This is a genomic window from Microbacterium candidum, from assembly GCF_030315975.1.
Lineage (GTDB): Bacteria > Actinomycetota > Actinomycetes > Actinomycetales > Microbacteriaceae > Microbacterium > Microbacterium candidum.
This window is the reverse complement of record NZ_JASXSZ010000001.1, coordinates 1,256,323-1,310,947: the sequence shown is the minus strand read 5'-3', so window position 1 is coordinate 1,310,947 and position 54,625 is coordinate 1,256,323. Positions and strand designations below refer to the sequence as shown.

General features: G+C 70.0%; 61 protein-coding genes and 1 tRNA gene (2 of these 62 running past the window's edge). 16 read left to right on the top strand and 46 right to left on the bottom strand.

Going from position 1 to position 54,625, the window contains the following annotated elements:
* Both QSV35_RS06065 and QSV35_RS06060 read right to left on the bottom strand, forming a co-directional pair.
* Positions 1-366: the 5' end (the start) of an extracellular solute-binding protein gene (locus tag QSV35_RS06065; RefSeq protein WP_286287691.1), read on the bottom strand. Its footprint begins 930 nt before the window's first position; only the first 366 of its 1,296 coding nucleotides appear in the window; it begins with the start codon at positions 364-366; its stop codon lies off the left edge, out of view.
* Positions 367-507: 141 nt separating this feature from the next.
* Positions 508-2,334, bottom strand: coding sequence for a DUF2207 domain-containing protein (locus tag QSV35_RS06060; protein WP_286287689.1), 1,827 nt, complete (start codon positions 2,332-2,334; stop codon positions 508-510).
* Between the two features lie 37 nt (positions 2,335-2,371).
* Here QSV35_RS06060 and QSV35_RS06055 point away from each other — a divergent pair, with 37 nt between their 5' ends.
* The gene (locus tag QSV35_RS06055) at positions 2,372-2,818 is read left to right on the top strand and encodes a MarR family winged helix-turn-helix transcriptional regulator (protein ID WP_286287687.1); all 447 of its coding nucleotides are present in this window, start codon (positions 2,372-2,374) and stop codon (positions 2,816-2,818) included.
* A gap of 116 nt (positions 2,819-2,934) precedes the next feature.
* On the opposite strand, the gene QSV35_RS06050 is transcribed toward QSV35_RS06055, so the two are convergent.
* The 8 genes from QSV35_RS06050 to QSV35_RS06015 all read right to left on the bottom strand — a co-directional run bounded on the left by QSV35_RS06050 (position 2,935) and on the right by QSV35_RS06015 (position 14,411).
* A complete protein-coding gene (locus QSV35_RS06050; RefSeq protein WP_286287826.1) occupies positions 2,935-4,740 on the bottom strand; it encodes an ATP-binding cassette domain-containing protein in 1,806 nt (601 codons plus the stop codon).
* Positions 4,740-5,900 carry an ABC transporter permease gene (locus tag QSV35_RS06045; protein WP_286287685.1) on the bottom strand — a complete coding sequence of 387 codons (1,161 nt, stop codon included), beginning with the start codon at positions 5,898-5,900 and terminating at the stop codon, positions 4,740-4,742. The genes QSV35_RS06050 and QSV35_RS06045 overlap by 1 nt, the downstream gene beginning before the upstream one ends.
* Before the next feature lie 53 nt (positions 5,901-5,953).
* Positions 5,954-6,553, bottom strand: a complete 600-nt coding sequence (locus QSV35_RS06040; protein ID WP_286287683.1) for a TetR/AcrR family transcriptional regulator — start codon at positions 6,551-6,553, stop codon at positions 5,954-5,956.
* 132 nt (positions 6,554-6,685) lie between these two features.
* On the bottom strand, positions 6,686-7,675 hold the full coding sequence (locus QSV35_RS06035; RefSeq protein WP_286287682.1) for an ArsR/SmtB family transcription factor: 990 nt from the start codon (positions 7,673-7,675) through the stop codon (positions 6,686-6,688).
* A gap of 20 nt (positions 7,676-7,695) precedes the next feature.
* On the bottom strand, positions 7,696-8,835 hold the full coding sequence (locus QSV35_RS06030; protein ID WP_286287680.1) for a DUF2804 domain-containing protein: 1,140 nt from the start codon (positions 8,833-8,835) through the stop codon (positions 7,696-7,698).
* Positions 8,832-10,742 carry a glycoside hydrolase family 2 protein gene (locus tag QSV35_RS06025; RefSeq protein ID WP_286287678.1) on the bottom strand — a complete coding sequence of 637 codons (1,911 nt, stop codon included), beginning with the start codon at positions 10,740-10,742 and terminating at the stop codon, positions 8,832-8,834. The genes QSV35_RS06030 and QSV35_RS06025 overlap by 4 nt, the downstream gene beginning before the upstream one ends.
* Before the next feature lie 173 nt (positions 10,743-10,915).
* Positions 10,916-12,781 (bottom strand): peroxidase family protein, encoded by a 1,866-nt coding sequence (locus QSV35_RS06020; RefSeq protein ID WP_286287677.1) that lies wholly within the window; start codon positions 12,779-12,781, stop codon positions 10,916-10,918.
* Positions 12,782-12,914: 133 nt separating this feature from the next.
* The gene (locus tag QSV35_RS06015) at positions 12,915-14,411 is read right to left on the bottom strand and encodes an L-serine ammonia-lyase, iron-sulfur-dependent, subunit alpha (protein WP_286287675.1); all 1,497 of its coding nucleotides are present in this window, start codon (positions 14,409-14,411) and stop codon (positions 12,915-12,917) included.
* Positions 14,412-14,598: 187 nt separating this feature from the next.
* Between QSV35_RS06015 and QSV35_RS06010 the strand changes: the two genes are divergently transcribed.
* The 6 genes from QSV35_RS06010 to QSV35_RS05985 all read left to right on the top strand — a co-directional run bounded on the left by QSV35_RS06010 (position 14,599) and on the right by QSV35_RS05985 (position 21,369).
* Entirely contained in the window at positions 14,599-15,924 is a 1,326-nt protein-coding gene (locus QSV35_RS06010) for an efflux RND transporter periplasmic adaptor subunit (protein WP_286287673.1), read from the top strand.
* Positions 15,921-16,640, top strand: coding sequence for an ABC transporter ATP-binding protein (locus QSV35_RS06005; RefSeq protein WP_286287671.1), 720 nt, complete (start codon positions 15,921-15,923; stop codon positions 16,638-16,640). The genes QSV35_RS06010 and QSV35_RS06005 overlap by 4 nt, the downstream gene beginning before the upstream one ends.
* A complete protein-coding gene (locus QSV35_RS06000; RefSeq protein ID WP_286287668.1) occupies positions 16,637-17,863 on the top strand; it encodes an ABC transporter permease in 1,227 nt (408 codons plus the stop codon). Before QSV35_RS06005 ends, QSV35_RS06000 begins: the two co-directional genes overlap by 4 nt.
* Positions 17,864-17,897: 34 nt before the next feature.
* On the top strand, positions 17,898-18,800 hold the full coding sequence (locus tag QSV35_RS05995; protein WP_286287666.1) for a DUF5666 domain-containing protein: 903 nt from the start codon (positions 17,898-17,900) through the stop codon (positions 18,798-18,800).
* A complete protein-coding gene (locus tag QSV35_RS05990) occupies positions 18,797-20,431 on the top strand; it encodes an efflux RND transporter periplasmic adaptor subunit (RefSeq protein WP_474098896.1) in 1,635 nt (544 codons plus the stop codon). Before QSV35_RS05995 ends, QSV35_RS05990 begins: the two co-directional genes overlap by 4 nt.
* An 80-nt stretch (positions 20,432-20,511) precedes the next feature.
* Positions 20,512-21,369, top strand: coding sequence for an aldo/keto reductase (locus QSV35_RS05985; protein WP_286287664.1), 858 nt, complete (start codon positions 20,512-20,514; stop codon positions 21,367-21,369).
* Between the two features lie 26 nt (positions 21,370-21,395).
* Here the strand turns inward: QSV35_RS05985 and QSV35_RS05980 are convergent, their stop codons facing one another.
* From QSV35_RS05980 to QSV35_RS05965, 4 genes are all read right to left on the bottom strand, one after another.
* Positions 21,396-22,919 carry a glycosyltransferase family 39 protein gene (locus QSV35_RS05980; protein WP_286287662.1) on the bottom strand — a complete coding sequence of 508 codons (1,524 nt, stop codon included), beginning with the start codon at positions 22,917-22,919 and terminating at the stop codon, positions 21,396-21,398.
* 271 nt (positions 22,920-23,190) lie between these two features.
* Positions 23,191-25,227 carry a vWA domain-containing protein gene (locus QSV35_RS05975; protein WP_286287660.1) on the bottom strand — a complete coding sequence of 679 codons (2,037 nt, stop codon included), beginning with the start codon at positions 25,225-25,227 and terminating at the stop codon, positions 23,191-23,193.
* A gap of 12 nt (positions 25,228-25,239) precedes the next feature.
* Positions 25,240-26,631, bottom strand: coding sequence for a sigma 54-interacting transcriptional regulator (locus QSV35_RS05970; protein WP_286287657.1), 1,392 nt, complete (start codon positions 26,629-26,631; stop codon positions 25,240-25,242).
* Positions 26,632-26,689: 58 nt separating this feature from the next.
* Positions 26,690-27,052 carry a VOC family protein gene (locus QSV35_RS05965; protein WP_286287655.1) on the bottom strand — a complete coding sequence of 121 codons (363 nt, stop codon included), beginning with the start codon at positions 27,050-27,052 and terminating at the stop codon, positions 26,690-26,692.
* A gap of 125 nt (positions 27,053-27,177) precedes the next feature.
* Here QSV35_RS05965 and QSV35_RS05960 point away from each other — a divergent pair, with 125 nt between their 5' ends.
* The 3 genes from QSV35_RS05960 (at position 27,178) to QSV35_RS05950 (ending at position 29,205) form a co-directional block, all read left to right on the top strand.
* Positions 27,178-27,495, top strand: coding sequence for a putative quinol monooxygenase (locus tag QSV35_RS05960; protein WP_286287653.1), 318 nt, complete (start codon positions 27,178-27,180; stop codon positions 27,493-27,495).
* Positions 27,496-27,662: 167 nt separating this feature from the next.
* On the top strand, positions 27,663-28,070 hold the full coding sequence (locus QSV35_RS05955; RefSeq protein ID WP_286287651.1) for a DUF7144 family membrane protein: 408 nt from the start codon (positions 27,663-27,665) through the stop codon (positions 28,068-28,070).
* Positions 28,071-28,233: 163 nt separating this feature from the next.
* The gene (locus tag QSV35_RS05950; protein WP_286287649.1) at positions 28,234-29,205 is read left to right on the top strand and encodes an IS481 family transposase; all 972 of its coding nucleotides are present in this window, start codon (positions 28,234-28,236) and stop codon (positions 29,203-29,205) included.
* Positions 29,206-29,218: 13 nt separating this feature from the next.
* Here QSV35_RS05950 and QSV35_RS05945 read toward each other — a convergent pair whose 3' ends face one another.
* From QSV35_RS05945 to QSV35_RS05935, 3 genes are read right to left on the bottom strand one after another with little or no spacing between them, the layout of a single operon-like run.
* On the bottom strand, positions 29,219-29,608 hold the full coding sequence (locus QSV35_RS05945) for a DUF1801 domain-containing protein (protein WP_286287647.1): 390 nt from the start codon (positions 29,606-29,608) through the stop codon (positions 29,219-29,221).
* A gap of 60 nt (positions 29,609-29,668) precedes the next feature.
* Positions 29,669-30,067 (bottom strand): PPOX class F420-dependent oxidoreductase, encoded by a 399-nt coding sequence (locus QSV35_RS05940; RefSeq protein ID WP_286287645.1) that lies wholly within the window; start codon positions 30,065-30,067, stop codon positions 29,669-29,671.
* The gene (locus QSV35_RS05935) at positions 30,043-30,531 is read right to left on the bottom strand and encodes a MarR family winged helix-turn-helix transcriptional regulator (protein WP_286287643.1); all 489 of its coding nucleotides are present in this window, start codon (positions 30,529-30,531) and stop codon (positions 30,043-30,045) included. The genes QSV35_RS05940 and QSV35_RS05935 overlap by 25 nt, the downstream gene beginning before the upstream one ends.
* 82 nt (positions 30,532-30,613) lie before the next feature.
* Between QSV35_RS05935 and QSV35_RS05930 the strand changes: the two genes are divergently transcribed.
* The 4 genes from QSV35_RS05930 (at position 30,614) to QSV35_RS05915 (ending at position 32,996) form a co-directional block, all read left to right on the top strand.
* Positions 30,614-31,078 carry a nitroreductase/quinone reductase family protein gene (locus QSV35_RS05930; protein WP_286287641.1) on the top strand — a complete coding sequence of 155 codons (465 nt, stop codon included), beginning with the start codon at positions 30,614-30,616 and terminating at the stop codon, positions 31,076-31,078.
* A 503-nt stretch (positions 31,079-31,581) separates the two neighbouring features.
* Complete coding sequence (locus QSV35_RS05925) at positions 31,582-31,857, top strand: hypothetical protein (RefSeq protein WP_286287639.1); 276 nt, start codon at positions 31,582-31,584, stop codon at positions 31,855-31,857.
* Between the two features lie 9 nt (positions 31,858-31,866).
* Positions 31,867-32,745, top strand: a complete 879-nt coding sequence (locus QSV35_RS05920; protein WP_286287637.1) for a tyrosine-type recombinase/integrase — start codon at positions 31,867-31,869, stop codon at positions 32,743-32,745.
* Between the two features lie 14 nt (positions 32,746-32,759).
* Positions 32,760-32,996, top strand: a complete 237-nt coding sequence (locus tag QSV35_RS05915; protein ID WP_286287636.1) for a hypothetical protein — start codon at positions 32,760-32,762, stop codon at positions 32,994-32,996.
* Here QSV35_RS05915 and QSV35_RS05910 read toward each other — a convergent pair.
* The 20 genes from QSV35_RS05910 to QSV35_RS05815 form a co-directional block, all read right to left on the bottom strand.
* Positions 32,993-33,214 (bottom strand): hypothetical protein, encoded by a 222-nt coding sequence (locus tag QSV35_RS05910; protein ID WP_286287634.1) that lies wholly within the window; start codon positions 33,212-33,214, stop codon positions 32,993-32,995. The genes QSV35_RS05915 and QSV35_RS05910 overlap by 4 nt on opposite strands.
* The gene (locus QSV35_RS05905; RefSeq protein ID WP_286287632.1) at positions 33,204-33,383 is read right to left on the bottom strand and encodes a hypothetical protein; all 180 of its coding nucleotides are present in this window, start codon (positions 33,381-33,383) and stop codon (positions 33,204-33,206) included. Before QSV35_RS05905 ends, QSV35_RS05910 begins: the two co-directional genes overlap by 11 nt.
* The gene (locus QSV35_RS05900; protein ID WP_286287630.1) at positions 33,380-34,054 is read right to left on the bottom strand and encodes a M23 family metallopeptidase; all 675 of its coding nucleotides are present in this window, start codon (positions 34,052-34,054) and stop codon (positions 33,380-33,382) included. The genes QSV35_RS05905 and QSV35_RS05900 overlap by 4 nt, the downstream gene beginning before the upstream one ends.
* Complete coding sequence (locus QSV35_RS05895; protein ID WP_286287627.1) at positions 34,051-34,767, bottom strand: tail fiber domain-containing protein; 717 nt, start codon at positions 34,765-34,767, stop codon at positions 34,051-34,053. Before QSV35_RS05895 ends, QSV35_RS05900 begins: the two co-directional genes overlap by 4 nt.
* A gap of 19 nt (positions 34,768-34,786) precedes the next feature.
* On the bottom strand, positions 34,787-36,352 hold the full coding sequence (locus QSV35_RS05890; protein ID WP_286287625.1) for a hypothetical protein: 1,566 nt from the start codon (positions 36,350-36,352) through the stop codon (positions 34,787-34,789).
* Complete coding sequence (locus QSV35_RS05885) at positions 36,349-36,696, bottom strand: hypothetical protein (RefSeq protein WP_286287622.1); 348 nt, start codon at positions 36,694-36,696, stop codon at positions 36,349-36,351. The genes QSV35_RS05890 and QSV35_RS05885 overlap by 4 nt, the downstream gene beginning before the upstream one ends.
* Positions 36,693-37,784, bottom strand: coding sequence for a hypothetical protein (locus QSV35_RS05880; protein ID WP_286287620.1), 1,092 nt, complete (start codon positions 37,782-37,784; stop codon positions 36,693-36,695). Before QSV35_RS05880 ends, QSV35_RS05885 begins: the two co-directional genes overlap by 4 nt.
* A complete protein-coding gene (locus QSV35_RS05875; RefSeq protein ID WP_286287617.1) occupies positions 37,781-38,287 on the bottom strand; it encodes a hypothetical protein in 507 nt (168 codons plus the stop codon). The genes QSV35_RS05880 and QSV35_RS05875 overlap by 4 nt, the downstream gene beginning before the upstream one ends.
* 49 nt (positions 38,288-38,336) lie before the next feature.
* Positions 38,337-38,762 (bottom strand): hypothetical protein, encoded by a 426-nt coding sequence (locus QSV35_RS05870; protein ID WP_286287615.1) that lies wholly within the window; start codon positions 38,760-38,762, stop codon positions 38,337-38,339.
* A 14-nt stretch (positions 38,763-38,776) separates the two neighbouring features.
* Positions 38,777-39,118 carry a hypothetical protein gene (locus QSV35_RS05865; RefSeq protein ID WP_286287612.1) on the bottom strand — a complete coding sequence of 114 codons (342 nt, stop codon included), beginning with the start codon at positions 39,116-39,118 and terminating at the stop codon, positions 38,777-38,779.
* A gap of 26 nt (positions 39,119-39,144) precedes the next feature.
* Positions 39,145-39,495, bottom strand: coding sequence for a hypothetical protein (locus tag QSV35_RS05860; RefSeq protein ID WP_286287610.1), 351 nt, complete (start codon positions 39,493-39,495; stop codon positions 39,145-39,147).
* 80 nt (positions 39,496-39,575) lie between these two features.
* Entirely contained in the window at positions 39,576-41,075 is a 1,500-nt protein-coding gene (locus tag QSV35_RS05855; RefSeq protein ID WP_286287609.1) for a phage major capsid protein, read from the bottom strand.
* Entirely contained in the window at positions 41,072-42,202 is a 1,131-nt protein-coding gene (locus tag QSV35_RS05850; protein ID WP_286287607.1) for a phage portal family protein, read from the bottom strand. The genes QSV35_RS05855 and QSV35_RS05850 overlap by 4 nt, the downstream gene beginning before the upstream one ends.
* Before the next feature lie 66 nt (positions 42,203-42,268).
* Positions 42,269-43,756, bottom strand: a complete 1,488-nt coding sequence (locus QSV35_RS05845) for a hypothetical protein (protein WP_286287605.1) — start codon at positions 43,754-43,756, stop codon at positions 42,269-42,271.
* Positions 43,757-43,986: 230 nt separating this feature from the next.
* A complete protein-coding gene (locus QSV35_RS05840; RefSeq protein WP_286287603.1) occupies positions 43,987-44,334 on the bottom strand; it encodes a hypothetical protein in 348 nt (115 codons plus the stop codon).
* Complete coding sequence (locus QSV35_RS05835) at positions 44,322-44,642, bottom strand: hypothetical protein (RefSeq protein WP_286287601.1); 321 nt, start codon at positions 44,640-44,642, stop codon at positions 44,322-44,324. The genes QSV35_RS05840 and QSV35_RS05835 overlap by 13 nt, the downstream gene beginning before the upstream one ends.
* On the bottom strand, positions 44,639-45,010 hold the full coding sequence (locus tag QSV35_RS05830) for a hypothetical protein (RefSeq protein WP_286287599.1): 372 nt from the start codon (positions 45,008-45,010) through the stop codon (positions 44,639-44,641). Before QSV35_RS05830 ends, QSV35_RS05835 begins: the two co-directional genes overlap by 4 nt.
* Positions 45,007-45,210 carry a hypothetical protein gene (locus QSV35_RS05825; protein ID WP_286287596.1) on the bottom strand — a complete coding sequence of 68 codons (204 nt, stop codon included), beginning with the start codon at positions 45,208-45,210 and terminating at the stop codon, positions 45,007-45,009. The genes QSV35_RS05830 and QSV35_RS05825 overlap by 4 nt, the downstream gene beginning before the upstream one ends.
* The gene (locus QSV35_RS05820; RefSeq protein ID WP_286287594.1) at positions 45,207-45,629 is read right to left on the bottom strand and encodes a hypothetical protein; all 423 of its coding nucleotides are present in this window, start codon (positions 45,627-45,629) and stop codon (positions 45,207-45,209) included. The genes QSV35_RS05825 and QSV35_RS05820 overlap by 4 nt, the downstream gene beginning before the upstream one ends.
* Complete coding sequence (locus QSV35_RS05815; RefSeq protein ID WP_286287592.1) at positions 45,616-45,900, bottom strand: hypothetical protein; 285 nt, start codon at positions 45,898-45,900, stop codon at positions 45,616-45,618. The genes QSV35_RS05820 and QSV35_RS05815 overlap by 14 nt, the downstream gene beginning before the upstream one ends.
* A 506-nt stretch (positions 45,901-46,406) precedes the next feature.
* Here QSV35_RS05815 and QSV35_RS05810 point away from each other — a divergent pair.
* On the top strand, positions 46,407-46,733 hold the full coding sequence (locus tag QSV35_RS05810; protein WP_286287590.1) for a helix-turn-helix domain-containing protein: 327 nt from the start codon (positions 46,407-46,409) through the stop codon (positions 46,731-46,733).
* On the opposite strand, the gene QSV35_RS05805 is transcribed toward QSV35_RS05810, so the two are convergent.
* The 4 genes from QSV35_RS05805 to QSV35_RS05790 all read right to left on the bottom strand — a co-directional run bounded on the left by QSV35_RS05805 (position 46,699) and on the right by QSV35_RS05790 (position 48,973).
* Positions 46,699-46,771 (bottom strand) — tRNA-Arg (locus QSV35_RS05805). The genes QSV35_RS05810 and QSV35_RS05805 overlap by 35 nt on opposite strands.
* A 55-nt stretch (positions 46,772-46,826) precedes the next feature.
* Positions 46,827-47,489, bottom strand: a complete 663-nt coding sequence (locus tag QSV35_RS05800; RefSeq protein ID WP_286287588.1) for an asparagine synthase — start codon at positions 47,487-47,489, stop codon at positions 46,827-46,829.
* A 15-nt stretch (positions 47,490-47,504) separates the two neighbouring features.
* Positions 47,505-47,888: a DUF5684 domain-containing protein gene (locus tag QSV35_RS05795; RefSeq protein WP_286287586.1), complete on the bottom strand. Its 384-nt coding sequence runs from the start codon at positions 47,886-47,888 to the stop codon at positions 47,505-47,507.
* Between the two features lie 44 nt (positions 47,889-47,932).
* Entirely contained in the window at positions 47,933-48,973 is a 1,041-nt protein-coding gene (locus QSV35_RS05790; protein WP_286287584.1) for an NAD(P)H-dependent flavin oxidoreductase, read from the bottom strand.
* A 98-nt stretch (positions 48,974-49,071) separates the two neighbouring features.
* On the opposite strand from QSV35_RS05790, the gene QSV35_RS05785 reads away from it, so the two are divergent.
* The gene (locus tag QSV35_RS05785; protein WP_286287583.1) at positions 49,072-50,301 is read left to right on the top strand and encodes an MFS transporter; all 1,230 of its coding nucleotides are present in this window, start codon (positions 49,072-49,074) and stop codon (positions 50,299-50,301) included.
* Between the two features lies 1 nt (position 50,302).
* On the opposite strand, the gene msuE is transcribed toward QSV35_RS05785, so the two are convergent.
* The 5 genes in view from msuE to QSV35_RS05760 are tightly spaced (each overlapping or abutting the next) and all read right to left on the bottom strand, a layout consistent with a single transcriptional unit that may run on beyond the window.
* Positions 50,303-50,872: an FMN reductase gene (gene msuE / locus QSV35_RS05780; RefSeq protein WP_286287581.1), complete on the bottom strand. Its 570-nt coding sequence runs from the start codon at positions 50,870-50,872 to the stop codon at positions 50,303-50,305.
* Entirely contained in the window at positions 50,869-51,480 is a 612-nt protein-coding gene (locus QSV35_RS05775; protein ID WP_286287580.1) for an alkylhydroperoxidase domain protein, read from the bottom strand. Before QSV35_RS05775 ends, msuE begins: the two co-directional genes overlap by 4 nt.
* Complete coding sequence (locus QSV35_RS05770; RefSeq protein ID WP_286287578.1) at positions 51,477-52,076, bottom strand: CMD domain protein; 600 nt, start codon at positions 52,074-52,076, stop codon at positions 51,477-51,479. Before QSV35_RS05770 ends, QSV35_RS05775 begins: the two co-directional genes overlap by 4 nt.
* The gene (locus tag QSV35_RS05765; RefSeq protein ID WP_286287577.1) at positions 52,073-53,107 is read right to left on the bottom strand and encodes a putative FMN-dependent luciferase-like monooxygenase; all 1,035 of its coding nucleotides are present in this window, start codon (positions 53,105-53,107) and stop codon (positions 52,073-52,075) included. Before QSV35_RS05765 ends, QSV35_RS05770 begins: the two co-directional genes overlap by 4 nt.
* Positions 53,104-54,625 carry the 3' portion of a dipeptide ABC transporter ATP-binding protein gene (locus QSV35_RS05760; RefSeq protein WP_286287575.1) on the bottom strand. The gene runs 125 nt beyond the window's last position, so 1,522 of the gene's 1,647 nt are visible here — the last part of the coding sequence; its start codon lies off the right edge, out of view; the stop codon is at positions 53,104-53,106. The genes QSV35_RS05765 and QSV35_RS05760 overlap by 4 nt, the downstream gene beginning before the upstream one ends.

The following is a 54,625-nucleotide window of genomic DNA, read 5'->3' as shown; positions in this document are numbered from 1 at the left end:
TGCGGAGATGTCCTTGACGTAGCCGGCCGCGACCTGGTCCTTGAGCTCGCCGCCGCCCCACGCCTGGAACAGGTCGGGCGGGTTGTTCGACCGCAGCGCGTTGGGGATGAGCGTCTTCTGCAGGTCCTCGTTCTGGTAGCCGGTGACCTTGACCGTGACGTTCGGGTGGGCCTTCTCGAACTCCTTCGCCACGTCGGCCCACAGGCCCTTCAGCGGATCCTGGTTGCCGTTGTGCCACCACGTGAGGGTGACCTTGCCGTCGGACGAGCCGCTGCTCGAGCTGCCGGAGCAGCCGGCGAGGGCGCCGGCAGCGACGCCGACGGCCAGCAGCCCCGCAGCGACGCGAGTGATGCCGCGTCTGTTCATCTTCGAACCTCTCGAAAGTTTCGACTGCAATGTCGAAAGTGATCTGGACGTTCTCAGACTAAGCGGCCTTGCATTCGTGGTCAAGCACAACAAATAACGATCCGGTCGCGCCCGGACCGCCGACCGGGCGGAGGATGCGGGTCAGACCCCGCCGCCTCCCCCACCGCCACCGCCGCCGCCCGCGGAGCCGCCGCCACTCGATCCGCCGGACGTGGAGGACGAGGATGCCGCCGCCGCGGACAACGCGCCCAGCTGCGAGGAGAACGACGACGCGTCGAACCCGTGCGTACCGACGTACCAGTACGGCCCCGTCGCGCCGGTCGTCGTGTACAGGACGGCGAGCTGCTTCGCCCACTGCCTCTCCTGACCGAACAGGACCGCGTAGGGCAGGAGCTTCTCGTAGAGCTCCAGCATCTGGCGCGGGTCGTTCACGTCGACGGGGACCCGCTCCGCGCCGCGTGGCGACTGCAGCATCCGGATGCGGTCCGCCTCCGCCCACTCGATGAAGACCTTGAGCCCGCGCAAGTGGTCGCGCGCCTCGGCGCCCGCCCCCGTCAAAGGCTTCCGGGCGATGAGGACGCCTGTCACGACGGTCGCCAGAACCGCGACGATCATCGAGAGGATCGGGACGAGCGGAGCCACCCCGGCGCCGATGGCGATGAACCCGAGGAGGAACACGAGCACCGTGGCCGCGAGCGCGAGGAGCATCGGCACCGCCCGCACGCGCCGAGGCACCGCCTTGCGGAACCCGCGGGCGGTGAGCTGATCGGCCGCCCACGATGCCACGGCCTTCGCCGCCGAGGCGAACCGCGAGTCCTGCTTGCCGAACACGTAGGTGTCGCCGTCGCGGAACATCGCGTCCAGCAGCATGCGCCCGTCCTCGTCGGCGCGGGCGGCATCCACCAGCTCGGCCTGCAGCCGCACCTTGCCGAACAGGCCGTGCTCGGCCTCGACGATCCGGATGCTCCCCGCCACCGCCTGCTCGAGGATCTCCGCCGGCACGACCTTCGTCGACAGCTGCAGGAGCGCGGCGCTGAGCGCAGCGTCGAAGCCCGCGGGCGGGCCGCACTCGGCGATGATCGTCGGGCGTCCCGGATCGTCGCGCAGCCGGCGGCTGCGCGCGACGATCGCGATGACGAGGGCGGCGAGCGCGCCGAGGCCGGCCACGAGCTGACCCCACCCCCAGCCCGACGCGAGAGGAGAGGAGTCGAACGGCACGAACGTCCCCTTCGCGAAGCCGATCGCGATCGTCATCGTCTGGTAGGGCGGCACGTCCGAGATCGCCGCGGACGCCGTGGCGCCGTTCGAGGTCTTGTCGACGACGATGTCGCACTGCTGCGTCGACCCCTGCGCGCCGTGATAGCACGATTGCTGACCGTTGAGGGCGGCCGCGAGCGCGGCATCCATGTGCACCGTCGCGCTCACGCGCCCGAACGGCTGCGGCCACACGAGGCCGTTGACGTTCCAGTAGAACTCGTCGTCGCCGGTGTCCGCGAAGAACCACGTGACGTTGCGCATCGTGTACGTGAAGACGTACGTCTGCGGCCCGTGCACGAACTGGTCGCTGCGCGATGTCATCGTGTACCAGCCGTCCGAGGAGTCCGTCTCCGACTCGCGCGGATTCCCCGACCCATCGGTGATCGACACGAGCGTCGGGAACGTGGGCTGCCCGTTGTAGGACTCGGGGACGATCCGTCGCATCCCGTGGTTCTGGTCCGTCTGGGGGAAGTCGGCCACGAAGGTCTCGACGACCGTCAGTGTGCTGGTCCCATCCGCCGCCCGGCCGAGCGTGTATTGCACGTCCATGCTCGCGAACGTGAAGTCGTCGACGCCCGCCGTGACGATCCCGGGTGCGGCGGCCGACGTGCGCATCGCGACCGGCGCCGCCTGCGCGGCAGCCGGAACGGAGAGCAGGAGAAGGGATGCCGCGACCCCTGCGATCGCGACGAGCCGCCGTAGACGATGCATGGGACCACCCTATGAAACGGCCGGGTACAGTGATCCCATGACCGACCGACGGCTGGCCATCGCCGCGTGGGAGAGCCTCTTCCGAGCGCAGCACGAGGTCTTCGAGGAGATCTCGACCGACTTCGAGGGCACCGAGCTCTCGCAGGCCGAATACGACGTGCTCCTGACCGTCATGCGGTCCCCCGACACGACGGCGCGGCTGCGGACGGTCACCGCGAACATGCTGATCAGCCAGCCGAGCGTCTCGCGGCTCGTGGAGCGCATGGTCTCCCGCGGGCTCCTCACGAAGTGCCCCGACCCGGCCGACGGCCGCGGCACCCTCGTCACCGCCACGGAGGAGGCCTCGGCGCGTTTCCACGCGCTCGCCGCGCGCCACGGCGTGTCGATCGCGTCAAGGATGTCGCGTCTCGACGACGAGGAGCTGGCGCAGCTGCACCGCCTCACCGCGAAGCTCCGCGGGGCGCGCGCGAACCGCACGGAGTAGCCGGTCTTCCCTCGCCGACCGGTACGGATGGCGAGAGAGTCCCCGGCCGGCGGCCGGGACCGCGGTGAATCTCTCGCCATCCGTACGAAGTCTCGCCATCCGTACGCGGGGGAACGTCAGACGATGGATGCGCGCGAGTCGCTGTCGAGGAGCACCACCGTCTCCTCGAGGGTCGCCGGCACCTCCTCCACGTCCGCGGGGATGCCGGCGAGCGCCTCCAGCACGCGGTCACGGAGGGCTGCTGCATCCTCCTGTCCGGCGACGCGGATGTCGCGGCCGCTCAGCATGATCGGCAGATCCGACCGGTCGAGCGCGGCGAACGCCCGCTGCCAGTCGGAGCTGCGCACGAGCACGGCCGTCGCCGCGCCGACGAGGTCGGCGACCTTCCCGCGCCCGACGACCCGCCCCTGCGCGAGCAGCACGAGCCTCGAGCACTGTTCGGCCTCCTGCAGGTAGTGGGTCGTCACGATGACCGCGCGCCCTGCCTCCGCCTGCGCATGGATCGTGTCCCACAGCCGCGCCCGTCCGAGCGGGTCGACACCCGACGTGGGCTCGTCGAGGACGAGGAGCTCCGGCCCGTGGCTGAGCGCGAGCGCGAAGGCCAGCTGCCGCTGCCGCCCCAGCCCGATGTCGGCGACGACGCTCGAGCGCACCTCCCGCAGCGCGGGCGGGAGGTGCGGCGTCGGCACGCCGTAGACGCGCGAGAGGAAGGCGGCGTTCTCCCGCACGCTGAGCGTCGTGTACAGCCCGAGACCCTGCGGCACGTAGCCGAGTCGCCGGCGGGACGCATTGTCCGGCGGGCGGCCGAACAGCGTGACGTCCCCACCGTCGGCGCTCTCGAGTCCGAGCATGATGCGCAGCAGCGTCGTCTTGCCCGCGCCGTTCGCGCCGATGAGTCCGACGATCTCCCCGGGATGCACGTCGAGGCTGACGTCATCCACCGCGGTCGCGCGGCCGAAGCGCTTCACGACGTCGCGGGCCGATGCCGTCGGCGACTTCGGGTCTGCCGGCGGATGCGGCGGAGCGGCGCCGCGGCGAAGGGCGGCGCGCCCGGTCATGGTCGTGTCGACGGTGCCGCCCTCGTCTGACGCGGTCGCGAGCGAGAGGGCGATGAGGGCGTCCTCGAAGTCGGGCTCGATCACGAGGGCCGATCCGGCATCCTCCCCCGGCGGGATCCACACGTGGCGCTCGGTCCCCCGTCGCCACGCGCGCTCCGCGACGCCGGCGTTCGTTGACGACTGATCGAGCCTGCCGACCGATCCGGGGACGGCGGCCAGGATGTGGTCGGGGGTGCCGGAGGCCAGCATCCGTCCGCCCGCGAGGGCGAGTACGGAGGCGGCGCGCTGCGCCTCGTCGAGATACGTCGTCGCCATGACGACCGTCGCGCCCTCCCCCGCCGTCGCCGAGATGAGCCGCCACAGCTCGAGCCGGCTGACCGGGTCGACGCCGGTGCTCGGCTCGTCGAGGAGGACGAGGTCCGGCTCATGGAGGATCGCGAGGACGAATCCGAGCTTCTGCCGCATCCCGCCGGAGAGGTCCTGCCCGAGACGCGTGAGCGCCTCGTCGAGACCGGCCCGCTCGAGCAGGACCCCGGCGCGCGCGCGGATGTCGGCCGTCGACATGCCGTACGACCGCCCGACGAAGTCGACGTTCTCGTCCACGGTGAGTGTCGGCCAGACGCCCGAGGTCGCGGGCTGATAGCCGATCCGCGAGCGGTCGAGCGTGCGGACCTCCCCTGCATCCACCCGCACGCGATTCGCGAGCACGCGCAGCAGGGTCGACTTGCCGGCGCCGTCGCCGCCGACGACGGCCGTCACCTGTCCCGCCGTGGCATCCAGCGTGACGTCGTCGAGCGCCGCGACGTGTCCGAACCGCACGGCGATCCCCTCGACGCCGAGGGCCGCGATGCCGCGCGCATCCATCACGCCGCCGCCTTCTCCGACGACGTCGGCCGCGCCGGCTCGAGGCGCACGGTCTTCTGCCGGACCGGAGAGATGCTGCGGCTCAGGCGCACGACCGCGAGCCCGAAGATCACGATCGCCATGACGCCGAGGATGACGATCGGGAACCACAGCGAATCCCACCCGGCCCCACGGATCATCACGCCCTGAGACACCATCGTGAACCACGTCAGCGGGAGGAGATAGCCGATCCACCGCACGCCCGCGGCCATGGCCGACAGCGGGAAGATCATCCCGGACAGCAGGATCTGCGGCAGCAGGATCATGAACGCGAGCTGGATCGCCTGCCCGGTCGTCTTGGACACCGACGAGATGAGCACGCCGAGCCCCAGCACGACGAAGAGGAACAGGCCCGCGCCGACCGCGAAGATCCATGGACTGCCGTTGAACGGCACGCCGAACAGCAGCAGGCCGAGCGTCGTGATGAGGGCCATGTCGAAGCACGCCAGCAGGAAGTACGGCGTGATCTTGCCGAGCACGACGGCGCTCGCCCGCAGCGGCATCACCGCCAGCTGCTCGAGAGTCCCCGCCTCACGCTCGCGCACGAGGCCGATCGACGTGATGATCGTGCCGATGAAGGTGAGGATGAGGCCGATGATCGCCGGGATCATGACCCACGAGGTCTTGAGGTCGGGGTTGAACAGGATGTCGACCGTCACCTGCGGGACCGGCACCGTCACCCCCTGCGGAGCGGATACCTGCGCCTGGGCGGCCTGGACCGTCAGCTGCTGCTGCACCTGGGCGAAGATCGTCTTCGCCGCCTGCGCCGCGAACAGGTTCGACCCGTCGATGTACACCTCTGCTGTCAGCGGGCTCGACGACGTCGCGTAGATCGCGACATCCGCCTTGTCGTTCTGCAGTTCGGTGGTCGCATCGTCCTTCGTGCCACTCGTGTCGGTCACGACGACGGTCAGGTGGTCCTTGAGCTTGCTGTTGTCGTCGATGAGCTTCGTGACATCCGACGCACTCGGCCCGTACACCGCGACCGTCAGGTTGTCGACGGTGAAGTTCGCGGCGTACCCGAAGATGATCAGCAGCACGAGCGGCATGACGATCAGCAGCGCGAGCGTGCGCCGATCGCGTCGCAGTTCCTGGAACTCCTTGAGCATGATGGCGCGCATGGCATCCTCCTGGGCGCCATAATTCACCGCTTGATGAATTACGTCAAGGGGGTTCAGGACGCGAAGTACGCCTGCACCGTGGGCCCGACGCGGGCGATGAGCACCTCGTTCGACGCCTCAGCGAGCGCCGGCAGCTTCAGCAGATACCGCCCGACCAGGAGCCCCGCGACCTGGGTGGCCACGAGCGCGGCGCGCAGGTCGGCATCCTCCCCGCCCGCGCTGTCCGCGATGCGGCTCAGGAGTTCACGCGAGAGGAAGCCCGCGAGCAGCGGCGTCGCCGCCTTGTTGCCGATCGCGGTGCGGAGGATGACGGTGCCGCGACGGCGGACGTCCGGCTTGTCCCACGCCTCCAGCAGGAACCGCACGAACCGTTCGCCGACCTCGTCGCGCGGCCCCTCGAGGATCTGAGCGACGACGATGTCGGGACGCACCGGCGCCCCGATCACCTCGCCGAACAGGTCGGCCTTCGTGCCGAAGTAGTGGTGGAGGAGCGCCGCATCCACCCCCGCCCGGGCGGCGATCCCGCGCATCGTGGCGCCTTCGTAGCCCTGATCGGAGAACTCCGCGCCGGCGGCCGCGACGATCCGCTGGCGGGTGTCGGTCCGTCCTCGGGGCCGACCCCGGCGCCTCGCGGGTGCGGCGTGTTCGGGCATGCGTTCAGGGTAGCCCCGGTGCGCGCCCACGGGCCGGCGGTGTTCGACCGCGTGCGGTCGTGAGTCCGCTGTCGCCGGCCCTCTGTCGTCGCCGGCTGTCGTCACTGACCCGCTGTCGTCACCGGCCCGTCGTCACTGGCCCGTTGTGACGAGCGCCTCCCCCAGCGGCGTGCGCACGTGCAGCACGCGGGCGCCGTCACGCGTGCTCGCGATGAGCCCCGCATCGCGCAGGACCGTGAGGTGGTGGGACGCGGTCGAGATGGCGAGCCCGGCGTCCGCCGCGACCTGCGATGTCGTGCGCGCGACGTGTGCAGAGAAGAGGATGCCTGCCCGGGCCGGTCCGATGAGGCCGGAGACCGCGTCCTGAGCGGCATCCGCGTCCCGCATCCATCCGGCCGTCACCCCGTGCGCCGGGTAGAAGAGCGTCGGCTGCGCGGGCGGTTCGGTGAGGACCATGCATCCGCTCGTCCCCATCACCGACGGGACCAGCACAAGGCCGCTTCCACGGCAGTCGACCTCCTCGCTGTGCCTGCGGAGCTCGACGCGGACCGAGTCGTCACCCCAGCTCACGGAGGGGTGGATGCCGGCGGCCATCGCGGCGAGTCCGTCCGCCGCCATCGTGCGGGCGCGCACGGCGATGTCGGCGCGCAGGAGCCGCTCGAGCTGCGGCCACACCGGCGCCATGACGGCATCCCACACCTCCGCCCACGCGTCGGCGATGAGCGCGCGGGCCTTCGCGGGGCGCTCTCCCATGCGCCGCAGCGCGTCCTGTCGGGCGCCCGATGAGCGGAGCACCATCTTGCCGAGGTCGACCCGCATGCCGGGAAGCGCCGCGCGGCGGAGGGCGTCGAGCTCATCCGCCGGGGTCCGATCCCAGTGGGGCGTGGCCGTGAGGAAGTCGGGCGTGTAGCCGTCGACGCCGATGACGTGCGCGAGCACGGCGAAGGGCTCGCGCGGGACGCGGTCGCGCATCTGGCGCAGCCAGCCCCACTGCAGCGGATGGCGCTCGGGCAGCATTATCGCGCGCACCGCGTGGATGAGCTCATGGCCCGGGGATACGCCGAACCGCACCGCCTGGATGTCGCCGGGCGACAGCCGGAAGTCGACGTACTTTCGATCCACGTCGAAACTCTACGCGTCATCTACCAGCGGTTGTGGACGTCCTCCGCGAACCCCTCGATGCCGTCGAACTCCACGCCGGCGGGCTCGAAACGGCCCGACCACACGCCGAAGCACTGATCGGTGCGCGACGAGACGACCCCGAGGTTCGTCGCCGAGCGCTTGTCGTAGAAGGGGGTGAAGGATGCGTCGAGCCCGCCGCCGCTGATCCGCCACGGCTTGCGCCAGTTCGCGATGTCGTACGTCCAGCGCAGCTCGTCGTGGATCTTGTGGAGGCGCCCGTCGATCACGATGCCGTTCTCGGTGCTGCCCGTCCCGTCCGTCCACTGCCCGCCGACCTGGATGCCGATGGTCCGGCCGTCCGAGATCCCCGCGCCCGCGCCCCAGTTCCAGCTCACGTCATACGGCCAGCGCCCCCGGCCGTGGTCGAGCGTGGCCCATCCCGTGACGTCGTGGACGGTGCCGTCGACCGTCACGGTGCCGCTCGCCGGGAGCGCGACATCCTTCACCGTGTACTGGTACCGCGTGTCGCTCCAGGGCACGACGACGGCGAGGCACTCGTGGCCCGCGGGTCGCGTCACGGTGATGTCGAAGGAGGCATCCGCGATCTCCGCCCGCAGGCGCGTCGTCCGCGAGGCGCCGCCGGCGCCTGAGCCCGCCGCGGTCCCCAGGCCCGCCGCGGTCCCCGAGCCGTCGCCGGCGCCCGAGCCCGCCGCGGTCCCCGAGCCCATCCCGGCCCCCGAGCCCATCCCGGTCCCCGAGCCGATCCCGGTCCCCGAGCTTGTCGAGGGGTCGCCGCCCGGCGTGATGTCGATCGCGAGGCCCTTCGCGCGGGCGCGGGCGGGGCCTGCATCCAGACGCGGCGGCAGCTCGACGCCCTTCGGCGGGATGACGGTCGCGTTCTTGCTCCACGTGCGTTCGGTCGCACGGTCGAAGACCCATACCTCGTGCACCGCGGCGTAGTCGATCGACGACACCGTGAGGGCGACGATGTGCGTCGGGGTGAGCACGTTCCAGTACTCCCACCGCTTGTTGCGGCCCCATCCGGCGGGGATCCCGCCGGTGTCGACGAGCGGATGCCGCGCGAACCCCACAGCGGCGCGGTTGAGTCGCCCGTTCGGCAGGGTCAGCGGGACGTCGGAGGTGAGCTCGCGCTCGGTCATGCGGTTCCTTCCGGGTCGGGGCGAGGTTCATCCGTCGCGATCTGTTCATCCGTCACGAACCGGGTCCCCAGACGCAGAACGTGACGGATGAAGGCGGGCGGATGCGGATGCCGTGGTGCGGCGGATGCGGCGGCGGCCGCTCGCATCCGGTCGTTGACGGCGCGCACCCGCTCGACCGGGATCTTCACGAAGCGCCGGTCATACGTGACGAGCCCGTTCACCTCGTCCTCGACGTCGGAGAGCTGCGTGTACACCGTGGCGGCGACACCGGCGCTGACCGCCGGGACCAGCTCGCGATCGTGCAGGCGCTCGAAGCCCTCGGCCAGCCGATCGCGCGAGCGGTAGGTCCGGTACCCGTCGACCTTGCCGGAGAACGTGTGTCCGGGAACCCCGAGGCTGTAGCCGCCGTACTCGGTGATCGCGAGCGCGCGCGGGTCGCGGCCGCGCGGCGCGCGCACCGGCCGGAAGTAGATGTGCAGACTGCGCACATCGCCCGCGCGCTGGTCGTGCCACCCGCTCGCGTGGTCGATCGTGCGCGTCGGGTCGAGGTCGCGGACGAGCCCGGCGATGCGAGCGGCGTCGAACTGCCCCCATCCCTCGTTGAACGGCACCCACACCGCGATCGACGGGACGCTGCGCAGGTGCTCGATCATCTCGGCGAGCTCCGCCTCGAAGCGGGCGCGGCCGGCGACATCCCGCCGTCCGAAGCGCGCGTGCTTCGTGTCATCGAGGGACGGCGACGCGAAGGCGGGAGCCGTGACGACGAGCGGGTTGTACGCCCGCCCGCCGTTGACGGCGTCCTGCCACACGAGCATTCCGAGCCGGTCGCAGTGGTGATACCAGCGCAGCGGCTCGACCTTGATGTGCTTGCGCAGCATCGTGTAGCCGGCGCGCTTCGCGAGCCTGATGTCGTACTCGAGCGCGGCATCGCTCGGCGCGGTGTAGCCGCCGTCGGGCCAGTACCCCTGATCGAGGAGCCCGACATGCAGGTACGGCTCGCCGTTGAGGAGCAGCCGCGGCATCCCGTTCACGTCTTCGCCGAGTCCGAACGATCGCATGCCGACGTACGAGGAGACCACGTCATCGCCCAGCCGCACGCGCACGTCGTAGAGGAACGGGTCCTCCGGCGACCATGGGTGCACCGGATCGGGAAGGCGGATGCGGGTCGCCTCCCCGACGGCCGCGTCCCCGGCCGCGATGACCTCGCCATCCGCGAGGACCTCGATCGCGGCCCGCATGCCGCTTTCGGCATACAGGCTCTCGACCATGACGTCGAGGGCGCCCGCGGCGAGTTCCGGCGTCAGGACGAGGCGGTCGACCGCGATCCGCGGGACCGTCTCGAGCCAGACCGTCTGCCAGATGCCGGACTGCGGCGTGTACCAGATGCCGCCGCGGGCGGTCTTCTGCTTCCCGCGCGCGAGCCAGGATGTGTCCGTCACGTCGCGCACCGCGACGACGAGCTCGTGCTCGTCCCCGTCGGCGAGCGCGTCGGTGATGTCGAGGGCGAACGGCAGGTACCCGCCCGTGTGTCCGCCGACCTCGACCCCGTCGACGGCGACGCGACACGACTGGTCGACCGCGCCGAAGTGCAGGATGACGCGCTCACTCGGCTCGGCAACCGTGAATGGGCGCCGGTACCAGAGCGTCTCGTCGACGCGGAGCGCGCGATCGACGCCCGACAGCGCGACCTCGGGAGAGAAGGGGACGACGATCTCGACGTCGAAGCGCGCAGGCGGATGGGTGGGATCGGCGACGGCGAGCGGGTCGTTCTCCCGGAACGGCGTGAACGCGCACGACCAGCGGCCGTTGAGGTTCTGCCAGCGCCCGCGCACGAGTTGGGGGCGCGGGTACTGGGGCAGCGGCGCATCCGGGTCGAGCGCCTCGCCCCACGGGGTGAGGAGGGTCATCGGCATCCTTGCTGACGAGGGGCGCCGTCGGGCCGGCGCGGGTCGTTCGATCCTATGCGGCCCGCATCCCCAGCCCGCTCCCCCTGCACGGTTCAGGACATATCGGCTGCCGTGCCGGATACGCCGCCGGCATCCCGCATGTCCTGAACCGGGTCGCCGAGCCCCTTCAGCGTCTACGCCCCCGCGCGCTTCCAGATCCCGAACGCGTTCGGCAGGTCGGCGACGAACGGCGAGAGCTCCGGGCAGTTGCGGCTGAGCACCGTGCCCATCGTGTTGTCGCGGACCCACGCCATGCCCTCCGGCGTGTACACGTCTTCGGTGAAGGCATCCGTGAAGAAGCGATCGCTGTTCAGGCGGCGCGAGGCCATCAGCACGAAGATCCGGAACGCGGTGTCCGAGAAGGCGAACCCCTCCGGCAGGTCCTCCGACATGACGCCCGGGATGAGGTCGAGGTCCTCGATCTTCCCGTCGTACACTTCGGCGAGCTCCGCGGCCCACTGCGTGTTGCTCGTGACCTCGTCGAACGTCGCAGGCACCGTGAGGTGCAGAAGGCGCCGGAACTCGCAGTACCGCGGCACGCCGAGCTCACGGCAGCGCGTGATGTCGAGCGCCGCCATGTCCATGATCTTCCCGTCCGGGCGCGTGTACATCTGCAGCCCGCGGGGGAAGTTGTGGAGGGTCACGAGGCCCGGATTCATCGTCCCGAACGTGTAGAGCAGGTCGCCGAGCGTGACGGAGCGCAGGATCGGCACCGCGTGCGGCCCGGTGAGCTCGCTGAACTGCTTGGCGCCGAGCGTCGGAGCGTCGTCCGCCGCGGCGCGGAAGTCGAAGTCGTCGGGGATGAGCGGATGCATCCGGTACACGGCGACGAACTCCTCGGTGAGGGCGTACGGCACGCCGTAGTCCTCGGTGTCGGTGCCCGGGATGCCGCGCAGCGCCTCGTTCTTCGAGAACGTCGCGACGAAGTCGTGCAGCTTCTGGCCGGCGAGACCGTACCAGTTGACGTGCAGCGCCTCCGCCGCGGTCGGGTGCGCCGTCACGGCAGGCGTCCACTCGACGGTGTGGATCTTCGCGATGAGCGCGCACACGACGAGCCGCGCCTTCTGGAAGAGGGTCTCGTCGTCGAACTCGGGGTGGGCGGCGGCGAGATGGTCGGCGACCGCGTTGTGCTCGTGCGTGAAGAGCGACTGCATCATCCCGAGGCCCAGCCAGAACCCGGGGACGCGCGTCGGGTCGGCCGCGGGGTCATTCGGGATGGGCGGCAGTCCGTCGACCAGCCGCATCCGCCCGCCCGCGCCTTCGCGCAGAAACATCTGCGATGCACGGTCGTTGCCGTAGATCGACGAACCGTCCCACCAGTGGGTGTTCGTGTTGATCCACGTGCGCGGGCCCGTCGCATCCGGCGGCGTCGTCGCATCGTCGGGCACGCGCATCACCTGCACGGGCGGGTCGGGCCACGTGTCGCCCTCGACCGGGGGCATCACCCACGGGCGGTCGGTGGGGCTCGTCCCGTGCCGGAACCAGTCGTGGATCATGAACTGCAGCCACGACGCGATGATCGCGTTGCCCGCGGTCGCGGGCTTGAGCTCGTCGCGCGTCATGAGCCTGAGGCTGATCTCCCGCGGGTTGGGGATCAGCATCCTGTCGTCGTCGCGATGGGTGTCCTCGATCGGGACGTTGCGGCCGAACCGCGTGTTCGCCATCCCCATCTCGGGGTGCTCGAGGTCGTTCCAGCTGCCGTCCGGGGTCCGTTCGGTGAGGAACCGCTCCTCGAAGGGCGGCGCGGTCGTCGCGTCGACCGCCGGCATCCGGCTCGTGTCGTAGAGATTGTGCTGGCGCAGGGTGTCGCGGATGCCGATCAGCTGCGCCAGGCCGAGGACTTTCGGCAGCTCGTACCACGGCTTCTCGCGCGACCAGTCATCGGTGACGTGGTCGTACCAGCGCTGGAACGCGCCGGGCCGGTCCGGCTTGTCGGCCGTGCTCTCGTAGCCGGGGACGGCTTCTTCGGTCGCGGGTGTGGTCTCGTTCTGGGGATCCATGACGCACTCCTCTTCTCACGAGGAGGGAGCCGGATCCGTGGCCCTTGATACAGCGGAATCGCCACCGTTCAGGACAGGTGCGTCGCCGTGCCGGTTATGTCGTCGACGACCCGCCCGTCCTGATCCGTGGCGCTCAGCACTCGATGACGTTGACGGCGAGACCGCCTTCGCTCGTCTCCTTGTACTTGTGCGACATGTCGATGCCGGTCTGGCGCATCGTCTCGACGACCGTGTCGAGCGAGACATAGTGCGAGCCGTCGCCGCGCAGGGCGAGGCGCGCGGCGGTGACCGCGGTGGACGCCGCGATCGCATTGCGCTCGATGCACGGGATCTGCACGAGCCCGCCCACGGGGTCGCACGTGAGGCCGAGGTGATGCTCCATCGCGATCTCGGCGGCGTTCTCGATCTGCCGGTTCGTGCCGCCCATGACCGCCGTCAGCCCGCCGGCCGCCATCGCGCACGCCGAGCCCACCTCCGCCTGGCAGCCGCCCTCCGCGCCGGAGATCGACGCGTTCGCCTTGAACAGCGACCCGAGCGCCGCAGCGGTCAGGAGGTAGCGACGGATGCCGCGGCGACGGTTCGCCTCCGCGAGCTCGTCCGGGTCGTCGATCGCGCCGACGGCGACGAGCGCCGTCTCCGTTCCGAAGCCGAGCAGGGCCGATCCCACGAGCTCGCCGTACGGGGTGACCGCGTTCTCGGCGCCGAGGCCCGCGTCGGCGAGGAAGCGCCACCAGTACATCGCGACGGCCGGAACGATGCCGGCCGCGCCGTTGGTGGGGGCGGTCACCACCCGCCCTCCGGAGGCGTTCTCCTCGTTCACCGCGAGCGCGAACGCGCCGAGCCACTCGCCGGGGACCTCGCGGTGCCCCTCGGCCTCGCTGGCGTCGAGCTGCTCGCGGATGGCGCCCGCCCGGCGCTTCACCTTCAGCATCCCGGGGAGCACACCGTCGGCGTGGAGGCCCGCGTCGACGCACTGGTACATCGCATCCCAGATCGCGTCGAGGTTCGCCGCGACGTCGGCTTCGCTGCGCTGCGACTCCTCGTTGCGGCGCGCGACCTCGGCGATCGTCCAGCCGTTCTCGTCGCACAGCGCCAGCAGGTCATCGGCGGTCGCGTAGTCGAAGGGGTAGACGTGCGCGTCGAGCCGCGGCGGCTCGCCGTCGCGGCGGATGAAGCCGCCGCCGATCGAGTAGTAGGTCTCGCGCGCCAGGTCGCGGCCGGTCTCGTCGAGCGCGGCGAGCGTCATCGCGTTGGGGTGCCCCGGCAGGCGCGTGCGCGGTGCGAACACGACGTCGTCCTTGGCGAACGCGATGGGATGCGTGCCGTCGAGGAGGAGCTCCTGGTCGTCGGGCCATGCCGTCCACGCCGAGCGCACCGCATCCGGATCCACCGACTCGGGGTGCAGCGCCTGCAGGCCCGCCACGACGGCATCGGGCGTGCCGTGGCCGAGACCGGTCGCGCCCAGAGAGCCGTACAGATCGCACGTCACGCGGGCGACCCGGTCGATCACCCCCTCGGCTCGCAGACGCGCGGCGAAGTCGCCGGCCGCCCGCATCGGACCGACTGTGTGGGAGCTCGAGGGTCCTACACCGATGGAGAACAGCTCGAAGGCCGAGACATAGGCGCTCACCCCTCCAGGCTACCGGCCGCGACGCCCGTCACGGCCGCCCGGCAGGGCCGCGACCAGGACCGGCCGACCCCGCCGCTCGGACGTGCGGTGAACCCCGAGCGGAGACATAGGGATTCCTTGGCGGGCGCAGACGCCGCTGCCCGGAAACGCTCCTAACTTCCTGAATGAAGACCCCCGAAAGGCCGAGATGAACCCTGTCGACACTCCGGACGAAGGCCCGGACCCCACCCAGCCGCTGGAGCCGACCCCGAGTCGGGCCGGACGCAGGAAGGCGTGGTGGCGCCGGCCGATCACGATCGTCAGCGCCGCCGTGGTGATCGTGCTCGTCGGCGGCGGGGTGACCGCGTTCGCGATGAGCCGTCCGCAGGCGCAGGCGCAGCGCACCTACACCGTGTCGACGACGACGCTCGAGCAGACGGTCAGCGCCACCGGGACGCTCGAGCCCGCATCCGAAGCCGACCTCTCGTTCGCGTCCACCGGGACGGTGCAGACCGTCGACGTCAAGGTCGGCGACACCGTCACCGCCGGGCAGACGCTCGCGACCATCGACCCCTCGACCCTCCAGTCCGACCTCGACCTGGCGCAGGCGACCGTCGCCCAGGCGCAGGCGCAGGTGTCCGCCGCATCCGGATCCACCGCGGTGGCGGCCGCGAACGCGCAGCTCGCGTCGGCGAACGCGAAGCTCGCGCTCGCCCAGTCGGCGCTCGCCGGCGCGACGATGACCTCGCCGATCGCGGGGGTCGTGGCATCCGTCAACCTCACCGCGGGGACGACCGAGTCGGGATCGACCGGCTCGACCGGGGCGAGTTCCAGCGCGAGCTCGAACGCATCGCGCGGCGGCGGTACGGGCGGCTCCGGCACCGGCAACACGGGCAGTACGGGGTCCGGCTCCACGACGGCGCAGATCACCGTCATCTCCCCCACCCAGTGGGTCGTCGACGCCTCCGTCGGCAGCAGCGACCTGGCATCGCTGAAGGCCGGCCTGCAGGCGCAGATCACGCCGACCGGCGTGCGCCAGCCCCTCTTCGGCACGGTGCAGACGATCGGCATCGTCGCGACGTCGTCCGGCTCCGGGGCTGCGACCTTCCCCGTGACGATCGCCGTCACCGGCGCCCAGACCGGCCTGTACTCGGGCACCACGGCATCCGTCTCGATCACCGTGAAGCAGCTCGACAACGTGCTCGCCGTGCCGACCTACGCACTGAGCTCGTCCGGCGGCAAGACCACGGTGGTCGTCCAGAAGAACGGCAAGAACACCACCGTGCCGGTGACCGTGGGCCAGGTCTACGGGGCGGAGACCCAGATCATGTCGGGCCTGACCTCCGGGGACGTCATCGTGCTGCCGAGCTTCCTCAGCACCGGCACCACCGGGACGACGGGCACGACCGGCCGCGGCTTCGGCGGCGGCGGGTTCGGCGGGGGCGGCTTCGGGGGCGGCGGCTTCGGCGGAGGCGGAGGAGGCGGCCGCACCGGCGGGGGCGGCACGGGCGGCAACGGCGGAGGCAACGGATGAGCGGCGCCCCGATCATCGAGCTCGACGACGTGCGAAAGACGTACCTCGCGGGGTCCCTCTCGGTCGACGCGCTGCGCGGCATCACCCTTCGCGTCGACGAGGGCGACTACCTCGCCGTCATGGGCCCGTCCGGCTCCGGCAAGTCCACGCTCATGCACATCCTGGGATGCCTCGACGTCCCCACATCCGGCACCTATCTGCTGTCGGGCGAGGATGTCGGCTCCCTCGGTGAGGCTCGCCTCGCCGAGATCCGCAACCGCCGCATCGGATTCGTCTTCCAGCAGTTCAACCTGCTGCCGTCGATGACCGCGTGGCGCAATGTCGAACTGCCGCTCATGTACGCGGGCGTCCACCGCGACGAGCGCAAGGAACGGGCCGTGGCGGCGCTCGAGAGCGTCGGCCTCGGCAATCGCGTCGACCACCGACCCGGGGAGCTCTCCGGCGGCCAGCAGCAGCGCGTGTCGGTCGCGCGCGCGCTCGTCACCGAGCCGAGCCTCCTCCTCGCCGACGAGCCGACCGGAAACCTCGACTCGGCCTCGACGGAGGACATCCTGGGCCTGTTCGACGAACTGCACGCGCAGGGGCGCACGATCGTCGTCATCACGCACGAGCACGAGGTCGCCGCCCGCTCGGCGCGCGCGATGCTCATCCGGGACGGCGAGCTGTACGCAGCGGACCCGATGGACGCCGCGACGACCCACGGCGTGACGGCATGAACGCCGCGGAGACCCTCCGCACCGCGCTCGAGGCGATCCGCTCGCGTCGTCTGCGATCGGCGCTCACGGTGCTGGGCATCCTCATCGGCATCGCCGCCGTCATGCTGACGGTCGGCCTCGGCCAGGGCGCGCAGCAGAAGGTGACCGAGCAGATCGACTCGCTGGGCTCCAACCTCCTGGTCGTGACGCCCGGCAGCACGACGAGCACGACCGGCGTCCGCGGCGGCTTCGGCTCGGCATCGTCCCTCACCTCCGCCGACGCGCAGCTCCTCGCCGATCACACGGTCGCACCCGACATCGCCGCCGTGGCACCCGTCTCACAGGGCCAGCAGCAGCTCGACGCCGGCACCCAGAACTGGACGACCTCCGTCATCGGCACGACCCCCGCGTGGGAGCAGGTCCGCGCACGGACCACGCAGACGGGACGCTTCTTCAGCACGCAGGAACAGGATGCGGCGGCCCGCGTCGCCGTGATCGGCGCCACGACCGCCTCGGAGCTGTTCGGGGCCCGCAACCCGGTGGGCGAGACGGTCATCGTCGGGAGCGTGCCCTTCACGATCATCGGCGAGCTGAACACCGCCGGATCCACGATCGGCGGCGACCAGGACGACGAGCTCGTGATCCCGGCGACCACCTACGCCGCCGCGTTCTCGACATCGGGCGGCGCGACGGTCTCCTCGATCTACGTCGAGGCGGCGAGCCAGGACACGCTGTCCGCGGCCTACCAGGAGGCTTCCAACGCCCTCATGACGAGCCACGGCCAGTCGGCGACCACGGCGGACTTCACGGTGAGCAGCCAGGCATCCCTCGTGCAGACGGCGACCGCGACGACGGCGATCCTGACCGCGCTGCTCGCCGGCATCGCCGCGATCTCGCTGCTCGTCGGCGGCATCGGCGTGATGAACATCATGCTGGTCTCGGTCACCGAGCGCGTCCGGGAGATCGGCCTGCGCAAGGCGCTCGGCGCGACGCCGAACGCGATCCAGCGACAGTTCCTCGTCGAGGCGAGCGTGCTCGGCCTCATCGGCGGCGTGCTCGGCGTCATCGTCGGCGTCGTGTTCGCGCTCATCCTCACCCCCGTGATCGGCATCCCGGTCGCGATCTCGATCCCGGCGGCGCTCGGCGCGCTCGTCGTGTCCCTCGGCATCGGCGTCGTCGCGGGTGTCTACCCCGCCAGGCGCGCTGCGCGCCTCGCCCCCATCGACGCCCTGCGCAGCGAATAGACGCGCAGCGAAGAAGACCTCCAGGAGCAATGACATGAACACTCGCAGACTGGCCCTCGTGGCCCTCGTGGTCGCCGCCGGGCTGGGGCTCGCGGGGTGCGCCGCATCCAACGCCCCCTCTCCCGCGGCCTCAGCGGCGCAGGGGGCGCCGAACGGCGATCAGGGCGGCGGCTTCGGGGGCGGGCAGAACGGGGGCGCTCGCGCATTCCCCGGCACCTCCGGGCTCGTCGCGGCCGTGTCGGGCAGCACCGCGCAGGTGCAGAGCGCCCAGCGTCAGACGGCCGTCACGTGGACCTCGTCGACCACGTTCACCACGCAGGTCGCGGGGTCGACCTCGGACATCGCGGTGGGCGACTGCGTCGTCGCGCGGCCCGCACGCACGGGCACCGGCGGGTCGAGCGGATCGGGCGGATCCGGCGGCTCGGGTGCGACCACGGTCGCTGCGGCCACCATCGCGATCACCACGCCCACGAACGGCTCGTGCACGGCCGGCTTCGGCGGCTTCGGCGGGCAGCGCCCCAGCGGCGCGCCCACACCGCGCCCGAGCACCGGCTCGGGGAACGGCACCGGCGCACCGCGCGGGCTCGGTGGCTTCGGCGCCACCGGGAAGGTCACCTCCGTCGGCTCCGGCTCGTTCGTCGTCTCCATGACGCGCGGCAGCACGACCCGCGACGTGACCGTCACGTTCACCTCGTCGACCACCGTCACCAAGCAGCAGGCGGGGTCCGCCGCGGACGTCGTCGTCGGCACGTGTGTCCTCGCACTCGGGAAGACCGACGACACGGGCGCCCTCACGGCGAACTCCATCGCCGTCAGCCCCGCGGTGAACGGCGCGTGCACGAACGGATTCGGCGGCCGCGGCGGCGGCAACGGATTCGGCGGCGGCAACGGCGGCGGCAACGGCGGCACCGGCGGCCAGGGAACGGGCGGTGCGTGACGATGGCGATCTCCAAGCGCGCGTGGTGGATCGGCGGGGCCGTCGCCGTGGTGGTGGTGGTCGCCGGTGGATCCCTCACCGCGAACGCCCTGTCCGCCGGCGGCGGTGACCTGCGCACAGCGGTCGCCGACACCGGCACGGTCGACCAGACCCTGACCCTCAACGGCACGGTCGCACGCAGCGGCGAGGTGACGGCATCCTTCCCGACCTCCGGGACCGTCACGTCGGTCTCGGTGACGGTCGGCCAGACGGTGCAGGCCGGCCAGAGCATGGCGACGATGGATTCGGCGCCCCTCAACGCCTCCGTCCTGCAAGCGCAGGCACAGCTCGCGCAGGACGAGGAGACCCTCGCGCGCGACCAGACGACGACCGCATCGACGGGATCCGCGGCCTCGAGCAGCGCGTCCGGCCGGAGCACGAGTTCGGCGAGCCGCTCCGGCAGCGGCAGCAGCACGGCGGCCGTCCTCGCGAAGCTGAAGGCGGCGCTGGATGCGTCCACCGCCGCATGCGCGCCGGTTCTGCGCGCGGGGGGACCGACCGACACCGGAATGAAGACCGGATCAGGCGGTGCGGCTGGGGCCGGGGGGACGGGGGATGCCGGCGGCAGCGCCGGCGCATCGGGAGCGCCCGCGCCGACGGCATCCCCCACTGACACCCCGACCGACACGCCCACGCCCACGCCGACCCCGTCGGCGACGTCGTCGAGTTCGTCGTCGACGCCGACCGCGGCCGAGATCACGGCATGCCAGGCGGCGATGGCGACGGCTGACCGCGTGCTCCAGCAGGCCGCATCCGCCGTCCAGCAGGCGCTCGCCTCGGCGAGCCAGGCGGTGTCCTCGGCCGCCCTGCAGTCCGCTGCACGCGGCTCGTCCGGCGGCTCTTCGAGCGGCGGCGCGTCGGGCGGCTCGAGCGCGGAGACGGCGTCGCGGGTCGCCGCCGATCAGGTGTCGATCCTCCAGGACCAGGCGGCAGTCGCCCAGGCGCAGGCGAACCTCGCATCGGACACGCTCACCGCACCGACGAGCGGCACGGTCGCGCGCATCGATCTCGTCCCCGGTCAGACCGCGTCGACGAGCTCGGGCATCGTCATCATCGGTCCGGGCGCAGCGACGGTGACCGTCGAGATCCCCCTGGCGGACATGCCCGTCGTGAAGGCGGGGCTCACCGCCACGGTGACACCCGCAGGGGCGTCCGCCTCCGCCGCCGGGACGGTGACGAGCGTCGACCTCGTACCGGTGTCGTCGTCGAGCACGACGCCGGCGTACCCGGCGCAGATCGAGGTCCCCTCCCCCACCGCCGCGATGGCCGCGGGCTCGGGCACGACGGTCGCGATCGCGATCCGCACCGTCTCCGATGCGGTGCGCATCCCGGCATCGGCCGTGCAGGGCATCACGTCGGGCAGCGGAACGGTCTCGGTCGTCTCGGGTTCCACCACCACGGTCACGCGCGTCGGGGTCGGCGCGGTCGGCGGCGGATGGGCGCAGATCACGAGCGGACTGAAGGCCGGTCAGACCGTGCTCATCGCCGACCCGTCGCAGGCGCTTCCGTCGAACAACACGGTGACAGGCCGCGCAGGACTCGGCGGCGGGCTCGGCGGCGGCAACTTCGTCCGCCGCACCACGGGCGGCTGACGGCCGCACTACGGAGGACGCCGGCGCGAGCGTGCGCGTGTCGGCGTCTCCGCGGCGGATACTGATCATCGGAGGCGCTCATGGTCCCTGACATTCCGCTCTCGAACGGCCTGACGATGCCGCAGCTGGGGCTCGGCGTGTATCTCGTGTCGGACGTCGCCGTGTGCGAGGCGAGCGTCCGGACGGCGCTCGCCGACGGGTACCGGCTCGTCGACACGGCGGTGCTGTATCGGAACGAGCGGGCGGTGGGCCGAGGCATCCGCTCGTCCGACGTCCCGCGTGACGAGATCTTCGTCACGACCAAGGTCTGGCCGTCCGACTACGGACACGACAAGACCCGCGCCTCGATCGCGGGTTCGCTCGAGCGGCTCGACTGCGGACCGATCGACCTCATGCTCCTGCACCAGCCCGTCGGAGACGTGCGCGGAGCGTGGCGGGCGATGGAGGATGCGGTCGGCCAGGGCATCGTGCGCTCCATCGCCGTCAGCAACTTCGGCGTGCCGGACCTGGAGAAGCTGCTGCCGTACGTCCGCATCCCGCCGGTCGTCGACCAGGTCGAGCTGCACCCGCACTGGCAGCAGCCCGATCTGCTGCCGTATCTGTCACAGCACGACATCGTTCCGGAGGCCTGGTACCCGCTCGGCCACGGATCTCGCACGCTGCTCGCCGAACCGGTGATCGCGGCCGCGGCGGTCGCGCACGAGAAGTCGGCCGTGCAGGTGATCCTGCGGTGGCACATGCAGCGGGGCTTCGCGGCCATCCCGAAGTCGACGGACCCCGCGCACATCGCGGCGAACATCGACATCTTCGACTTCGAGCTCACCGCCGGGGAGATGACGGCGATCGACGCCCTCGGAAGGGATCGCGCGATCTTCCGGCCGCCGCGCTGGGCCATGTCGGTCGTCATGCCGCTCATGCGCGCGCGACCGCTCCCGTAGGCGTCGTCCCGCGGGCGCCGCCCCGGCTACCGTTCGTACAGCGTGATGAGACTGCGATACGTGCGCAGGCTGATGCCCGTCGGGTGGTACCCGATCGCCTCCAGGTCGCGCACCCCGAACATGTCGGCGGGTCCCGTCGCGGGCACGTATTCGATCATCCACACCCGATCGATGCCCGCGAATCGGCCTTGGGCCGCGGCATCCCGCAGCCGATAGGTGACGTCGTGCCACGAGATGTCGTCCTGATACGGCGTCTGCAGCGCGACGTCGATCGTGCCGGCGAAGGCGGCGGGGTATCCGTGCATCGCCTGGCGCGGAAGACGGGACGCCCGCGCGGACTCGTCGAAGACGACGCCGTCACCCGGGTTCGCGTTCGCGTCGATGGTCGCCGCGATCTCGGCGAAGTCCGAGTCGTTCTTCGCGTACGGCGTGCGCTGCGACACGTAGGTCGGCACGACAGCGACGAGGACGAGGATGCCGGCCGCCGCAGCCGCCCATCGGCGCAGAGCGAGCAGGTCGTCGATGCCGCACGCGATGAGGATCGCGGCGGCGGGCGCGCAGAACGACACGTACCGCCCGGTGAAGTCCGGGACGACCGAACTCATCACCACGAGGATCACGGTGGGCGTCAGCAGCCACAGGATGGCGAGGACCGTGAGCGAGACGCGGCCGCTCTCCGCGGCGGACGGGTCGCCGACCCATCGGCGGCGGGCCGCGAAGGCGACGGCCACGACGATGAGCGCCCACGCGACGACGGCGAACGGCCAGTCGCCGAACCACAGGCCGCTGAAGAGCGTCGGGGGCGACAGCTGGTCGGAGGCCCCGAGATAGGCGACCTGGTGGTGCTCGAGGAGCGCGAAGAGGATCACCGGGGCGGCGAGCAGCAGACCGCCGCCGGCGGCGATCGCCCACGCGCGCACGACCGGCCGGGACGCCTTCGTCACGAGGAGGACCGCGGCGTGGACGACGAGGAACAGCCCCACGTAGAGGAAGACGCAGACGCCGATCGCGAGGAGGATGCCGTAGGCCGTCCACAGGGTCCGCGCGGACCCGCGCCTCCCGATCGCCACGACGAAGAGGTAGGTCAGCCACGCGGCGATCGCCGCGGAGAACGCGAACGACCGGGCCTCCTCGCCCATGTAGGTGAGGCGCGGAAGGATCGCGCAGACGAGCCCGGCGATGACGGCCGTGCGGCGCGACCGGAGGCGATCGGCCAGCAGCACGACTGCCGCGGTCGCGAGCCCCACGGCGATCGCACTCGGAAACCGGACGGCGAAGGGGCTGAATCCGAAGACCGCACCCCAGAGATGAAGGCCTGCGTAATAGGTGCCGTGCACCGCATCCACGTGCTGGAGCATCGTGAGCAGCGACGGCAGCGTGCGCTGTGCCGACATGATGCTCGTGACCTCGTCGCTCCACAGCGACGGGATCCACGAGCCCGCCGCAGCGACGACGGTGGCGAGCATGCCGAGGAGGACGGCGACGACGGACCGCGACCGCAGACCGCTCGCATCCCTCAGACGCGTCGGTGTCGTCAGAGTGAGCGACACGGAAGCACCGCCCCTCCCGATCAGTGGCCGCGTTCGGTCACTCTCACCCCTCGAGATGACCGCCCAGCAAAGAGCATGTTGCCGTTGTGTATGCGGAACCTGTACGTCTCGGCTCGCCGTCCCGCGTTCAGTGCGCCGTTTTCGGAGTTCGTTCCCCGATTGGGCTATTCACACCGTATGCTCCCGCCATGGGGATCTTCCGCTTGATCGCGGTGCTCATCGTGGTGCTGCACGGTGGACACGTGCGGCACCACAGCCACTAGCGCGGTGGTCACCACCACCAGGAGCGGCCGCGGAGCATGTCGCCGAAGTCCTCGGGCGATCCCGGATGACCGGTGCGCGACCCTAGGTAGCTGTCCACGACGGCGCGTCCGAGGTCGTCGAGCTCGGGGGCGAGGACCGTGCCCTGAGCGCGGTGCGCGAGCGCGTCGATGAACCGCGCGAGGTCGGGGTCCTCGCCGAGCCGGAAGAACGTCGTCTGCGCACCGAGCCGCTGCACGTTGTCGAGTTCGCGGACCGTCACGGCCACGGTGTACGGGTCGGGCGGGTAGGCGAAGTAGACGTGGCCGTCCGGCTCGAGGTGCGAGGTCGGTTCGCCGTCGGTGACGATCAGCAGCACCGGCTGGGCAGTGGGATGGCGCCGGAAGTGGCGCTGCGCGAGGAGGAGCGCGTGGTGGAGGTTCGTGCCCTTGTCCCACACGGCGTCGCGCGCAGTGAGCTCCTCGATGTCGATGACCTCGGCGTGCCGGGAGAACGCGATGAGCTGCAGCTTGTCGCCGCGGAAGCGCGTGGAGATGAGGTGGTGGAGCGCCAGCGCGGTGCGCTTCATCGGCACCCAGCGGCCGTCCATCGCCATCGAGAACGAGGTGTCGACGAGGAGCGCCACCGCGGCCGACGTGCGCTGCTCGGTCTCGACGACCTCGACATCACGGGTGTCGAGCCGCACGCCCGATGACGCGTCGCCGCCGTCCGCGATCGTGCGCAGGACGGCGTTGGATACGGTACGCGGGATGTCCCACGGCTCGGTGTCGCCGTACGCCCATTCGCGCGTCGCGCCGGTGCGGTCGCCCGCAGCGCCGGCGAGCCGCGTCTCGCGCGCACCTGTCCGTCCCGACGACCGGGTGGCCATGTCGCGCAGGAGGGCGCGACCGAGCTGCCGCATGGCGCGGGGCGTGAGGCGCAGCGCCCCGTCGGAGGCGCGCTGCAGCATCCCCGTGTCCTTCAGCTCCTGTTCGAGGTCGCGGAGCGCTCGCGCGCTGACGGCCGCATCGTCGCCGACGAGCCGGGCGAGCGTGTCGATGTCGATGTCGTCCATCCGCGCGCCGGGGTACGCCTGGCTCAGCTGATCGGTCAGCGAGTCGAGGTCGGACAGGTCCTGCATGATGCCGGTCGCCTCGCCGAGTCCGGCGGGCTCATCGCCGGAGAAGGATGCGGACCCCGACCAGTCCTCATCGGGCCGCAGCGACCGCAGGTTGTCGTCCAGACGCGAGAGGGACTGCATGAGCTCCGGAGAGCCGAACGCCTGTGCGGCGAGCTCCATGAGCTCCTCGCGCTGCTCCGGCGTCATCGAGTTCAGCATCCGGTTCGCGGCGGCGGAGCGCTGCGCGAGCGTGTCCAGCAGCTCGTCGAGGTTCTGCGGGTTCTCCGGGAACTGGGCGCCGTGCTTGCGCATGAACTCGTCGAAGTCCTCCTGCGTGTCCTCGCCGAGGCGGCGCTTCTCGAGCAGGTCGTTGAGATCGCCGAGCATGTCGCGGATCGCCTGGCGGTCGGCATCCGACGCGTTCTCGAGCGCGTTCTTCATCCCGGCGAATCGCTGGTCGAGGAGCTCCCGGCCGAGCAGCTCCTTGATGCGTTCGTAGTCGGACCGCGCGCTCGGGCTCTTCCACTCGTAGTCGGCGAGATCGTTGACGGCAGCGGCCGTGCTCGATGGCAGATTCTCGAGGCGCATCTCCGCGAATGCGCGCTCGTCGTCATCGAGGTCGACATCGTTCGCGAGCCGCTTGCGCTCCTCGAGCACGGCGTGGTCCAAGAGCCGGCGGACCTCCTCGAGGGTTCCGTCCAGGCGGTGCCTGCTCATGAGCTCGGCCCTGCGCTCGCGCACGCGGCGCGCGAGGTCGTCGAGGCCCTCGCGGTCACGGCTGCCACGTCGCAGGTATTCGCGCAGCGCGCGCTCGGCCGAGGTGCCGGCCATCACGTCGGCGCCGATCGCTTCGAGCGCGGACTGCACCGGCACCGGCGGCGCGAGCGGATCGCCGCCGGAGTACTTCCCGTACCGCGCCGACGGCGCCCGGTGGAAGCTGCGGGCCATCAGCGGATCCCGTCATCCATAGACCGTCTCCCCACCCGCGCTCTCCTTGCCGATGTGGCGTTCGAGGTACAGCTCCTCGAGGAGCAGCTCGAGGGCGCCGGCCCGCTCCCCCGGCGTGCGGGCGCCGAGGCGTGCGGCGACCTCGTCGTACAGGTCGGATTCCCCGAGCACCGGCATCGCCGCGAGCACGTCCGCGGCGGCGACCTGCTCTCCCGTCGCGACCGTCGCACCCTCGGTCAGCGCCTCGACGAGCAGGCGCGCATCGAGTCCGCCGAGGTGCGCGCGGGCGGTCGCCGCGACGGCGGTGCGCAGCAGGTGGTCGAGGATGGCGCGCTCGCGCCCCTCCTCGCCGGTCTCGAACTCGATCTTGCCGCCCAGGACCTCGACCGCGGTCTCTAGGTCGACCGGGCGGGCCACGGCCTCCGGCTCGTGCTGACGCGTCGCACGGTGGAGGGCGGCGGCGGCGATCGTCTCCGCGCCGGCGATCGCGAAACGCGCCGAGACGCCGGCCCGCTGGTCGACGGCGTCCGATTCGCGGAGGTTGCGCGTGAACCGCGCGAGGATCTCGAGCAGATGCGCCGGCACGTCCGCGACGAGGTCGGCCTCCTGGCGGATGATGTCGACCTCCTCCTCGATGGTCTGGGGGTAGTGCGTGCGGATCTCGGCGCCGAAGCGGTCCTGCAGCGGCGTGATGATACGGCCGCGGTTCGTGTAGTCCTCGGGGTTCGCGGTCGCGACGACGAGGACGTCGAGGTCGAGCCGCAAGACGTACCCGCGGATCTGGATGTCGCGCTCCTCCATCACGTTCAGCAGCGACACCTGGATGCGCTCGGCGAGATCGGGCAGTTCGTTGATCGCGACGATCCCGCGGTGGCTGCGCGGCACGAGGCCGTAGTGGATCGTCTCCGGGTCGCCGAGCGAGCGGCCCTCGGCGACGCGGATCGGGTCGACATCCCCGATGAGGTCGGCGACCGAGGTGTCGGGGGTGGCGAGCTTCTCCGCATACCGCTCGGAGCGGTGGCGCCACGCGACGGGGAGGTCGTCGCCGAGTTCGGCCGCACGGCGGATGGATGCCGGGGTGATCGGATGGAAAGGGTGCTCGCCGAGCTCCGACCCGTCGATGACCGGCGTCCATTCGTCGAGGAGGCCGCCGAGACTGCGGAGGAGCCGCGTCTTCCCCTGCCCGCGCTCGCCGAGCAGGACGACATCGTGGCCGGCGAGCAGCGCGCGCTCGAGCTGCGGGATGACCGTGTCGTCGAAGCCGTGGATCCCGGGCCACGGATCGCGCCCCTCGGCGAGCGCGGCGAGCAGGTTCTCGCGGATCTCGAGGCGCAGGGGGCGGTGGACGTGCCCCGATGCGCGCAGCTGGCCGGTGGTGACGATCGCGGGAGGCGGCGTGGTCATGACGAGAGGCTACGTCCGCCAGCGGCCCCGAGGGTCGGATCGGCGAGATTGACCCTGGTCAGGGCGTGCGGAACGAGACGAGCCCGACCGAATTGCCCTCCGAGTCGCGGATGAACGCCTGCCACTCGTCGTGTCCCGCCGGGCCGAGCGTGTCGTCGTCGTGGTGGAAGATCACGTGCGGTTCGACGAGGACCTCCGCCTCCGGAATGCGCCTGAGGGCCTCGCCGATGTCCTCGACGTGCAGATAGACGACGGATGAGGTCGCCCCGCGCTCGAGCAGCAGGCGGACACCCTCGAGGTCGAAGAAGAGCAGCCCCGGCGGTTCGAAGAGGCCGGCGGGCTCGGCCTCCAGCAGTCGCGAATAGAACCCACGCGCCCGGTCGAGGTCTTCGGCGCGCTGCGCCACCTGCACGAGTCTCATGTGCGCTCCAGTGCTCGAGGGATGCTGCATCCATCGCTACACCCTGGGCACCGCCGGCGGAAGTGATCCTGCGCTCCGGGCCGCGCTGCTTGACATGGGGAGCGCCCGTCCTGGAGCGTTCGAGGATGACTGCAATCACCGTGATCGCCCGGCTGACCGCAAGAGAAGGGCAGGAGGATGCTGTCCGCGCGATGTCCGTGTCGCTCGTCGAGCCGTCGCGATCGGAGGAGGGGAACCTCTCGTATCGCACGTACAACGACGCGACCGACGCCCGCCGCTGGGTCGTCGTCGAGGAATGGGAGAGCCGCGAGGCCTTCGATCGACATCTGTCCAGCCCCCACATGGCGAGCGCGTTCGAGGCCGGCGCGATGCTCCTCGACAGCCCTCCCGTCGAGCTGATCGTCGCGACTGACGATCACGCTCGCGTCGACGCCCCATCCTGACCGGGAACGCTCCCAAGAGATCGCACCGAACTTCGCCTCAATGCACTCAGGTATCTCCCAGGTTCGCTATGGTGTGACCAACGGGCGCAGTTTGGGGGTGCCCGTAGCGGAGCGACCACCTCGGTACACCCCTCCAGCTCCGCGCAAGGTGAAGGGACCCCTTTCATATGACTGACAACTCTGCAACCAAGTCGGGCTGGGCCGGCTGGGGAACGTTCGCCGCGGTCGTCCTGATCGTGGGCGGCGCGATCGACGCGTTCCACGGCCTGCAGGCCATCATCGGCCCGAACACCGCCTACTTCATCGCCAAGATCGGGATCTTCTCGATCAACGTGGCGTCATGGGGCTGGTGGCACCTGATCCTCGGCCTCGCGATCCTGCTCGTCGGCATCGCGCTGCTGAGCGGCCAGAAGTGGGCGCGCATCACCGCGATCGTGCTCGTCTCGATCAACGCGATCGGCCAGATCACGCTGATGGACGTGCAGCCGTGGCTCTCGCTCGCCGTCCTCGCACTGGACGTGCTCGTGATCTACGCGCTGACGGTGCACGGCAAGGAGATCGACGCGAAGGCCTGACCCGCGTCTCAACGATCGGATGCCCCGATCCCACTTCGGCGGGGTCGGGGCATCCGGCGTTTCGCCTAGGTGTACTGACCCGGATCGTTGTTGACGTAGGAGAAGCCTCCGGTGTCGAGTTGGAGCTGTCTAGTTCTGCAGCTCGAACACACGGAGGCTTCTCGTGTCCCACGGTAATGCCCGGCTGACTCCGGCCGGCAGGTTGATCATGGTCCAGCGGATCCAGTCGGGGCGTGCGGTCGCTCATGTCGCGGCCGAGATGGGAATCTCTCGCACGACGGCGTGGCGGTGGTGGCGCCGCTACCAGGAGGAAGGGCTCGCGGGTCTGCAGGATCGTTCGAGCGTCGCTCATTCGCATCCGCAGCGGACCGTTGCATGTGTGGAGACGCGGGTGCGGATCATGCGCGAGCTGACCCGCCGCGGGCCGGTGTTCATCGCCGGCAAGCTGCGCCTGCAGGCGTCCACCGTCGGACGAGTATTGGGTCGCCACGGGGTGCCGCTGCTGCGCGAGCTCGACCCGATCACGGGGAACGTGATCCGAGCCACGCGACGATCGGCGACCCGCTACGAACACACGCGTCCCGGCTCGCTGATCCATGTCGATGTGAAGAAGCTCGGCCGGATCCCGGACGGTGGCGGCTGGCGACTCCACGGACGCAGTGAACCGGTTCGGGGTCGGGGCATCGGATACGACTACGTGCACACGGTGATCGATGACCATTCCCGGGTCGCCTACGCAGAGATCCACGACGACGAGAACGGCGCCACCGCGGCGGGAGTCCTCGAACGTGCGATCGCGTTCTACGCCACCTTGGGCGTGAAGGTCGAACGCGTTATCAGTGACAACGCGTTCGCGTACCGCCGCTCGACCGCGTTCCGCAGCGTCATCGACGCCCACGGCATCAAACAGAAGTTCATCAAGCCGCACTGCCCCTGGACCAACGGGAAAGTTGAGCGCCTGAACCGCACCCTTGCGACCGAGTGGGCCTACGCCCGTGCCTGGACATCGAACGCGGATCGCGCGGCCGCCTTGCCAACCTGGCTCGACCACTACAACCTTGACAGAGCCCACCTCGGCATCGGCGGAGCCTCACCCATCGACCGAATCAACAACGGTCGAGGTCAGTACACCTAGGGCGGTGACGCGATCACTTCGCGGCGACGTTGACTGCGACCGCCTCGGTCACGAGTGCGGTGACCGCCGCCTCATCCACCGCGCCGCCTTCGAAGAAGTCGATAGCCCTGACGACCGTGCTGTCCAGCCGCGTGTTGAACAGGTCGTTGGTCCGCATCCGCGCCCCCTTCGAGAACGTCAGCCGCACCGCGTTCTTGAGCACATCGATGAAGCAGACGTCGCCGTCGTGCGTCCAGAACGCCACGCCCTCGGGCTTGGACGGCTTCTTGTACTTGACCACCTCGACGATGTCCGGATCCGCGGCTCGGATCGCCGTTCGAAGCGCGCTCATCGCTTCATGCTTCCACCCGCTCAGGTGGGCGATGATGTCGTCGATCTGCTCGGAGTCCGTCTTGTCGGTCATCCTCGAATCCTCCCGAACAGCCCCGGATGAGATCAAGGATGCGGCGGCGAAATCGGATCGCTATCCGACCTTGCGGGAATCGGTCCGAAGCTGGTGCGCCGGAGTGTTCGTCTCCTCCAGGCCGAAGCTGATGATGCGTTCCGGTGTGATCCGAATCATCGGTGCTCCGTTGGCTCCCGTGGTGGCTTCAGCGTGCCCGCGGATCTCGACGCACCGCGGTCGCCAGGGTTGGGTGGATGCGAGGTCGTCGACGACGAAAGCGACGCGGCCGTTGTCGGCGATGTTGCGATACTTGCGGCTCTTCTCCATGCCGAACCCGTAGACGTCGATCGTCTCGGTGTCAGGGTTGTACCGGAAGCCCACGGGGCTGACCTGCAGGGTGCCGTTCGGCTGCTGCGTCGCAATACGCCCGAGACGTTGGGTAGCGAGGTAGCTCAGCTCACTGTCGGTGAAGACCATGATGCTCCTGTCCCGACTTCTTCGTAGGTGCAGTTCGGTGCGGCCGCGTACACCGATTCGGAGAGCAGGAGCTCGAGCAGTTCTCGGAGCGTGCGCCTCTGCTCCGCGGTGAGCTGGTGGCCGAACGGGCCGCGGCGGTCCACGGCTTCTGCGACCTGCGTCTGCAGCTCCGCGCCGACGTCGGTCAGCTCGAGGACTTTCACGCGCCGGTCCTTGCCGATGGCGCGACGTGCCAGTCCGCGCGACTCCAGCTGATCGGCGATCCCCGTGACGTAGGACGGGTCGCACCCGAGCTCGTCGGCGACATCCCGCATGGGCGTGCGGCCGTCGACGAGCAGAATCGTCCGCGCGAGCAGGACGGGCACGCCGACTTCGGCGACGGCAGCCGCGAAGTGCGCGCGGGCGGTCTCTGAGAGTCGCACGACCAGACGCGCAAGTTCACGCGCCTCAGCCAAGTCCGCCATGTCCGGGATTTTACATGACTAGTCAATGGTTTACTATTCAAGTAGTTCTCCGGCGCACGTCCGATCGAGGAGACGAGAAGCGATGACGTTCACCACGCCCGACGGAACGTACGGGATCACCATGAAGCCGAACCGTCTCATGCGGTGGTTCATGCACCGACAGACCAGCGCGATCCGACGGGGCAAGCAGGGGAAGATGATGGGCTTCGCCGTCCTCGCGTTGATCACCACGGGACGCAAGAGCGGCAAGACGTACGAGACGCCCATGGGGTACTGGGAAGAACCGGCGGGAACGTGGGTGATCTGCGCCTCCGCCGCCGGCGCCGCAAAGCACCCCGCCTGGTACCGGAACCTTGCGGCCGCACCCGATTCGGCGCACATCGTCATCGCCGGTGAGGAGATCGCCGTGTCTGCCGAAGAACTCCACGGGACGGAACGGGATGCGGCCTGGAAGCGCATCATCGACGAAGCCCCGCGCTTCGCCGGCTACACCGAGAAGACAGACCGCGAACTCCCCGTGATCCGCCTCACCCGACGCTCGAATTGAGGCCGCAGAAACAAGAAGAGACCCGCCGAAGCGGGTCTCTTCTCTACTGTCTCAACACAGTGCGCGCCTGGAGGGACTCGAACCCCGAACCTTCTGGTTCGTAGTCTTCGCCGTCCTCGCCAGAAGGTTCGGGGTTCGAGTCCCTCGCCCGCGGGTGATCCTATCGGCCCCGTCAAATCGGGATGCTGTCGATGCCGAGTTCTGGCGCATCGTCGGGTGTCAGGAAACGCCTGACAGCGAATCGGCGAACGTTGAGGGGGTCGAGCGATGACCCGTGAAGTCTCATACAACGTCGGAAGCGGAGCGCTCATGCGTCCCGCTCTCGATGCCCTCCGCTCACGTCATCGCATCTCAGTAGACGGCTGGGGTCGTTGGTATTGCTCCTGCGGGGCAGAGACTCGTGGCACCGGTCAGGGCGACGGGTCGAAGCGTCCGGCAGGAGCGACCCGCCATCTACAGCACGCCTACAAGATGATCGTGCGCGAGATGATCGAGGCCGGACAGTGACCCGCCGTGCCCGCCGCGAGCGGGAGACGATGGACTACCTTGCCGCCGCACGCCGGTTCATCCGCGCTGCGGGCGTGCGCGTGGCCGACTCGGATGAGTGGGAGCTTGCCGAGCTTGTGGCACTGCGCGCCGAGCTTGAAGCGGCCATCGTCCGAGGCGTGTCCGGCCAGCGTTCTCGGGGCCGCTCGTGGGCGTACGTGGGCGCGGCCCTCGGCATCACGCGGCAGAGCGCCCAAGAGCGCTACGGCGCGCATTCTACCGACCCGAGTTAAGCGCCGGAAATGGATAGTCTGAACCTCCAAACGGGAGGGTTATCGGAAGTGCTGCACGCTTGGGCATCCGCAATCGACGCGTTCGCCGCCGCTCAGTTGGCGTCGAACATCGCGAGGACATCGGTCTACGCGCGTCGCCAACATCTCGGCCATCTGGCAAAGCGGATCATGCGCGCCCCGTGGGACGTGACGAGCGACGACCTCGCGGGATACATGGCTCAGCAGGACTGGATGCCCGAGACGCGTCGAGGGCGGCGTACGACGTTCGCGGCCTTCTACGGGTGGGCCGTCGAGACGGGCCGTGTGGCGGCTGATCCGGTCGCCGGGATCAAGCGCGCGAAGGCGAGCGCCCCGGACCCGAGGCCCGTGCCGGATCGCGTCTACCTCGCCGCGCTCGTGCAGGCCGACGACGACGAGGCGCTATGGATTGACCTCGCCGCCGAGCATGGCCTACGCCGTGCCGAGATAGCGTGCATCCACTCCCGCGACATCAGCGAGACGCTGATCGGCCATGATCTGCGCGTGCACGGGAAGGGCGGCAAGACGCGCTATGTCCCGCTCACTCGCGCGATGGCCCGTGCGCTGTTGAACCTTGCCGAGCGGGGCGGCTACCTGTGGCCGGGCGACGAGGCTGGGCACGTGTCGGCCAGGTGGCTCGGCAAGCGCGTCAACCGTCTGCTGGAGGGCGCCTGGACGATCCACAAGCTGCGCCATCGAGCGGCCACGCGGTTCTGGGTCGCCGCCGAGGGTGACCCGTACGTTGTCGCTGACCTTATGGGCTGGGCAAACCTGTCGATGGTGCGGCGCTACGTCAAGCTGCCCGACGAGCGCCGCCGCGCCGTCGTAGAGGCTGCGAGCCGTGCGGGACGTCCGCTCGCGCACGCATGAATGAAGGGGACATCATGAAGAATCCGCCGTTGGCCATCGCCACTGTCGTCGCGGTCGTTGGCCTCGTGGTCGGGGTCGTCCTGCTGGGCGTTTCGCTCGCGGGAGCGACGCGAACGTACAACATCGAGACGATGCAGATGGAGGGCGGCATACCCGTGTGGGCGGCGCTTATCCCCCTGGCGATTGGCGTGATTGCCGGAATGGGCGCGCTGATCCTGTGGGGGATGCAGCGCGCCCAGCCGAGCGCTTAGCGGACAATCACTTCGAGGACGAACCGGCTGAGCACGCTCAGGCCGACGAGGACGCCGACGAGCGCGCAGGCCGCGCCCCAGAGTTGTGCAGGGCTGATGGTGCGGCGTGCTTCGAGAGCGCGTATGCGTTCCTCGTGGTCGTTGCGCCCGAATATGAGCGTGTCGATCTTCCCTTCCATCCTGACGAGTCGGTCGTGGTCGGTGTCCTCATCCGGCATCTGTGGGCGGACCTCCTTCCTTGGGGACGTTGAGCAGGGCGACGACGAGCGGCACCCAGACGGCGAGGGATTCGGGCGGGAGTAGGTCGTAGAACACGGCGACGCCGAGCCCTGCGATGCTCACGCCGTAGAGCCAGCGGCGTACCTTGGGGTTGAGGATGCGTTTCATCGGGAAGCCGATCGCATCGCGTCGACCTGGGCGACGAGGATGCCGAGCTTCTGGTCGATGCCGTCCCAGGAGCCGGGGCCGTCGCTCTTGCGGGCGAAGATCGCCTGCCGGATTTCTCCGAGTTGGGCGACGAGGATGCCGAGCTTCTGGTCGATGCCGTCCCAGGAGCCGGGGCCGTCGCTCTTGCGGGCGAAGATCGCCTGGTGAATCTCGGTGAGTTGCTTGGACTGTGTCGCGTCCATGTCGGGTTCCTCCGTAATCGGGTGCGGGCTGCTGGCCGCGGTGGTGGGTAGGGGTGAGATGACGCGGATGGGGTCGAAGAATTCCCAGAATCCGGCTGTGGTCGCGTGTCCGGCGACTTCGACGTGAAGGTGTGGGCCGGTCGAATGGCCGGATGATCCGACGCGGCCGAGCACGGTCCCCTCGGTGACGCGTGTCCCGACTGTGGGGCAGTCGGTCCAGGAGTCCATGTGGGCGTAGCCCACGCCTGCGCCTGTGGGGAGGGCGTCGTATTCGACCCAGATCATGTTGCCCCCTGCTGGTGTCGTGCGGCGCAGCGTCACGGCGCCGTCCCCGGATGCCCTGAACCGTGTGCCACGTGGTTGCGCGAAATCGACGCCGGAGTGTCCGGGGTAGGTTGCCGGATCATCGAACGGAATCGGGAGCTTCACGGCTTGTCCTCCAGTGCGGTGAGGCGGGCCTCGTGGTCCTGGATGAGGGGGGCGAGGGCGAGGGCGATCTTGTCGTAGTGGACGGCGAACGGGAGGCCGTCGTCGTCGTACACGACGAGCCAGTACAGGCCGAGCGCGTCGAGGTCTTCCGCGATCACGCCGACCTCGAGCGGCGGTGCTTTGCGGTTCGGGTCGCTGGTGTCGAACAGCGTGGCCCGGTATCGGTAGGTGACGACCTGGAGCGCGAGCAGCGCTTGCAGGTCGGGTGTCCACGCGGCGATGTCCTTCTTGAACCGTCTGGACGACGGGGACGCGCCGATTCGGCCGTCTGTGTTGAGGTACGCGGCGACGTACGACGACACGACCGGGGTGGAACGTCCTGCCGGGGTGAAGATGTGCCCGAAGCTGACATCCGAGCCGAGCGACGCCTTGCTCGCGATCTGAGTCGTGTGCCCGCTCACGGTGCCCTGTAGGCCCGTGATGTTCGCGCGGTCGGCATCGATCTCGTCTTGCAGATACTCGATGTCGGCCTGCGCGTTGGACGTCCCCGCGCCGCTGACTCCGTTGGTCTTCAGGGTGGTTGCAGTCAGCGAGGCAAGCTTCTGGGCGATGTAGTCGCGGGTGCGGTTGATTTCGGTCGCGATGGTGTTCGCGAGTGCTGTGCCGAGGAGTTTCATCATCCCGGCTGCTACGGCGTCGTCTCCGATTGCCATGATCGGGGTGTCCTTTCTGTCAGAGGGCGTCGATGGTGCCCGGGAGGGCGTCGATGGTTCCGGCGAGCCGGTCGATCGCACCGATTGGGGTATCGACGGTGCGGGCGGTGACGGTGATCTCGTCGCGGGCGAGGTCGAACCGGACGGACTGGGCCACGCCGGTCTGGATGGGCGCGCCGTCGAGAGTGATCTCGATGGGCTGTTCGGCGTTCGCGGTCAGGTCGGTGATGCGGGTCGCGGTGACCTCACGTCCGCGGCCCTGCGCCCGCTGCACGGCGTACATGGCGCGCCCAGGCCCGGGATACGGGGCGGAGATATCGATAGTCTGCGCGCTCGTGTAGGAGCCGGTCAGCGAGTATGCGTCGATTGCTTCCATCGACGCGCCCCCGGCGCCGGTCCACCGGTATCGGCAGATCGCGGCATCCATCCATGTCTCGTCGTCCCGGCTGAGGGTGTCGTCGCCCTCGATGAGGTTGACCCCGTATGCGACCGTCACAGAACCGGGCGCGGTGTAGGTGGCGTCGCGGAGAGTCCAGGTGCGGGACTCATCGCACACGAGCCGGTAGCCAGCCTTCTGCACGAGCGTGGACAGGAACTCAAGCCCGCTGACACCGGGCTTCCAGACGAGCGGTTCCGAGGCGGTGGGGCCGACGCGGAGGCCGTCCGCGTCGAGGCGGTCGAAGTTCGCCCACGCGACCGCACCGGCATCCCCGTACACGGTGGTCGTGATCGTCGCTGTCCCGGCCGGGGCGAGCGCATCGGCGCATGCGATGCGCACCCACACGTCGGCGGGGACTGCCACGGACGGGCCGACAGCGGACCCGACCGCGGTGCTGGTCGAGCTGATGAACTCGATGCCACAGCGCACGGTCTGCGCCTTCGACGAGCGGACCCAGATCGAGCTGGTATAGCTCGTGCCGGGGCGGGCCGGGATTCCCGCCGCGTAGATGCCATACCCGACAGCGGACTGTGCAGCATTGAACGTGCACCGGTAGAACGCGGCACCCTCAGGAGTCGCCGCGACGAGCCGCGCCGACGAGACCGAGCCCGCCGACCATGTCGCCCACCCGGACGTATCAACCTCGACAGACGGGTTCGCGACGAGGTTATCAACGTCGAGCATCGTCATCTGCGCATCCAGCGCCGGGGATGCGGCCAGCGCCGCCCCGGGGATGACCTTGCCGAGCACGTAGTTCACGACCTGGCGGAGGCTTCCCGCCTTCGCGACACACGACGCGTCCAGGGCGAGCGGTGCCCAGTCGTCCAGCAGCGCCTCATCTGACGCGAGCTCCAGCACGACCACGGCGGAACGCTGCGAGAGGGCACGGGAGCGGATGCCAAGGTCGAAGCTGCGCGAGGCTGTGCCGGTCGCCGTCGTGATCGCCTTCGTCACACGGACACGAGCACCGAGACGCGGGTCGAGCGCGGTCAGCGTCGCCAGCGTCGGGCGGGCGATTGTGAGCGTGCCCTGTACGTGCGGCGCTCGTCCCTGATCCAACGACAAATCGCCCGCGCGCTTCACCGTCAACTCAACATCAGGCGTCCCGATGAGCCACGCCCGCACGCTATCCGTCTGGATGGTCACGGGGCGATTTCCTGGAATTCGAACGCGACGAGCCAGGTCACGCGCGACTCGTTCAGAGTGCGGGTGATCGGGCCACGCACAACGAACGGGAACGACGCCGACGCCAACTCGGTCGTCAGGGTGCACGTGACGGCGAGCGAGAGCGCATCCTCTGCGCTCTTCGATGCCGTCTCATCAGCGAAGAGGAGCCGCGCGGTGCCAGTTCGCAGGCTCGCGGGACGGAGCGTGATGTCAGGGTTGGCGCGGCCGATCACGTCGTGAACGATGGTGCCCGCCTCACGCGACGACTCGAAGCCGTGAATCAGGATGGGGCTAATGACAGCCGCTCCCGCGGTGATCGTCACTGCCATTTGTAGCCCTCCTTAAGCGGCCCGACCTTCGGCGTAACTGTGAATGTGGAGAACTGCCCACGGAACCGCTCAAGGTCGTTGCGAGCGGTGGCGGTATTGACTCGTAGGTCTACGGTGATATTTCGCTTCTCCAGCGCGTCGATGTCCTCATATGCCGTGTGCGTGTCGGCGTCGATAACAACCTTCTTGTCGCCGGGAAGAGTGATGACCGCATTGCCGAGGTCGTCAACCTCCCCCGTTGCTTTCCCGGCCGAGGTCGCGAGGTCGTATAAGGCGCGCTCGTTGAGCTTGGCGGCGTCCTTGGCGAGCGCGAATCCTTGCTTTGTGCCATCCAGCGCGCCCTGGAGTTCGAGCACGCGGTTGGTCGCAATCATCGTGTTGTTCGCGCCGTCGTTGAATGCCTTGGCGAGGGCAGGGAGCCCGTCCCCCGTGGCGAGGGCGGTGAGCACGTCTTTCTGTTTCCAGCCCGAGACGGTCTCAAGGTCCTGAATCCGCTTAAGCCCCTCAATGGAGCCCGTGAGTTCGTTGATGCGCGCCGCCGCGTCGGCGTACTTGCCGGATGCTTCGACGGTCAGCCCGTACTGGAAGGCCGAGTCCTTGGCTTCGTCGGTCGCTTTGGCGGCGTTCTCGAACGCCGATGTGATGACGCCGACGCCTGCGGCGATGGCGCCGAGTCCGACGCCCGCGGCTGCACCAGCCGGGCCCATTCCCGCGAGAGACGAGGAGAGCCCGCCAAGGCTGTCCTGCCCGATCTGGCCGAGGTCGGACAGGTCGCCGCGGAAGGATGAGATGGTTTCACCGAAGTTCTGGCCGATCTCGTTCTGTGCTTCTTTGGCGCCGTCCTTGACGCGGCCGAAGCTCTTGCCGCCCGTGGTGCCGACATCATCGATGGCGCGGTCTGCCTTGCGGGCTGACTCGATCATGTCGCGGAAGGATCGTTCTACGCGGTCGCCGTCGCGGCCTGCGTTTGCGGCTACGTCATCGAGGGAGTCGGCTACCCCGTCGAGGGACTTGGCGAGGTCGCGTGCGCCTGCCTGTGCGGCGCGTGCGTTCATCGCGATATCGATGCTGAGCCCGGTCACTCTTGCTTCCCTTCGATGGCGTTGGCGATGGTCTTGACGATGGTCTGGACGAGCAGGGACCCGATGCGCGGGATCATTTCGCGGGCGGCGGGGTAGAACACGCGGCCTCTCGGGTTGCGGCGGGGTAGCTGTCGGGCGGTGTGCCGGGTGACGGTGTAGCTCTTGCCCTTCCGGCTGCGGGTCCGGTAGGTGGCAAGGTCGTCTTTCGCGCCGAACTCGACGCCCGGATAGTCGGTCTTGGGGTTGAGCCCGCCTGAGAGCGGGCGGCCCTTGCTCGCGGCCTTGACTTTGACGTTCTGGTTGGACACGGCGACAGTCGCGGTACCCGCGATCACCTTGCGGTCGAGCGCGGTGGATGCGCGACGGTCGAGTGCTTTCGACCATTCAGGGGCGGCGACGGCTTTGACGTGCTGGCGGATCATCCGCTGTAGCGTCTTGTCGAGAGCGCGGACGGCGAAGATCGCCGCTTGGAACTCTCGTGACGCTTTCGCATCGATCTGCACGCGCCGCCCCTTCCTGGTCGATTCGTTGTCAGGCGTTACCTGACAGCGGTTACGCGAAGACGGGCGCGACCGTCACGGGCATCGAGACTGCGGCCTCGGCCACGCTGCCCACGTCGGCCCCGTACGGGCCGGGCACGCAGATGGCGGTGAAGGTGGCCTTCTTGGGTGCGGCGGCGGAGCCGTTGCCGGTGAGAGCGAAGGTGAGCGCCTTGCCCGCGTTGGCCGCGAGGACGTTGGACAGCGAGCCTGCCGTCTCCCAGTCCTGCGCGTGCTTGAGGTCGAAGACCCAGACCGGCGTGGTTGTGTCCTGGAAGACGCTGGCCGGGATGCCGCCCTGCCAGGTGACGACGGACACGGACGGGGTGAGCACGGCGGACGAGACGGCGGCCTCGAAGGTGCCGAGGTCGGTGGCCCCGTCCTTGATGTTGAGTACGCAGTTCTTGAAGACGTACGGCTTGACGGCGATTGCGGCCATGGGTGGGCCTCCTATCAGTTGTGGGCGATGACGGTGACGGGGATGTCGTACGCGCTGCGGTTCGCGTAGGCGACGGCGGTGGCCGTCTCGGTCTGCACGTAGTGGGTGCGGTAGTACTCCAGCGCGGCGGGCACGGCATCCTCCAGCGCGTCGGCTGCCATGTCGGGGTCTTGGAAGTGTGAGATGAGGGTGACGAGGATGCCGACGTCCGAGTGAGACACGGGCGCGGCCTTGGAGACGGCGATGCTCTGTTGCCGGATGAGGGCGGTCGGCTTGCGGATGTCGTCAAGCGCCTTCTCTGTGGCGCGGACGTGGAACTTGGACAGGGCGGGGATGGCGGCCCAGTCGGTACTCATCTGTGCTTCGAGGTCTTTGCGGACGCTCATACGATGGCCCCCATCGCTCGGCGCGGGCGGAGCAGTTGCATGACCTGCCAGTCGAGCGGGTGCGCTGTGAGCCCGTACGACGACCCATCGAACGTGCCATCCGGCGAGCCAGCCGCGAGGGCGGCGTTGTACTTGTTGCGGGCCTGCATGACCTGCGCGACCGGCCAACCCTCGGGCATCGCCTCGCCCGCTGCGAGGGTGGGCGCGAACGCGACGCACTCATTGCGCGCGCTCGCGAGGATGAGCACGAGCGCATCCACGTTCATGATCTGACCGGCCTCGGGCCAGAGCACTTCGATGGTGTCGAGGTCGGCCGGGGTGGTCGGGTCGAGCCAGTGCGTCGGCATCCGTCATCCTTTCCGTGTTGGGTGGGGCGGGTTGGTGGGCGCGCGCCGGGGGCTCGTGGCCAGCCCGGCGCGCGCCTGGCTCAGACCGTGAGGACCTTGCGGAGCGCCTTCGCGTTGTTGCTGATCGCGGCCCAGTAGCCGTACACGGCGGGGTCAATGGTGCCGTGGTGGGCGTCGAGGCCTTCGACGCGGATCGGGACGCCGGGCAGTTCGTAGAACGTGGCCGACTCCTTCGCGCCGACCATGACGACCTTGCCCGCCTCGGCGGCGACACCGAGCGTGGCCGGCCGAATCTTGAAGCCCTCCAGCTGCCCTTCTTCGAGGCCCATCGCGGCCATGAGGTAGGTGAGGACGCCCGCCTTATCGGTGCTGAGGATGATGTCTCGCCAGAGGGGCGCATCCACGAGCGCGAAGCCGGGCGTGTTCTCGGTGCCGATCACGTCGAGCGCGCCGTCCACGATGGCGGCGAGCCCCTTCGGGATGCCTGCGGGGACAGCGCCGGGTGCGGTGACCGTGAAGTTGGCCGCGGTGAGGATCGTGGCGAGCGCCTTGGCATCGCTCTTACGCGCGTAGTCCTCGGTCATGTGGTCGTAGTACGACGCGATGACGGCCTGGTCGTTGAAGTCGATGAACTTGCGGTCGAGCTTGTGGCCTCCCGCGATGCGCGCCGCTGCGGCGGGAATCTGCACGGTGTCGAGCACGTTCGACGGGACATCGGCCGCGCCGCCCGCGTAGTCGCCCACGTTCGGCTCCTTGCCTTCGACCCACTGCCAGCCGTAGACCTGGTGCGCGAGCAGCGGTGCCTGGTTGAGCAGCGGCACGAATCGGCGGTTGTAGGGGCGGCGACGCCAGAGCTCGCCCAGATAGGCGGGCGGCGTCGCGGCTGCGCCGTTCGCCTGCGTCATGGTCGAGAGCGCGAACAGTTCGCCCGTGTTGGTGTTGAACCGGTCGCGCTCCTCCTGCGTGCCACCTGCCGTGGCGGCGTAGAGCGCGTTGAGGGACGTGTCGGGCGCGTTGTCGGTCGGGGCGGCGGGCGTCTGGCCGAGGGCGTCGAGAACGGGAGTGGTCATGTTGGCCTCCTGGCGGTCGTTGGTGGTTGCGGGCGGGGTCGGGGCGGGCGTCTCTTCGGTGATCGCGTCAGCCACGGCGAACAGGTGCGCCCCGGCGAATGCGCCTTCCGTGACGATGGATGCGCCCGTGAGCGTGCCGCGGATCGCGTCTGCGCCTCGGCGGACGAGGCCGCGAATCTCGGCGGAGAGCTTCGGGCGGGGCTGCGTCTCGTCGGCGGCGCGCGTCAGCAGTGCGTCGCCTTCGGGCGTGCGGGCAATGGCGAACGTCGCGACGATGCCCGCCTCAGTCCTCTCGAACGCTGCGCCCCGGCCGCGGGGGCTGAACCGGTCGTGCTCGTTGTCGTAGAGCGTGGCCACCATGGGGTCGGCGGGCAGGTCGAGCGCGGTGTTGGCGCTGAACATGACGGGCTCGGCCCCGCTGATCGAGGGGCGGGAAAGCTCACCGAACGGGATGAGCAGGCCTCGCACGGTGCGGGCTGCGACATCGACGGCGAAGAGTGCATCTGTCACGCGGCTACCTCCTTGGGCTGGGGCGCGGCGGTCGCGCCGTACGGCTGTCCGCTCGCGGCGGTCAGGTTCTCGCGGGAGAACCGGACGCGACGCCCGGTCGGGCACACGTCGGGCTGGGATAGGCGCGCCTCGATGGGCGCAAGCCAGTACTCCAGGTCATCGACGATCTGCGCGTGCGTGCCCTCCTGCGTCGCGTAGGTGAGCGAGGCGGTCGCGGGCGAGCCGTCGAGCATCGAGACGGGAAGGTTGAGATGGTTGGCGATGTCGATGCGGGCGGCGTTGCGGCCCTCGGTGAACAGGTCGGCGGACGATTCGCCGTGCACTTCGAGGTCAAGCGACGCGGGGAGGAAGCCCACGGCACCGTTGGGCGAGAGGCGGTTCTTTGCCCAGGCGGCGACGTACGCCTCTGCCTCGGTCTGGCTTACGCCGTTCTCGGCCTTCTCGTGCAGCACCATGGCGGGGATGGGGTTGCGCACGCGGCCAACCCAAGCCTCTTCCATGTGACGCCATCCACGGATCGCGTCGGCGGCGACGGACAGCAGGCCCTCATCCGGCCCCGCGATGAGGATGACCGATGCCGGGTCGATGACCGGGCGGTTGTCGATGGCGACGCCAGTGGGGCTGGACTGGTCGAACGCCCAGCGCGACGGGTGCAGACGCCCGGCCTCGATGATCGAGCCGGGGACGGTGGTCCCGTCCGGCTGGACGGTGCCCGGCTCGCGGACGACGACCCAGAGGGACCAGCCGCCGAAGATCAGGTCATCGAGCGTCAGCGCCATCCGGTGCCAAGCGGTCTGTGCGCCTGCGCCGGTCGTGAGCCAGGCGGGCTGTGTCGCGTCGGGCACGAGTTCCCCCGCGCCGTCGAGGCTGGAGCCCTGCACAAGCGGGAGGTCTGAGCAGAGCGAGACGATGAGCGCACGGCCGCGCTTGATCGGGGCGACGCGCATGGCCGTGTCACGGGTGACGGCATCCCCCGCCGCGCCGCTGTAGATGTCGGACCAGACGAACGCCGTGAATTCGCTCGGTGCCGTCCACGGCATGAGCGGCGAGCCGCCCCGCGCGGCGACGCCGAGGACGGTCGCCGCCGACGCGGGCGGGCCGAAGAGCAGTCGAGATATCCAGGTCATCGACAACTGACTATGCACACAAGGTGTTGTGTGTTGTCAACTACGATCTTCGGCGTGTCGCTGTAGCTATCCCACAACGATGGGCGCGAACTTCTCGGCGCGGGTCGGCTCGGGCAGGCGGAGCAGCGCGAGCGACGCGGCTTCGAGAGGGGTCACGTCGTCTGTCGGGTCGGCGGTGCCGATGAGCCGAGACTTGCCCGCGACGCGCTCAATCGCGACCGCTGCGGCATCGTCAAGCTGGTCTTGCGCCCAGTGCTCTACCTGCCCGTGTCGGAGCCCGTTGAGCAGCCGCGTCGCGGCGACGGACTTGTCCCCGAAGCGCACCAGATCGACGGCCGGTCGAGGCCGCGCCTGCCTCAGCAGATCTTGGATGATGGCCTTCTCCTGGGGCGCGTCGTCGTAGACGATGGGGAGCCGGAGTTGCTTCCACAGCCGCCAGAGCGTCGCAGGCATCCCGGCCGTGCCGTGCTGATGGTGCACGAGCTTGAACCCGGCTCGGGGCGGGGCGGCGTCGGTGTCGTCACCGTCGAGCGCCCACGCGGCGCGGGCGAGGTCGGGCGATTCGTCGGCCAGGTGCCAGGCGACCGCGACCGAGACGAACGCGCCGCCCGGGTGGACGGCGAACGCGAGCGAGGCGGCGGGCACACCCTCGGGCGGCGGCGAGTCGGTGCGGGTCGTCTCCCAGTCCGACGCGGCGATGAGCGCGGCGTTGCCGGAGGCCCGGCCGAAGTGGTTCAGATACTCCATTGCGAAGCGCGCCGGGCCGAGGATGGGGAAATTGCCGCGGATCGTGGCGAGGGTTGTGAGCCCGTCCAGACCCGGGTGGATGCGCTCGATGATGGGAGCAACCTTCTCCCACGTGTCGAGGTCAGCATCTTTCGCATCGTCCGGCACGCCGTAGCGGAGCCGCCCGGCCTCGGCGTCGTGGAGGGTGGCCCAGAAGTGCGAGCCGTCGCGGTACTTGCCGCCCGTTCCCGCATAGACGAGCTGCGCGCCGGGCCGGGTGTCGAACGACGGTACGACCGCGCCAACGATGTCATCCCACACGTCGGGCTCGGGCTCGCCGCCCTCATCGAGCGTCAGCATGTCGTACGCGCCGGATCGCACGTCATCGCCGTTCGGTGAGAGGACGGAGAGCTTCGAGCCGTTCTCGAACTCGACGCCCATCGATCCGTTCGACTCGTTGATCTTGACGGGCCGCTCACGCTTGTCGCGCCAGCGGCGGATGATCGGGTCACGCACGTCGAGCTTGAATCGCTCGTTGGCCTTCTTCGCGGTGGTCAGCATCGTGTACCCGGCGAAGTAGACAGGACGCATCCAGCAGCGCCCCATCTTGACGCACCACAGGCTCGCCGTCTTCGCGGATCGGCGCGGCTCCAAGATCGCGTTGTTGCGCTTGCCCGCGGCGAGCGCATCGACCTCCATGAGCATCTGCGGCTGAAGGTTGCCCAGCAGACCATCCGGGTTGATGCGGCGCGGCACCGTGTCATTGAGCAGCCAGACGCCCACGAGGAATTCGGCGCGGCTCTGGTAGGTCGTAACGAGTTCGGACACGTCAAGCGGGCGGCGACCCGAGTCACGCAGAGCGACCCACGCTGACTCTTCCATGAGCGGGTGCCGCGCGACGGCAGGCGGGAGCGGCGTCGGCTTCCGGCCCTCCTCCTCGTCACCCTGTTCCCAGTCGGACGGCCACGCCCACGGGCACGAGTCGCCCTCATCCAGGGGGGGGATTTTGCTGCCGGAGGCGGGAGTTGCGACGGATTCTTTCAAAGACTCGACCTCGCTCATCCGTTCGACTCGACCGGCTCGAACTCGCATCCGCACGAGCAGATGTGGGTGCGCCCGTCATGCTCGGGCAGGCCGCACGTGTGCTCGCTGTCAGTGAGGTCGATCCATCGCCGTCCGCACTTGCCATCCACCGGTGCCGGGTGCAGTTCATCGCGGTACACGACACGTACGAACGTGGGCAGTTCTACTTCATTCGGGTCGAGCCCGAACGGCGCGAGCACGGCGCGGACCTCTTCCACGTGCGCGAAGAGCCAGCGCTCCAGCGCGCGTTGCGCCGCGCTCTCCAGCGGCACGGTAATGATGCTGCCGTCAACGATGAGGATGCGTCGCGTCAGATGTTCCATGTCGTCGTGTCTCCTGCGGGTGTCGTGGGTGTGTGTCGGGAGTTGGTGATGCGTGCGCCGAGGTTGCCGCCGTGGGCTCGGTTGCCCACACAGTGCGCGGTGCGGTGGCGGTGCTCGGGCGCGAGGTCGCGGAGTGTGGAGCCGGTCGCGCCTTGGACGTGCCCCACGTCGTAGGGCTGGCCGGGTGCGATGGGTCGTCGGCATCGCCAGCAGGCGACGGGCCTGCCGGTGCGGTGCGCCGCTGTGACCCGCTCGCGGATAGTCAATGCGTTGCGGCGGTACTCGGGCGTCTGATGCTTGGAGGTCATACGGTCGCCCAGTCCCCAGCGGTCGAGCACGTGAAGCACGGTCGCCCGCGCCCGCCACACGTGCACGCCTCGCCGTTCCATTCATCTGCATATACCGGCTCGGCGGACCATGAGCGCTCGAAGGCGGCGAAGGTTACGCGCGGGTCGGATGCCCAGTGCTCGCGTAGCTCTTCGCTGGCGTAGGCGTTGGCGCGCGTGGCGTTGCCCATGAACAGGCTCAGCGGGTCGATGCCTCGGGCTCGGCCTCGCTCGTTGAGCATGGCTCCGTTGGTTGCGGCCTCGGCGCGGATGTACTGGGCGTAGAGGGCAAGCTCGTAGTCCGCTCGGCACTCGCGCCATGCGGCGAAGCCGTCGCGGATGAGGCTCATACGTCGAGCCCATCGGCTCGGGCTGCGGCCTTGCAGTCGTTGCAGACGGTCCCGGCCCAGGTGGCGGCGAGCGGTGCGGAGCGTCGGCCACAGTAGCCGCGATCCTTGCTCGTGGTGGAGCGGCATACGCGGTCCTCATTCGTGGTCGAGGCGGGCGGCACCTTGCGAGAGTCGGCGTCGCGCTTGATCGCGGTGCTCATACGAACGCCTTTGCCCAGTCCATGGCGTTGGCCCAGGTGGCGGTGCGGATCATGACCCGTTCGCCCTTCATGACGAGCCACGGCATGCCCGTGCGGTTGTCGTACGGGTCGGCGGAGCGTTCGACGCGGACGCGGTCGGGGTCGCCAGGCAGTGCGTGCCCGTAGCGGCAGTTGCAGGCACCGTTGTGCCCGGCGTAGCGGACGCACGTGCAGGCGTTGTGCATGGGCATCCCGCATCGCCCGGCGAGGCGTCGCCGCTGGGTAGTCGCGTCCGCGATGGGCGATACGGTCATGCCGTTGCCGTCGTCGTACTCAGTGGCCTCGGTCAGGAATCGGAGCGTCGTCTCGTCTACAGCGCGCGCGTAGGCGTCAACCATGGGCCGAGCGAGGTCGAGGACGGTGGGCTCAGTGGTGGCCATGGTTGGACTCCCCGAGTGCGTGGGCTGCGTCTGCGAGGACATCGACGGCGACGGCCATGAAGTCCTCGGCGTTGGCGAGGGATGAGTGTGTGCGGCGGATGCGGGATGCGGCGGCGCTGCACTTGGCGGCCATGTCGTGCGCGGTCTTGTGGGTGCGCATGAGGTGGCGGGCGGCGGCGTCCTTCGCGATGGTCTTGCCAGCGTCGGCAAGGTCGAGCAGGTCGGCGCGGACGGCTTCGCACTCTTCCGCGGTGGGGATGGTCTTGGTCACGGGTCTTCCGTTCATCTGTGCTTGATGGTGAAGGGATGGTGAGGGTTGGGAGGTATGGCCCCCCCTATCTCGGGTGAGACTCGGGAGGGACACGTGCTTGACGGAGCCAGGGACGGAGCCAGGGCGGTCAGCACGGCACGCGCGGTAAGGCGCGTCACGGACGGGAGATGAGACGCACGCACCATGTGGGGATGGGCCGCCCGGTCATGCCTTGACCGGCCCGCGTCGCGTCTCGCGGAATGGCACCCGTTCCCCGGCTCGCAGGGTGGGGCGGCAGGTTGTCTGCCTCTTGTTTCGCGGTCGCCTACCGCGTAGTCGGGGCCTCAACGCCCCACGTGTTCAGTTGTCCCCGCCCGTCGTCGGGCAGGGACAATGGTGGGCCGCGTGAATCATCCCGTCGTGTCGTGATTTGTGTCATGAAGGTACGCAAGCACGCCCGACACGCGGAAGTGTGGATTGAGCGCGGCGTGTCGCTTTTTGTGTCGTGACGGTTCTAGACTCACGTCATGAGCACAATCGACGCCATGAGGCCATCAACAGGCGTAGGCCTCGCGCGCAGGATGAAGACATCCCGCATCTGGGCAGGGCTGGAGCAGGCAGAGATTGCCGCCCGGTGCGGCGTCTCCCGTAGCGCCGTCTCAGCGTGGGAGCAGGGCCGCACTGAGCCGAGCATGTCGAACATGGTCAAGTGGGCGCGAGCCGTTGGCCAGTCCATGGAGTGGTTCGCGGAGGGCGTTGAGGAAACGACAACGGCCCCCGCCGAAGCGGGGGCCGTTAGCCTACTGTCTCAACACAGTGCGCGCCTGGAGGGACTCGAACCCCCAACCTTCTGATCCGTAGTCAGATGCTCTATCCATTGAGCTACAGGCGCGTGCTCTGCGCTCTCGCGCACAACGTCCTCAACCATACCCTACGAGCGGGCGATCTCACGAATCGGGCGGGGTCTCGTCCGTCTCGCCCGAACGGATCTCCTCGAGGCGCCGCTTGTGCGCCGCGAGCCGGGGCAGATCGACGAGGCGGAGCGACTGCATCCGCGCCTCGCGCATCTGCTCGTAGTCTGGGTCGAGGTCGGGCCGGGCTGCCTCGATGCGCAGCGTCCGGTCGATGTTGCGGGACACGTCCGCCCATGCGGCCTCGCGCGCGGCCTCGACGAGTTCGCGCAGCTGCGCGTCGTCACCGGCCCGCTCGCGCAGCTCCGCCGCGATGCGCTCGGACTGCTTGCGTCGCCGGCGCAGATTGCGCACGTCGCGACTCGAGTAGTCGTGCGAACCGTAGGGATCGCGGAAGCGGCGGCTCGCCTTCTTCCCCTCCCTGCGCGTGCGCTCCGCATCCTCGTCCGCCTCGTCGGCGAGCGCGAGGAGGGTCTCCTTCGCCTCCGGCACGAACCGATCGACGTCGAAGTCGGCGCCGCCCGCGAGGATCTCGACGAGCATCCTGTTCTTGAGCGCGAGGCGCGTCGCGGCCGCCGCGATGTAGACGCCCTCGGCGACCTGGTCGCGCACGCGCGGCTTGTCACCGCCGAGCACGCGAGACGCGCCGTCCCCGGTCTTCTCCGGGGGCGGCGCGGCCTTCTTCGCGCGGCGTGCCAAGGGGATCAGTCGGCTCTACACGGGCTTCGTGTAGGCCGCCTTCCCGAATCCGATGATGAAGTAGCCGATCACGCTGAACAGCCACAGCAGGAAGAACGAGAACACCCCGCCCTTGCCGAACCCGCGACCCACGCGCAGCGCGACCAGGATGCCGAACACGACGTTGACGATCGGGATGAGCCACAGCAGCCCGAGCCAGGCCGACCAGCCCGCGATCTTCACGAGGATGAAGAGGTTCACGATCGGGATGATCGCGAGGATGCCGGGCCACCCCGCCTTCGAGAAGACCTTCCAGAGGGCGACGACCACAAGGATGTAGAACACCAGGCCGACCCACCCCCAGGCGGCATAGGAGCCGGTGTAGGCAGTCGTGTTCGCGATGTTGTCGAGGGCGATCATGCGCTCATCCTAGGGTGCGGCGACGACAGCGATGTGACGAATCCTCAGCCGCTTGCGGGGACGCCGGCGGCGAGCTCCGCGAACACCTCCGCGGCGGTCTCGCGGCGGGCGAGCCCTGCCGCCTGACCCGCCCACAGCGACACGAGATCCCCGCGACCCTGAGCGCCCGCGGCCGCGCGGAACTTCCCCGTCAGCCAGTTCTGCGCGGGGAACGGCGCGATCACACCGCTCGCCTCGATCTCGCGCATCGCGCGGTTCGGGATGCCGCGGGCGAGCCGCCCGCTCATCGCCCGGGTGAGCACGGTCGAGGTGTCGGCGGCACCGGCGATCGCGCGGCGGTGCGCATCCGTCGCCGCTGACTCGCGCGTGCGCAGGAAGGCCGTGCCGACGAGCACGCCCGAGGCGCCGAGTGCGAACGCCGCCGCCACTCCGCGGCGGTCCGCGATGCCGCCGGCCGCGACCACGGGAACGTGCACCGCGTCGACGACCTGCGGCACGAGCGCAAAGGTGCCGACGAGGGAGCGCTCCGGGGCGGCGAGGAACGAGACGCGGTGGCCGCCGGCCTCGGAGCCGCTCGCGACGATCGCGTCGACCCCGGAGGCATCCAGCTTGACCGCCTCGGCGACCGTCGTCGCCGTGCCGACCACGAGGATGCCGCGCGCGTGCGCGCGCTCGACGAGCTCGTGCGACGGCGCGCCGAACACGAGGGTGAGGACGGCGGGCTCCGCCTCCAGCACCGCGTCGAGCTGCGCGTCGACGTCGGGGAGGAACGAGGTGGGCGGCTCCGGCGGCTCGAGGCCGACCTCCGCGTACAGCGGCTCGAGCGCATCGATGAACGGCGTGAGATCCAGGTGCGACGGCACGACCTCGTCGCCCGTCGGCAGCCACAGGTTCACCGCGAACGGCCGGGAGGTCGCATCCTTCAGCTGCGCGATCGTGTCCCGGATGCGATCCGGCGCATACCCGTAGAGGCCATAGCCGCCGAGACCCCCGAGCTCGCTCACCGCCGCGGTCAGCTCGATGGACGAGAGTCCGCCGAACGGGCCGAGAAGAATGGGATGCACGGTGCCGAGGATGCCGGTCATGTTCGTGACGCTACTCCTCGCCCAGAAGCGCGGGCCTGCGTGTGACGAAGAGGCCTCGATAGGATGGGACGCTTGGGCGCGCGCGGGAGGAGGCGGACGTGACGGAGAAGGAACCGGGTCTCATCCGCGCAACGGGTTTCGCGTACTTCCCCATCGCGCTCATCGCCCGATTCCCTTACGCGATGATGGTCGTCGGCGTGCTGACGCTCGTCGTCGCGGGCCGCGGTTCCCTCGCCCTCGGCGGCGTGAACTCCGCGATGGTCGGCCTCGGCGCGGCGATCTGCGGCCCGCTCATCGGCGCCGCCGCCGACCGGTTCGGACAGCGCCCCGTCGTACTCGCGACCGGCATCGCGAACAGCCTCGTGCTCGTCGCCCTGGCGTGGGTCGTCTTCAGCCCCCTCCCGGCTGCCGCGATCCTCGTGACCTCGCTCCTCGTCGGCGCGACCGCACCGCAGGTGTCGCCCATGTCGCGCAGCCGACTCGTCGGCATCATCGACCGCGCGTTCCCGCGCGCGCGGCGCCCCCGCATCCTGAACGCCACGATGGCGTACGAGTCCGCGGCCGACGAGATCGTCTTCGTCTTCGGGCCCGTCGTCGTCGGCGTCCTCGCGACCGCGTTCACCCCCGCGGCGCCGATCATCGGCGCGGCGGTGCTGACCGCGGTCTTCGTCACGGCGTTCGCGCTGCATCCGTCGGGCCGGACCCTGCGGGCCGCTGAGCCGGGCGTCCCGCTCGTCACGGCGGACCTCGTCGTGCAGGCGCCGGCGCGCGAGCTGTTCGGCGTACGGCTCATGACGGTCACCGTCGGCACGCTCGGCATGGGCCTGTTCTTCGGATCCATGCTGACGTCGCTGACCGCCTTCATGCGCGACCGCGGCGCGGAGACCGAAGCCGGTCTCGTGTACGGCGCGATGGGCGTGGGGTCCGCGATCTTCGCGCTCGGAGTCATGTTCTTCCCGGCGCGATTCTCGCTGCGCGCGCGCTGGCTGACCTTCTCCGGCGTCATCTTCGTGGGGTCGCTGTCGCTGCCCTTCGTCGGAGACGTCGGGCACATGGCGCTGGCGCTGCTGGTCATCGGAATCGGCATCGGCCCGACGCTCGTGACGCAGTACAGCCTGGGCGCCGCCTACAGTCCGGCGGGACGTTCGGCGACCGTGATGACGATCATCGGGTCGAGCGTCATCGTCGGTCAGTCGGCCGCCGCCGCTCTGACCGGGGCGATCGCGCAATCCGCCGGCACCGCGACGGCGCTGTACATCCCGATCGTCTCGGCGGCGGTCGTCGTGATCGCCGGCATCGTGAACGCCGCCCTCGGCAGCCGGCACTGAATCACCAGACCGAGACGTACTCCGAGACGCGGGTCGCCGCGACCTGCTCGACGAGCGGGAGCCCGGCCTCGACGGCGCGGCGGATGCGGGCGCGCACCGCGCCGTCCCGCAGCTCGTATCCGTCGAACTCGCTCGTGCTCGCGTACACGCCGACCGGCAGCGTCAGCGCCTGGAAGAACCCGAACAGCGGGCGCAGCTGGTGCTCGAGGACGAGCGCGTGCCGCTCGCCACCACCGGTCGCCGCCAAGAGCACCGGGTGTCCGAGGAGCGCGTACTGGTCGACGAAGTCGAACAGGTGCTTGAAGAGCCCGGTGAACGATCCGCGGTAGACCGGGCTCGCCACGACGAGGAGGTCGGCCGTCTCGATCGCGCGGAGCTCCTCCTCGACGTCGGCGGCGAGGTCTGCGCGGCTGAGCGCCCCGGCGAGGCGCGGGCCGACCGCGGTGAGCTCGATGACGCGGGACTCGACCTCCGCGACGCGCGCCACCTCGGCGACGATCTCCCGCACGAGCACCGTTGTGCGGCTCGGCTCCTGCAGCGACCCGGACACCCCGACGACCCGCAGCGTCATGCGGCACCGTCCGGCGGTGCGACCGGGCGGCCGATCGACAGCATCAGCCGGTTGGCCCAGTTGAAGAAGGCCGCAGCGTGCACGACATCCGCGATCTCGAGGTCATCGAGCCCCTCCGCGCGGAGGCGTCCGATGTCCGCGGACCCGAACTCGATCGGCGTGCGCGTGAGGGCTGCCGCCGCATCCGTGATCGCGTTCCAGCGGTCGCCGAGATCGGCGGCGACGCCCTCGGCGAGCAGAGTGTCGACGTCGGCGGCCCGGCCGGAGAAGTGGGCGGCGAAGCGGGCGTGCACGGAGGCGCAGAACACGCAGCCATTGACACGGGATGCGGCGGCGGCGGCGAGCTCTCGATCCCCGCGCGGCAGGCCCTCGGACGTGTTGTAGAAGATGTCCTTGTCGACGAGCGTCCGGGCGCGGAGGATCTCGGGGTCGCGCGCGAGGAGACGGAAGTAGTCGCTCCCCGCACGGCCTCGGTCGACGAGGCCCGCGTAGTGCCGGTCGGTGAGCTCGGCGGGATTCAGCGGCTCGAGCCACGGCAGCCAACCGACCTCGGCGCGGGTGAACCCACCCGGATACGGAGCGTCGTACGCCAGGGTGTGCCCGCTCATGCGGCGACCTCCGTCTCGATGGAGCGGACTCCAGCGCGGGCGAGCGCCGTCAGCCCTGCGGCGACACGCTGCTGGAACGCGACGAAGGCGACGAGCTGCGAGAGCGTCACGATCCCGTCCACGCTCCAGCCCGCATCGAGCAGCCGGTCGAGGGCGTCGGCGTCCGCCTCGCGCGGCCGGAAGACCAGCAGGTGCGCGTGCGTGAGAGCCGCGGCGAGGCGCTCACTCAGCGCCTCGTGCGCGATCGTCTCGTAGCGCGGGCCGTCGGTGGACTCGGCGACGAGGCCGGCCTCGCGATAATGCCCGAAAGGGCCCTCGGCGGACGAGGCGACCGCCTCCGCGAGCACGACGTCCCTCAGAGCCGCCGGCGCATGGTCCGCGTAGTAGGCCGCGAGCGCATCGTCCGCCGTGAGCCGCGTCGCGAACGCAGCGACGAGGTGTCGCTCGGCGATGGGAAAAGCCGCGTCATCCACCGGCGAGAACAGGGCGTCGTGGCTCGCCTGCAGCTGCTCGCGCGTCACGGGGCGGCGACGGCGGAGCGCATCCAGCGCGTCGCCCGGGGCGATGCCCAGGACGGTGTCGATCGTGTCGGTCATGCGATCTCCTTCTCGGGGGTGCGGGAGGTGGTCCAGCCCAGGGCGGGCGCGACCTCGGTGGCGAAGAGTTCGATGGAGCGCAGCACGTGCTCGTGCGGCGCATCCACCGAGTGGACCTGGAACGCCACCTCGTCGGCGCGGGCGAGCGTCGTGTCGGCGGCGAGGGATGCGGCGACCTCGTCGGGGGTGCCGAGGTGGGTGTCGAGAGCGGCGATGAGCTCGTCGAGCGTGTCGCCCGGGATGCGCTGGCCGGCACGGCGGAAGCCGTCGGCCGCCCGCCGGAGCCCGACCTCGGCGAAGCGCAGGGCTTCGGCCCGGTCGTCGGCGACGAAGACGTTGCGGGATGCGGTGACCCGCGGCCGCACGCCGACAGGGAGTGCATCGAGATAGGCGTCGATGATCGGGTCCTGCACCTCCGCGAGTGTCGCGTGCGGCCGCTCGGCCGGTCGCGGCTGCGTACGCGAGAGGAGCAGTCCGTCCGATGCGCGCCCCGCACGGGTGCCTCCGGCCGGCGAGAACGTCGCCTGCCAGACGCGCTCGCGCAGGGGCACCGCATCCTGGACCGCACCCGCCTGGGGATGCAGCCGGTTTCCCGCACCGATGTCTCCGCCTGTGAGCGCGGCCTGCAGGACCGCGAGCTTCTCGTCGAAGAGCCGCGCCTTGTCGGCGACGTCGACGCCGAACGGGATGAACGACGAAGGGGTGCCGCCGCTGCCGAGACCGAGATCGAGGCGTCCGCCGGAGAGGAGGTCCGCGACCACCGCATCCTCCGCGACGCGCACCGGGTCCTCGAGAGGCAGGGTCACGACGCCGGTGCCGAGCCGGATCTCCGACGTCGGGGCGGCCGCGTGCGCGAGGAACACGAACGGCGAGGGCAGGCCGCCCTCGGCCGCGCGGAAATGGTGCTGCGCGACCCACGCCCTGCCGACGCCGAAGCGCTCGGCGTGGCGGATCTGGTCGGTCGCGAGCCGGTACCGTTCCGCAGGCGGAGCGTCGTCGAGCAGGCGGGTGAAGAAGGCGAGCGTCGTCATGCGGCGACCTCCGTTCTGCCGGGCACGGCTGCGAGCAGCTCGCGCGTATGGTCGTGCTGGGGATGGGCGAAGACGTCCTCGGTGGTGCCCTCCTCGACGATCCGTCCGCCGTGCATCACCGAGACGGTGCGGCTGATGCCGCGGACGACGGCGAGGTCGTGCGAGATGAACAGATACGTGAGGCCGAGCTCTTGCTGCAGGGACTCGAGCAGCTCGAGGATCCGCGCCTGCACGGTCACGTCGAGCGCGGAGACCGCTTCGTCGAGCACGACGATGTCGGGGCTGATGGCGAGGGCACGAGCGATCGCGACGCGCTGGCGCTGCCCGCCCGACAGCTCCCGGGGCGTGCGGCTCAGCACGTCCGCCGGCAGCGCGACGCGATCGACGAGCTCGGCGGCCCGGGCGCGGCGCTCGGCACGTGATCCCTCCCCGATGTTCGCGAGCGGCTCCGAGATGATCGCCCCGATGCTCTGTCGGGGATCGAGCGACGAGAACGGGTTCTGGTACACCAGCTGGATGCGTCGGCGCAGGCGCCGCAGGTCGGCCCCCCGCAGCGCGTCCACGTGTTCGCCGGCGAGGGCGATGCGCCCCGCATCGGGCTGGAGGTGCCGCGTGATCAGGCGCGCAGTGGTCGTCTTGCCGGAGCCCGACTCCCCGACGAGCGCGTGCGTGGTCCCCCTCCGCACGCGGAACGACACGTCGTCGACGGCCCGGAACGACTCGCGCCCCGGCACACGGAACTGCTTCACGAGACCGGCGGCGACGATCGCGTACGGGTTCTCCCCCGCCGCGGACGCGGCATCCCGCAGATACAGGGGAGCCGGTGCCGCACGGAATCCGTCGGCGAGAGCCGGTGCGTCGGCGAGGAGCTGCCGCGTATAGAGGTCGGTGGGCGCCGCGACCACGTCGGCCGTCGGCCCCTGCTCGACGATCCGCCCGTGGTTGAGCACGACCAGCCGCTGCGCGCGCTCGGCGGCGACGCCGAGGTCGTGGGTGACGAGCAGCACCGCGGTGCCGTGCTCCGCACGCAGATCGTCGATGAGGTCGAGGATGCGCTTCTGCACGGTGGCGTCGAGCGCGCTCGTCGGCTCGTCCGCGATGATGAGACGGGGCGCGAGGGCGACCGCGATGGCGATGAGGACGCGCTGCCGCATCCCGCCGGACAGCTCGTGCGGATACTGCTTCGCGCGCCGGACGGGATCGTCGAGACCGACGCGCTCGAGGAGCTCCAGGACGCGCGCGCGTGCCCCCGAGCGGTCGCGGACACCGTGCAGGCGCAGCACCTCGGCGATCTGCACGCCGACCGGCCGAACCGGATCGAGCGACGTCACCGGGTCCTGCGGGATGAGGCCGACCAGCGCGCCGCGCACGGTGCTCAGGCGCCGCGAGGACCAGCCGGCGACGTCGACCTCCGCATCCCCGAGCCCGCCGAGGCGGACCGCTCCCCCATCGACGCGACCGCCCTCGGGCAGCAGCCCGATGACCGCATGCGCCGTCGTGGACTTGCCCGAGCCGGAC

Excerpts from the sequence above, each read along its gene's own strand:
- QSV35_RS05830 (WP_286287599.1), bottom strand. The coding sequence starts at position 45,010 with ATGAGCCTCATCCGCGACGGCTTCGCCGCATGGCGCGAGTGCCGAGCG.
- QSV35_RS05905 (WP_286287632.1), bottom strand. The coding sequence starts at position 33,383 with ATGAAACGCATCCTCAACCCCAAGGTACGCCGCTGGCTCTACGGCGTG.
- QSV35_RS06025 (WP_286287678.1), bottom strand. The coding sequence starts at position 10,742 with ATGACCCTCCTCACCCCGTGGGGCGAGGCGCTCGACCCGGATGCGCCG.
- QSV35_RS05795 (WP_286287586.1), bottom strand. The coding sequence starts at position 47,888 with ATGATCGCCCTCGACAACATCGCGAACACGACTGCCTACACCGGCTCC.
- QSV35_RS06005 (WP_286287671.1), top strand. The coding sequence starts at position 15,921 with ATGAGCGGCGCCCCGATCATCGAGCTCGACGACGTGCGAAAGACGTAC.
- QSV35_RS05985 (WP_286287664.1), top strand. The coding sequence starts at position 20,512 with ATGGTCCCTGACATTCCGCTCTCGAACGGCCTGACGATGCCGCAGCTG.
- QSV35_RS05810 (WP_286287590.1), top strand. The coding sequence starts at position 46,407 with ATGAGCACAATCGACGCCATGAGGCCATCAACAGGCGTAGGCCTCGCG.
- QSV35_RS06020 (WP_286287677.1), bottom strand. The coding sequence starts at position 12,781 with ATGGATCCCCAGAACGAGACCACACCCGCGACCGAAGAAGCCGTCCCC.
- QSV35_RS05960 (WP_286287653.1), top strand. The coding sequence starts at position 27,178 with ATGACTGCAATCACCGTGATCGCCCGGCTGACCGCAAGAGAAGGGCAG.
- QSV35_RS05850 (WP_286287607.1), bottom strand. The coding sequence starts at position 42,202 with ATGACCTGGATATCTCGACTGCTCTTCGGCCCGCCCGCGTCGGCGGCG.
- QSV35_RS05825 (WP_286287596.1), bottom strand. The coding sequence starts at position 45,210 with ATGAGCACCGCGATCAAGCGCGACGCCGACTCTCGCAAGGTGCCGCCC.
- QSV35_RS05775 (WP_286287580.1), bottom strand. The coding sequence starts at position 51,480 with ATGAGCGGGCACACCCTGGCGTACGACGCTCCGTATCCGGGTGGGTTC.
- QSV35_RS05975 (WP_286287660.1), bottom strand. The coding sequence starts at position 25,227 with ATGGCCCGCAGCTTCCACCGGGCGCCGTCGGCGCGGTACGGGAAGTAC.
- QSV35_RS05995 (WP_286287666.1), top strand. The coding sequence starts at position 17,898 with ATGAACACTCGCAGACTGGCCCTCGTGGCCCTCGTGGTCGCCGCCGGG.
- QSV35_RS06040 (WP_286287683.1), bottom strand. The coding sequence starts at position 6,553 with ATGCCCGAACACGCCGCACCCGCGAGGCGCCGGGGTCGGCCCCGAGGA.
- QSV35_RS05895 (WP_286287627.1), bottom strand. The coding sequence starts at position 34,767 with ATGGCAATCGGAGACGACGCCGTAGCAGCCGGGATGATGAAACTCCTC.
- QSV35_RS06060 (WP_286287689.1), bottom strand. The coding sequence starts at position 2,334 with ATGCATCGTCTACGGCGGCTCGTCGCGATCGCAGGGGTCGCGGCATCC.
- QSV35_RS05870 (WP_286287615.1), bottom strand. The coding sequence starts at position 38,762 with ATGGCCGCAATCGCCGTCAAGCCGTACGTCTTCAAGAACTGCGTACTC.
- QSV35_RS06050 (WP_286287826.1), bottom strand. The coding sequence starts at position 4,740 with ATGGATGCGCGCGGCATCGCGGCCCTCGGCGTCGAGGGGATCGCCGTG.
- msuE (WP_286287581.1), bottom strand. The coding sequence starts at position 50,872 with ATGACGCTGCGGGTCGTCGGGGTGTCCGGGTCGCTGCAGGAGCCGAGC.
- QSV35_RS05935 (WP_286287643.1), bottom strand. The coding sequence starts at position 30,531 with ATGGCGGACTTGGCTGAGGCGCGTGAACTTGCGCGTCTGGTCGTGCGA.
- QSV35_RS06010 (WP_286287673.1), top strand. The coding sequence starts at position 14,599 with ATGAACCCTGTCGACACTCCGGACGAAGGCCCGGACCCCACCCAGCCG.
- QSV35_RS05790 (WP_286287584.1), bottom strand. The coding sequence starts at position 48,973 with ATGACCGGCATCCTCGGCACCGTGCATCCCATTCTTCTCGGCCCGTTC.
- QSV35_RS06030 (WP_286287680.1), bottom strand. The coding sequence starts at position 8,835 with ATGACCGAGCGCGAGCTCACCTCCGACGTCCCGCTGACCCTGCCGAAC.
- QSV35_RS06055 (WP_286287687.1), top strand. The coding sequence starts at position 2,372 with ATGACCGACCGACGGCTGGCCATCGCCGCGTGGGAGAGCCTCTTCCGA.
- QSV35_RS05770 (WP_286287578.1), bottom strand. The coding sequence starts at position 52,076 with ATGACCGACACGATCGACACCGTCCTGGGCATCGCCCCGGGCGACGCG.
- QSV35_RS05865 (WP_286287612.1), bottom strand. The coding sequence starts at position 39,118 with ATGAGTACCGACTGGGCCGCCATCCCCGCCCTGTCCAAGTTCCACGTC.
- QSV35_RS05920 (WP_286287637.1), top strand. The coding sequence starts at position 31,867 with ATGGATAGTCTGAACCTCCAAACGGGAGGGTTATCGGAAGTGCTGCAC.
- QSV35_RS05965 (WP_286287655.1), bottom strand. The coding sequence starts at position 27,052 with ATGAGACTCGTGCAGGTGGCGCAGCGCGCCGAAGACCTCGACCGGGCG.
- QSV35_RS05765 (WP_286287577.1), bottom strand. The coding sequence starts at position 53,107 with ATGACGACGCTCGCCTTCTTCACCCGCCTGCTCGACGACGCTCCGCCT.
- QSV35_RS05820 (WP_286287594.1), bottom strand. The coding sequence starts at position 45,629 with ATGGCCACCACTGAGCCCACCGTCCTCGACCTCGCTCGGCCCATGGTT.
- QSV35_RS05930 (WP_286287641.1), top strand. The coding sequence starts at position 30,614 with ATGACGTTCACCACGCCCGACGGAACGTACGGGATCACCATGAAGCCG.
- QSV35_RS05840 (WP_286287603.1), bottom strand. The coding sequence starts at position 44,334 with ATGGAACATCTGACGCGACGCATCCTCATCGTTGACGGCAGCATCATT.
- QSV35_RS05940 (WP_286287645.1), bottom strand. The coding sequence starts at position 30,067 with ATGGTCTTCACCGACAGTGAGCTGAGCTACCTCGCTACCCAACGTCTC.
- QSV35_RS06000 (WP_286287668.1), top strand. The coding sequence starts at position 16,637 with ATGAACGCCGCGGAGACCCTCCGCACCGCGCTCGAGGCGATCCGCTCG.
- QSV35_RS05915 (WP_286287636.1), top strand. The coding sequence starts at position 32,760 with ATGAAGAATCCGCCGTTGGCCATCGCCACTGTCGTCGCGGTCGTTGGC.
- QSV35_RS06045 (WP_286287685.1), bottom strand. The coding sequence starts at position 5,900 with ATGCGCGCCATCATGCTCAAGGAGTTCCAGGAACTGCGACGCGATCGG.
- QSV35_RS05835 (WP_286287601.1), bottom strand. The coding sequence starts at position 44,642 with ATGACCTCCAAGCATCAGACGCCCGAGTACCGCCGCAACGCATTGACT.
- QSV35_RS05910 (WP_286287634.1), bottom strand. The coding sequence starts at position 33,214 with ATGCCGGATGAGGACACCGACCACGACCGACTCGTCAGGATGGAAGGG.
- QSV35_RS05945 (WP_286287647.1), bottom strand. The coding sequence starts at position 29,608 with ATGACCGACAAGACGGACTCCGAGCAGATCGACGACATCATCGCCCAC.
- QSV35_RS05860 (WP_286287610.1), bottom strand. The coding sequence starts at position 39,495 with ATGCCGACGCACTGGCTCGACCCGACCACCCCGGCCGACCTCGACACC.
- QSV35_RS05970 (WP_286287657.1), bottom strand. The coding sequence starts at position 26,631 with ATGACCACGCCGCCTCCCGCGATCGTCACCACCGGCCAGCTGCGCGCA.
- QSV35_RS05955 (WP_286287651.1), top strand. The coding sequence starts at position 27,663 with ATGACTGACAACTCTGCAACCAAGTCGGGCTGGGCCGGCTGGGGAACG.